Below are 54,993 nucleotides of genomic sequence, written 5' to 3'. Positions count from 1 at the left end.
ACCGGCCGCGCGCAATTCGCGCAGTCCGGTCGACCAGCTCGATTTCGACAGCTTCCGCCCGTCCCCGTCGCGCATCAGGCGGTGGTGGTGGTAGGCGGGTTCCGGCAGGCCGAGTAAGGTCTGGAGCAGGCGGTGGACCGCGGTGGCGTGAAACAGATCCTGTCCCCGCACGATCTCGCCGACGCCCTGGAGCGCGTCGTCGACCACCACGGACAGATGGTAGCTGGTCGGCGTTTCCTTGCGGGCCAGGATGACGTCGCCCCAAGCCTCCGGGAGCGCCGGGACGATGCCGTGCTCGCCATCGGGCCCCTCGCCCAGTTCGTTCCAGGTCAGGCCGGCAGCGCGGCGGCAGGCGGCGGCGATGTCGAGCCGCAGCGCGTAAGGCGCGCCGGATGCGATCAACCGCGACCGCTCATCGGCCGACAGTGACCTGGCGTCGCCGGGATAGAGCGGCGCACCGTCGGGATCGCGCGGCCACGGTCCATCGGCTTCACGCGCGGCCACCAGCTTGGCGATCTCGGCGCGGCTTTCGAAGGCGGGATAGACGAGACCGAGCGCAGAGAGTTTTTCCAGCGCGGCGCGATAGTCGGCCAGATGCTCCGACTGCTGCCGCACCGGCGTCTCCCAGGCGATCCCGAGCCAGGCGAGATCCTCGTAGATCGCCACCTCGTATTCCGGCCGGCAGCGCGTCGCGTCGATGTCCTCTATCCGCAGCAGCAGCCGCCCGCCGCTCTCTCGCGCACGCTCGAAGTTGAGCAGCGCGGAATAGGCGTGGCCGAGATGCAGGAAGCCGTTCGGGCTCGGGGCAAATCGGAAAACGGGTGGCATCATGCGTCATATCTCGTCATGGCCGGGCTTGTCCCGGCCATCCACGTTCTTCGGTATCACAGACCGATCGTGTCAAAGTCACGAACAAACACGACGACCACGGCTCATGCTAAACAGTGCATCGCGGTGAGAAAGACGTGGATGGCCGGGACAAGCCCGGCCCTGACGCCGGAGAGAGCCCGCCAAACACCATGACCATCCACCTCGAAACCCAGTCCGATCTCGAAGAAGCCGTCCACGCGCTGATCAAGCGCGATCCACGCTTGAAACCGGTGTTCGAGATCGCCGGCATGCCCGCCTTGCGGCGGCGCGAGCCGGGCTTTGCCGGGCTGGCGCACATCGTCTGCGGGCAGCAGCTCTCGACGGCAAGCGCGGCGGCCATTTGGGGACGGCTGTCGGCTGCGTTCGATCCGTTCGACCATGACGCCGTGCGCCGCGCGCGCACCGAACGGCTGGGGCGGCTCGGCCTGTCCGCCGCCAAGATCAAGACGCTGAAACATCTGGCGCGCGAGATCACCGCGCAACGGCTGAACCTCGAAGTGCTCGCGGAGGAGGATGCCGACGCGGCGCATCACACCTTGATCTCGCTGCCCGGCATCGGCCCCTGGACCGCCGACGTCTATCTGCTGTTCTGCCTCGGCCATGGCGATGCATGGCCGGCCGGAGATCTCGCCGTGCAGGAAGGCATCCGCATCGGGCTCGGCCTGAAGGCGCGGCCGACGGAGAAGCAGATGGCGCCGCTCGCCGAACCCTGGCGTCCATTGCGCGGCGCGGCAGCACATCTGTGGTGGAGCTATTATCGCGCGGTGAAGAAACGCGAGGGCGTGCTCGCGGCATCGAGCTAACCCCGCAGCCGCTCGCGATCGGCGCGCGCGCATTGCGCCACGAAGTCGATCACGGCCCGCACCGCGGGCAGCTCGACCAGATCAGGATGGGCGAGCAGCCAGAGATCGGCAATGCTGACGAGCTTCTGCGGCGCGACGCGCACGAGATCCGGATAGCTCTCCGCGACGAAGCAGGACAGCGCGGAGATTCCGATCCCGGCGCGCACCGCCGCCAGCATGTCGCCCTGCGAGGAGCAGCGCATCACGACAGTGCCCTGGCGCGTGATCGTATCGCTCCAGCGCGCCAGCTGCGCATTGGAATCCTGATCGGCAAAGCCGATCACGCCGTGCCCCTTCCACTCGCCGCTGCGCTCCGGCAACGACCTGCCCGCGGCATAGTCGCGCGACGCATAGAAACCGGTGCCGAGACGGCCGATCTTGCGGCCTACCAGGTTTTCCTCGCCACTGTCGACCGGGCGCAGCACCACGTCGGCCTCCCGGCGCCGCACGCTGGCCGGAAACGGATGAGTGATGATCTCGAGCCGGATGTGATCATGCGCGCCGAGGAAGGAGCCCAGCCGCGGCATCAGCCAGTGCGACGCCAGCGTCGCTCCGATCGACAGCTTGACCGTGCCGCGCGCCTTGCGCCCGCCGGCGCCGACCGCTGCTTCGGCCCGGAGCGCAGCGGCGGCCATGGCCTCCGCGTGCTCGCGCAGGGCGCGCCCATCGGCCGTGAGCACGAAACCATCGGCCGCGCGCGCCAGCAGCTTGGTGCCGAGTTGCGCCTCCAGCGCCGCGATCTTGCGGCTGACCGTCGGATGACTGGCATGCAGCCGGCGCGCCGCGGCGGTGAAGCTGCCGGTGTCGGCGACCGCGACGAAGGTCCTGCAGAGATCCCAATCCATCGCCGCTCCCGTTCAAATCCGCATATGCATATGTTCAATATTGAACGATCCTGCGCCCGCGGTCCAACCCTATAGTGGGATCAAACCGCCAGGCGCCGCGCGCCGGCGCGACAATCGATATGGAAGCGCTCATCCATCGGCCGAAGAGACCGGCCATGCGCGCTCGGGAGGATCCGATGGCACTGCCTGCTCTGCTCAAGAACAATCTGGAACTGCCCGTCGTTGGCTCGCCGCTGTTCATCGTCTCCGGACCGGAGCTGGTGATCGCCCAGTGCAAGGCGGGCGTCGTCGGCTCGTTTCCTGCACTCAACGCCCGTCCGGTCGAAAAGCTCGACGAATGGCTGAGCCGGATCGAGGACGAGCTCGGCGAGTACAAATCACGCAATCCCGGCAAGAAGATCGCGCCCTACGCGGTCAACCAGATCTGCCATGCCTCCAACGACCGGCTGATGAAGGACATGGAGACCTGCGTGAAACACAAGGCCCCCATCATCATCACCTCGCTGCGGCCGCCGGCCGAGATCGTCGAGGCCGCGCATTCCTATGGCGGGCTGGTGTTCCACGACGTCATCAACGTCAAGCATGCCCGCAAGGCCGCCGAGCAGGGCGTCGATGGCCTCATCCTGGTCTGCGCCGGCGCAGGCGGGCATGCCGGCACGCTGTCGCCCTTCGCGCTGGTGCGCGAGGTCAAGCAATGGTTCGGCGGTGCGATCCTGCTGTCGGGTGCGATCAGCGACGGCTTCGGCATCGCCTCGGCGCTGACGCTCGGCGCCGACCTCGCCTATATGGGCACGCGCTTCATCGCGACGCAGGAAGCCAACGCCGACCAAGCCTACAAGTCCGCGCTGACGCAGCACGCTGCGCACGACATCGTCTACACCAACCTGTTCACCGGCGTGCACGGCAATTATCTCGGCCCCTCCATCGCCGCCGCCGGGCTGGACCCGGACAATCTTCCAATCGCCGACAAATCGAAAATGAACTTCGGCTCCGGCGGCAACATGAAATCGAAAGCGTGGCGCGACATCTGGGGTTCAGGCCAGGGCATCGGCCAGATCGTGGATGCGCCGCCGGTCGCCGAGCTCGTGGACCGGATGAAGGGCGAATTCGACCAGGCCCGGGAGGATTTCCTGATGCGCGCCAGCGCCTGATCTGAACCAAAGAAAATATCAAGGGAGGACATCATGAAGCTCGCAGCCGCACTGATCGGCATGTCCCTGCTGGCGCTCGCCGCCGGCAACGCCTGCGCCGAGGGCAATGGCGATATCCGCATCGGCCAGACTCTGCCCTATAGCGGCCCGGCCTCCGGCTTCGGCGCGATCGGGCGGACGCAGGAAGCCTTCTTCGAGAAGATCAATGCCGAAGGCGGCATCAATGGTCGCAAGGTCAGGTTCATCACGCTGGACGATGCCTATTCGCCGCCGAAGACGGTGGAGCAGACCCGCAAGCTGGTGGAGCAGGACGAGGTGCTGATGATGTTCGGCTCGCTCGGCACCGCCACCAACAGCGCGGTGCAGCGCTATCTCAACGGCAAGAAGGTGCCGCAGCTGTTCGTGCTCTCGGGCGCGACGAAATGGGCCGATCCGCAGAAATATCCGTGGACCATGCCCGGCATGGCTGCCTACGAGTCCGAGGGCGTGGTCTATGCCAAGCACGTGCTGCGCACCAAGCCCGGCGCCAGGATCGCCATCCTGTCGCAGAACGACGATTTCGGCCGGGACTATGTCGCCGGCTTCAAGCGCGCGCTCGGCGACAAGGCCGCCAGCATGATCATCGCGGAGCAGACCTACGAGACCAGCGCACCGACCATCAGTTCGCAGCTCTCGACGCTGAAGGCATCGGGCGCCGACGTGCTGTTCGGCGTCGTGCTCGGCAAATTCACCTCGCAGATGATCAAGGGCGTGGCCGAGATCGGCTGGAAGCCCGAGCTGTTCTTCGTGCCGACCTCGGCCTCCTCCATCTCGTTCCTGGAGCCGGCGGGGCTCGACAACGCGGTCGGCCTGATCTCGTCGAGCAATCAGAAGGACACGATGGACCCGCAATGGGCGGACGATCCCGGCGTGAAGGAGTATTTCGCCTTCATGAAGCAGTACATGCCGAATGCGGACCTCTCCAATTCCAACTACGCGGCCGGCTACCACTATGCGACGCTGCTGATGACGGTGCTGAAGGCGTGCAAGGATGACGTCAGCCGCGACAACATCATGCGTCAGGCCGCTTCGCTGAAAGAGGTGAAGCTGCCGCTCCTGCTGCCGGGCATAAGTGTGAGCACCGGCCCCGACGACTATCTGCCGTTCCAGCAGCTTCAGCTCCGCCGCTTCAACGGCAAGAGTTGGGTCGGCTTCGGCGACGTGCTGGACGACCGCTAAGCTCGCACAGGTTAGGAGCACGCCATGATCATCAGCGGCGAACGCCGGATCGGCTATGACGAGATCCAGGCCCGCATCAGACGGGCGGCGAGCGGGCTGCGCGCCCTGGGGCTGGGAGAGGGCGCTCCGGTCGCCATGATGCTGCGCAACGACTTTGCGCTGTTCGAGGTGGTTGCGGCCTCCGCTGCACTCGGCAGCCCGGTGGTGCCGATCAACTGGCATCTCAAGGCGGAAGAGGTCCGCTACATCCTGATCGACAGCGGCGCGAAGATCCTGGTCTGCCACGCCGACCTGCTGCCGCAGATTCAGGACGGCGTGCCTGAGGATGTCCGTCTCCTCGTCGTCGCGACGCCGCCCGAGCTCGCGGCGACATTCGCCATTCCCCAGGAGCTGACGGCGATACCGGCCGGACATGCCGATTGGGACCGCTGGCGCGACGAGCATCCCGAAACCCAGGAGCCGCCGCGCCGTGCCGCAGCGATGATCTACACGTCGGGGACCACGGGCATGCCGAAGGGCGTGCGGCGCATGCCGATGCAGCCCGAACAGGCCGCGGCTTCCGAACGCGTCGGGGGGATCGCCTATGGCATCAAGCCGGGCGACAACCAGGTCGTGCTGATCAACGGACCGATGTATCACTCGGCTCCGCATTCCTACGGCATGATGGCGTTCCGCCACGGCTGCACCATCGTCCTCCAGGCGCGGTTCGACGCCGAGGAGCTGCTGGCGCTGATCGAGCGCCATCGCGTCACGCACATCCACATGGTGCCGACCATGTTCGTCCGGCTGCTGCGCCTGCCCGAGGCTGCGCGACAGCGTTACGACCTCTCGTCGCTGCGTTTCGTCGTGCACGGGGCCGCGCCCTGCCCGCCCGAGGTCAAGCGGGCGATGATCGATTGGTGGGGACCGGTCATCAATGAATATTTCGGCTCGACCGAGACCGGCATCCCGGTCTGGCATTCGGCCGAGGAGGCGCTGAGGAAGCCGGGCACGGTCGGCCGCGCCATCGAAGGCGGCATCGTCAAGATCTTCCGCGACGATGGCAGCCTCTGCGGCACGAACGAGGTCGGCGAAATCTACATGCGTCAGACGGCGGTGCCCGATTTCGACTATCACGGCAAGGCCCAGGCGCGGGCCGAGGCGGGACGCGACGGCCTCGTCAGCGTCGGCGACGTCGGCTATCTCGACGAGGACGGCTATCTCTTCCTCTGCGACCGCAAGCGCGACATGGTGATCTCGGGCGGCGTCAACATCTATCCGGCCGAGATCGAGAGCGTGCTGATCGGAATGCCCGGCGTGCGCGATTGCGCCGTGTTCGGCATTCCCGACGCGGAATATGGCGAACGGCTGTGCGCCTGCATCGAGCCGGAAAGGGACGCGCAGCTCTCCGCCGCCGCGGTGCAGGCTTTTCTGCGCGAGCGACTGGCCAATTTCAAGGTGCCGAAGGAGGTTCAATTCCTCGACGCGCTGCCCCGCGAGGCGACCGGAAAAATCTTCAAGCGCAAGCTGCGCGACCCCTATTGGGCAGACCGGAGGCCGGGCGGGCCTTAGTCGCCGCCGCCCAGCCTGGGCTGAAGCGTCGCCGGCATATTCCGTCCGAGCAGGGCCATATGCCGGTATTGCTCGGGTCATTGGCTTTTGGCCGCACGCGAAACTGTGTAGCTTCGACCAGAGGAAACGCCGCGAAGACGGCCACGAGGTCGCATGCTGGACAGGACGAAGGATATTTCCGTCGCCGCGCAAGCCTGGCTCGATGCCTTCGAGCGCAGGCTGGACCGGCCCGATCCAGCCGCGCTGGATGACCTCTTCCTCGCCGACGCTTTTTGGCGCGATGTGCTGGCGCTGAGCTGGAACCTGCAAACGATTGCCGGCCGCGATGCGATCACAAGGGCGCTGACCACGCTCACGCCCGAGGCGGCCCCGACCAGTTTCAGGATCGCGCCCAACCGGGCGCCGCCGCGCTGGGTAACGCGCGCCGGCACCAACACCATCGAAGCGATCTTCAATTTCGAGACTGCGATCGGCCGCGGCAGCGGCATTGTCCGGCTCATTCCCGATGGCCCTGACGAGCGCCTGAAAGCGTGGACGCTGCTCACCGCCCTCGACGAGCTCAAGGGGTTTGAAGAACAGCTCGGCACGTCACGACCGCGCGGCCAGGCCTATTCGCGCGATTTCCGCGGGCCGAACTGGCTCGACCTGCGCGATGCTTCGCGCGACTACAGCGATCGCGATCCCGCCGTGCTGGTGGTTGGCGGCGGCCAGGCCGGTCTTGCGATCGCGGCGCGGCTGAAGCAGCTGCAAATCGACACGCTGATCGTCGATCGCGAGGCACGCATCGGCGACAATTGGCGCAAGCGCTACCATGCGCTGACGCTGCACAATCAGGTTCAGGTCAATCACCTGCCCTATATGCCATTCCCGCCGAACTGGCCGACCTATATCCCCAAGGACAAGCTCGCCAATTGGTTCGAAGCCTATGTCGAGGCGATGGAGCTGAACTTCTGGACGGGCACCGAGTTCGAAGGCGGCGCTTATGACGAGGCCGAAGGTCACTGGACTGTCACGCTGCGCCGCGCCGACGGCAGCACGCGTGCCATGCATCCGCGCCATGTGGTGATGGCAACCGGTGTCAGCGGCATCGCGAACATCCCGGACATCCCGACGCTGGGCAATTTCAAGGGCACGCTGGTGCATTCCAGCCGCTACGAGGACGGCGAGCACTGGACCGGCAAGCGCGCCATCGTGATCGGCACCGGCAACAGCGGCCACGACATCGCGCAGGACCTGCATTCCAGCGGTGCCGAGGTGACGCTGGTGCAGCGCTCGCCGACGCTGGTCACCAATATCGAGCCGTCGGCCCAGCTTGCCTATGCGACCTACAATGAGGGCACACTCGAGGACAACGACCTGATCGCGGCCTCGATGCCGACGCCGCTCGCAAAGAAGACTCATGTGATGCTGACCGAGCAATCCAAGGCGCTCGACAAGGAGCTGCTCGATGGTCTCTCCCGCGTCGGCTTCAAGCTCGACTTCGGCGAGGCCGGCACCGGCTGGCAATTCAAATACCTCACCCGCGGCGGCGGCTATTATTTCAACGTCGGCTGCTCGAATCTCATCGTCGAGGGCGCGATCAAGCTGAAGCAATTCTCCGAGATCGAGAGCTTCACCGCGAACGGCGCGCAGATGAGGGACGGCACCACCATTGCCGCCGACCTCATCGTGCTCTCCACCGGCTACAAGCCGCAGGAATATCTGGTGCGAAAACTGTTCGGCGACGCCGTCGCCGACCGCGTCGGTCCGATATGGGGCTTTGGCGACGGCTTCGAGCTGCGCAACATGTATGCGCGCACGCGGCAGCCCGGCCTCTGGTTCATCGCCGGCAGCCTCGCGCAGTGCCGCATCAACTCGAAATATCTCGCGCTGCAGATCAAGGCGATCGAGGAAGGGATTTTGGGGCGAGAGGTAGACACAGCCGTCATTCCGGGGCGCGCGTAGCGCGAGCCAGAATCCATCCACCGCCGGGACATGCGGCCCGATGGATTCCGGGCTCGCGACTTCGTCGCGCCCCGGAATGACAAGGAGAGAACTCGATGTCAGCCATTCTCGGCACCGGCGAGCACCGCTACCGCGTCGTCGAAAACTTCGCCAAGCTGCCGGACGGCTGGCAGCTCACCGACGTCGCCTCGGTTGCGGTCGACAGCAAGGACCAGATCTACGTCTTCAACCGCGGCGCCCATCCGATGGTGGTGCTCGACCGCGCCGGCAATTTCCTGCGCAGCTGGGGCGAAGGCCTGTTCTCGCGCGCGCATGGCCTGCATATCGACGCGGACGACAATCTCTATTGCACCGATGATGGCGACCACACCGTGCGCAAATGCACCACCGACGGCAAGGTGCTGCTGACCATCGGCATCCCCGAGAAGCCGGCGCCGTTCATGAGCGGCGATCCCTTCCACCGCTGCACCCATACCGCGCTGTCGCCGAAGGGCGAGATCTACGTCTCCGACGGCTATGGCAATGCGCGCGTGCACAAGTTCACGCCCGACGGCAAGCTGCTCAAGAGCTGGGGCGAGCCCGGCACCGATCCCGGACAGTTCAACATCGTGCACAATATTGCCACCGACGCCGACGGCTGGGTCTATGTCGCCGATCGCGAGAACCACCGCGTGCAGGTGTTCGACGGCGAGGGCAGATACGAGACGCAGTGGAACAACCTTCACCGTCCCTGCGCGCTGTGCTGCTGCGGTGGGGCCAAGAGCCCGACCTTCGTGATCGGCGAGCTCGGGCCTGGCTTGGCCGTCAACCGCAAGGTGCCCAATCTCGGACCGCGGCTGTCCATCGTGGACGCGCAAGGCAAGCGCATCGCGCGGCTCGGCGGCGAGGACGGGCCCGGCATTGCCAGCGGAAAGTTCCTGGCGCCGCACGGCATTGCCCTGGACTCAAAGGGCGACATCTATGTCGGCGAGGTCGGCGTCACCGACTGGAAGACGAGTTTTCCGGACGAGGAAATGCCGGCAGCGGTGCGCACGACGCGGTGCTTGCAGAAGCTGGAGCGGGTGCGGGAGTAGGCCCGCGACACGTCCTGGCCTTCGCCGGAACGACAGCGGAGGAACCCTGCCGGGATCGCGGCTTTTTGAGCGTTTTGCCACCCCGCCGCCGCATTGCGCGAGCCTGAATAAGTCGCTCAACGGGCTTCACAATCCCGTCACGCTGCATGTAGTATGTCAGTACATGCTGCTTCGCAGCGTATATTGGAGGCCGGGAGCGTTACTTGAACGCACATGTCTCGCAAGGCAGTTGGCCGGTGTTGGTGCTGAATGCGGACTTCCGGCCGCTGAGTTACTACCCACTGTCGTTGTGGTCGTGGCAGGACGCGATCAAGGCGGTGTTCCTCGACCGCGTCAATATCGTCGCGCATTACGACCAGGCGGTTCGAAGTCCCACCTTGGAGATGCAGTTACCGAGCGTCGTCTCGCTCAAATCCTTCGTCAAGCCGACCACCCATCCCGCCTTCACCCGTTTCAACGTCTTCCTGCGCGATCGTTTCGCCTGCCAATATTGCGGCTCGCCCGAAGACCTCACCTTCGATCACATCATCCCGCGCAGCAAAGGCGGCCAGACCACCTGGGAGAACGTGGTCGCGGCGTGCTCGCCCTGTAATTTGCGCAAGGGCAATCTCACGCCGGCGCAAGCGAGAATGTTTCCGCGCCAGAGTGCCTTCGCGCCGACCGTGCATCAGCTCCATCGCAATGGCCGCCTGTTTCCGCCGAATTATCTGCACGACAGCTGGCTGGACTATCTGTACTGGGATACGGAGCTGGATCCGTAGTTTGCATACTGGGGATGTCGTTCGGCTTTGCCCGCGGCGTTCGACTGGTCATCCTTCGCGCCGCGACACATCAGCTGACATCCCTATCTCTGCGCCTGCTCCATGTCGATCTGATAGACGGAAATCCGGTCGATCTCGAACGCCACGCTCGACGGCGTGTCCGCATTGACCTGACTGACGCCGGGAAAGAATTTCGATCCGATCGCGAGATTGACGATCATGTACATGGGATCGTCGAACCCGATCGGCACCTTGATGTCGGAGACTGGCCTGCGGTCGATGAAATAGACCAGGCGATCCTCATCCCACAACACACCGTAATTGTGGAATGCGGTCGAGGCGTCACCGACGGCGAAATCGAAGCCGCAGGAGTGGATCTTCTGGGTCGACGGAATCCGCCAATGCGTCGTCATCGCGATATCGCCGGGCCGCTCGCCGCGGCCTTCCAACACGTCGACTTCCGGCGGCCAGCCCCCGTCATCCGCGAGCATCCAAAATGCCGGCCACACCGCATGGCCGACCGGGACCTTGGCGCGGATCTCGAAATAGCCGTGCTTCTGCGCGAACGTGCCCTGCGTCGTCAGAATTCCGGAGATGTACTCGTTGTTGAACAGCACCGGCATCAATTCCGGCGGCGTGCGGCTGGCGACGATCGAGAGCACGCCATCGCTGATCTTGAACGGATCGAGGCCGAGCGGCGTTGCAGCACGGCCCGCGTAGCGCGGGTCGACATAGATCTGCTGCTCGCCATTGGCGCTGGTCTTGCGCTTGAGGTCGGAGCCGTCGCCGCCCCAGTAGCGCGCCTCCGGCCACGCCGCTCCGCCGGCATAATGCGGCACCCAGCGTCCGGTCGCGAGCGGATGCTCGTCGAAGTCGTCGTTGAAGGTTCGGCGCAACGACCGGAACATGAGCGACCTTGGATTGACCGTGTCCAGCTTGCGGCACGCGATCGGGGACGGGTCGGTCGTCACTTGCAGCGACATCGTGCCGGGCGCAACGTCGAGATCGTCCTGCGCGATAGCCGGCGCTGGCCCGGCCCAGAGACCGATTGCAACCAGAACGCCTCTCGTCCAACGGCCGATCATCACCGCACATCGAAGATTCCAGGAATGTGCCGAGGTTAACGTCCCCGCGCGCAGGCGGGCAAGCCGAGCCGCTTGACGCGGCCGGGCGATTTTGAAAGCGCCTGCGGGGCGCGTGCCGGGACCGTCCAAAGTGCCATGAGCGGGTCATCAAGACCGCCGGCACGGGTTTTGGCCTCCTTCTGCAGCCTTTTGGCTCGAATTCTGCGGCAGTCGTTACCGTCCCTTAAACCTCTGGTGGCAGTTTGGTCGGGATCGGCGGAACCGCGTGCCAGGCCGCGATCTATCAGGGTTCGAGGTCGTCGCCGATGTTTGCCGAGACGCTGGAAGCGGTTCAATTCTCACCGTCGAAGCGGACGATCTATGTCCGCTTCGTGCTCGCGACGCTCGCGATGATGGTGCTGTTCAAGACTTACAGGTTCGGCCGCTGGAGCGCCTGGCAAGTTCGCGAACTCTCGGATTTCGATGCCTTCTACATCGTCGCGCAGCAGATCTGGCGCGGTCAGCTCGATCTCGTCTACCGGTTCGAGACGCTGGTCAAGCTCCAGGAGGCATTCGCCGGTTCGACCAGCTTCATGCCGTGGACCTATCCCCCGCAATTCGACCTGCTGGTGGCCCCCTTCGCGCTGCTGCCGGCCGGCATCGCTTATCTGCTGTTCATCACCGCGACGCTCACTGCCTATCTCCTGGCGCTTCGAGCCATTGCCGGCAACAATTTCGCACTCATCCTGGTCGTGCTGTTTCCTACGCTGGCGATCACGGTCGGCTGTGGGCAGAATGGCTTTCTCACCGGCGTGCTGATCGGCATCATTTGCCTCAACGTAGAGCGGCGCCAGATCGTCGCCGGTCTTGCGCTGGGTGCAATGGTGATCAAGCCGCACCTGGCCATCGCCGCGGGCGTCTACATGCTTGCGACCCGCCGTTGGGCGGCACTTGCGACTGCCGCGGCCATCGTGCTCGCGAGTTCGTTCCTCTGTACGCTGGTGTTCGGATGGCAGATTTGGGCTGGGTGGCTTGGTGCCATCAGGGAATCGGCGATCTTCCTGGAGCGCGGCTTCTATCCGTTGTTCCGCATGATCTCGACCTACGCCGCGCTCGGTCGAGCCGGCGTGCCGCCGAGCATCGCTTTCTGGGCGCAGGCGGCTGCGGCGTGCCTCGCTTTGTCCGCGATCGGGCTTGCCCTTTGGCTTGGAGCGGCGCGCAAGACGTCGCCCGCCTTCGCGCTCGGCGTCGTCGCCATGGTCTCGGTGATGATCAGCCCATACGCTTATGACTACGACCTGCCGATCGTCGGGATCGGCCTTGCGCTCATGCTCCCCGACCTTGCACAAATGGCGAATGCACGCGAGCGCAGCGTCATCTACGGGCTGATCTTGCTTGCCGGCGCCTACGGCATGCTGCAATCGGCGCGGCTCGCGGCGCAGTTCGGCAATGAAGTCGACCTTACAGGAATGGACGACAAGTTCACGCCTTCGATCGGCGGCTTCGCCATGATGGCGCTGCTGGCCTTGCTCCTGAAGCTGCTATGGCGCGCGACCAGGCCTATGCCTGCCCTGGCACAGGCCGCGGAATAACCAGGCTGTATGCTCTAGGCCCGTTGCAATGCCAGCGTGACGCCGCCGAGCGTGAGCGCCATCGCCGCCCATTCGCGATAGCCCAGCGGCTCCCCCAGGATGATCGCGGCGGAAACCACGCCGATCACGGGAACGATCAACATGCCGGTCGAAGCCGAGGTCGGGGGCAGGCGGCGCAGCGTCTCGAACCAGGTGACGTAGCATAGGCCCATCGGCACCAGCGTCATGTAGATGAAGCAGCCGAGCCCCGGCGGCGTGATTGCCGTGTAATGCGGCTGCTCGAACAGCACGCCCAGGATCAGCATCGTGGCGCAGCCGAGCCCGACCTGCCAGGCCACGACGACCAAGGGCGGCATCGGCAGCGGCTTGCGGTTGAGCACATTGCCCAGCGCGAACAGGATCGCGCAAAGCAGCGCCAGCGCAATGCCGAGCAGCTTTTCCGCGCCGAACGCAAGGCCGTTTCCGCTCAACAATAGCGCGACGCCGGCAATGCCGAGAACGAGCCCGAGAACGTCCCGCAGGGTCGGCCGGGTGTGCAGCACCGGCCAGGCAAACAACATGGCCCAGATCGGCATGGTGTAAGCAAGCAGGGCTCCTTCGCTCACGGTCAGGTATTTCATCGCGACAGTGCCGAGGCCCATCCAGGCCAGGACGTTGGTGAGCGTCGCAAACAGCAGCCGCGGGATCGCTTCGCGCGGAACGGCGAACGATTCTCCGCGGCTCAGCACCAGCGTGCCGAGAATGAGCGAGGCGCAGACGCCGGCAAGCCCGCGCGCGAACAGGGGCGGCCATTGCTGCAGCAAGAGCTTCATCAGCGGCCAGTTCAACGCCCAGCCGAACGCCGTCACGCAGAGGCAGAGAGAGCCGATCGTCCTGTCGCGCTGCGCCGAATCCATGGATAGCGCTTAGCAGGCAGGCGATGCGCGCTCCACCTCTCCCGGCGCATGCGCACCCATCGCCCAGAACGGAACCGGAGCGGCCGGCGCTCGTTCAGTTGGGACGCAGCGGCGATGCGCGCCGCAGCGCAACGAGGGAGGCTCCCCATGCCCACAGCCGAACATGATCACGTCTACAAGATCCTGGACCTGGTCGGATCGTCCGAGACGTCGATCGAGGATGCGATCAAGAACGCGGTCAGCCGGGCCGCCAAGACCATACGCGAGATGAAATGGTTCGAGGTGGTGCAGACGCGGGGCCACATCGAGAACGGCGCTGTCCGCCATTATCAGGTGACGCTGCGCGTCGGCTTCACGCTGGAGGAATGAGGCGGCGGCTTCGCCGTGGAACCTTGCTTCGCAAGGGGAACACGACGAGCGTCAGTCGAGATATCCATACTTCGGTCCGGTTGAGTACGGGCTCACGCAATCATCACAAATTTTGCAACAGGCCGTTAAGGTGAAAGTGAGAGGTTTGCACCAATTTGGAGCAAGCCTGATGGTGACGAGCCGCGAACTCGGCAAGACGCGCCTTCCGCTCTGGGCGGCGGGTTTCATCGCGCTCGTTTGCGTGGTGATTCTCGGCTTGAGCGCATGGCGCGAATGGGAAGCGCGCAAAGTCGATCTTGGGAACGCCGAGATTGAGGTCGCCAATCTCGCGCATTCGCTGGTCCAGCACGCGGACGATACGTTCGAACTCGCCGACACGCTCCTGGTCGGGCTGGTGCATCGGCTCGAAATCGACGGGACGGGGCCGGAGACGATCGCGAAGCTCCAGGCCTATCTGCCGACGCGGAAGTCGTCGGACCGCATCCGGGGCATCTTCATCTACGACGCGGCCGGCCGGTGGCTTGCGACGACCGAGCGCATCGACTTCTCCAAGCTCAACAACAGCGACCGCGACTATTTCCGGCGCCACCGCGACTCGGCGGATCCGGGCACGCTGATCGGACCCCCGGTCAAGAGCCGCTCCGGCGGCCAATGGATCATCACCGCATCGCGCCGGATCAACGATATCGACGGCGGCTTCGCCGGCGTCGCCCTGCTCACGATCGACGTCAGCTATTTCGTCAAATTCTACGAGCGGTTCGACATCGGCGCGAACGGCTCGGCATCGCTGCTCAACACTAGCGGCATCATGCTGGCGCGCAGCCGCGACAATGACGGAGCCTTCGTCGGACGCGACCTGTCCAATGCGCCCCTGTTCAAGGGCTGGGATAGCCGCCCCGCCGCGGCGGTCTACTATTTCAAGTCGCCGCTCGATGGCGTGCAGCGGCTGAGCTACTACCAGCGCAGCAGCCGCTATCCCCTGATGGTGCTGGCGAGCAAGTCGCAGGACGACGTGCTGGCCCCCTGGCGGCGCGCGGCGACCACGCGCATGACCTTCGTCGTCGGGCTCGCCCTGCTGATCGCAATGATCGGCTCCTATCTCGTCCGTCAGCTCGTGCAGCGGCAGCGCACGGCGCAGGCTCTCGTCACCACGGAGGCCAATTTCCGCCTGCTCGCCGAGCAATCCAGCGACATGGTGACCCGCATTAGTCTTGATAACCGGCTGCTCTACGTTTCGCCCTCCTGCGCACGCATCACCGGGTGGTCGGCCGAAGAACTGCTGGGCACCTCGGCGCTGGCCGGCATTCATGCCGACGACATGGAACGCGTCGAGCAAGCCATCGCCGCCCTGAAGAACGGCGAGGCCGAGGAGGCGCGGTTCATCTATCGTCAGCGCCATCGCGACAAGGGTGAGATCTGGGCCGAGGCTGCGCTGCACGTGACCCTGGCATCGGACAGCGGCACGATCGACGGCGTGGTCGCGGTCGTGCGCGACATAACCGAGCAGAAAGATCTCCAGGACAGGCTTGCCTCGCTGGCAACGACCGACGGCCTCACGGGTCTTGCCAACCGCCGCGCCTTCGACGAGCGCCTCGCCGACGAATGGGCCCGTGCCCGGCGCGACGGCACGCAGCTCTCACTGCTGCTGATCGACGTCGATCATTTCAAGAAGTTCAACGACCATTACGGACATCTGGCGGGCGATGCCTGCCTGCGCGCGCTCGGCCGGATCCTGTCCGCCCAGGCCAGGCGCCCGGCCGATCTCGCCGCGCGCTATGGCGGCGAGGAATTCGCCGTCTTGCTGCCGAACACCGGTCCGGATGGCTGCGCCGAGGTCGGCGAGGGAATTCGCCAGGCGCTGCAAGACCTTGCCATGCTGCATGCGCAGAATCCGCCCACCCGGCTGGTCACCGCAAGCCTCGGCGGCGCGGCGGCTCTTCCGTCCCAAGCCATGGCGGACTGCAGCACGCTGGTCGCCGCCGCCGACCGCGCCCTCTACGCTGCCAAGGACGCCGGCCGAGACCAGCTGGTGATGTCGGGCCAAGTCATACCGTGGCCCGCAAAGAGCGCGTGACGGAATCGGTCCTGTTGCTCTCGGGAGCAGCTCCAGAGGCCCAACGCGGTTTCGCGTCAGGCGAGGTGGCACGCCACGAAGTGACCGCCCGCCCCTTCCCTCAGCTCCGGCGCGCTCTCCGCGCAGCGCGGCTGGGCAATCGGGCAGCGGGTGTGGAAGTGGCAGCCCGACGGCGGCTTCATCGGGCTTGGCACGTCGCCCTTGAGGCGGATGCGTTCGCGCTTGAGCTTGGGATCGGGCACTGGCACCGCCGAGAGCAGCGCCCTGGTGTAGGGATGCTGCGGGTTGCGGTAGAGATCGCTGGCCTTGGCGAGCTCGACGATGCGGCCGAGATACATCACTGCGACACGGTCGGAGATGTGCTCGACCACCGAGAGATCGTGGGCGACGAACAGATAAGTGAGGTTCAGCTCGGCCTGGAGATCTTCCAGCAGGTTGATCACCTGCGCCTGGATCGACACGTCGAGCGCGGAGACCGGCTCGTCGCAGACGATCAGTTTCGGCTCGACCGCGAGCGCGCGCGCGATCACGATGCGCTGGCGCTGGCCGCCGGAGAATTCGTGCGGATAGCGCCGCATGTGCTCGGCCTTGAGCCCGACTTTGACCAAGAGGCCCGCGACGCGCTCCTCGCGCTCCTTCGGGGAGGAGGCGAGATTGTGGATGGTGAAGGCCTCGCCGAGGATTGCACCGACCGTCATGCGCGGATTGAGCGAGGCGAACGGATCCTGGAACACCAGCTGCATGTTCCGCCGCATCGCCCGCAGATCATTGCCGCCGAGCTTGCGCACGTCCTGGCCGTCGAAGGTGACCTCGCCGTCGGTCGGTTCGATCAGGCGCAGCACGCAGCGCCCCGTCGTCGACTTGCCGCAGCCGGACTCGCCGACGAGTCCCAACGTCTCGCCGCGGTTGACCGAGAACGACACGCCGTCGACCGCGTAGACGGTCCCGACCTGGCGCGACAGCAGGCCGCCGAGCACCGGAAAATGTTTCTTCAGGCCGCTGACGCGCAGCAACGGTTCGCTCATGCCGCGCCTCCGAGGCTCAAATCTCCCAAGTGACAGGCCATGCGGTGGCCGGGTGCGATCTCGCGCAGCAGCGGCTCCTTCTCGGTGCAGACGTTCATGGCGAACTTGCAGCGCGGTGCGAAACGGCAGCCGACCGGCGGGTTGATCAGGATCGGCACCGATCCGCCGATCGCCTCCAGCCGCGTCTTGTGCTCGCTGTCGAGATCGATGCGCGGGATCGAGCGGATCAGGCCTTGCGTATAGGGATGGCGGGGATTACCGAACAGCTCGTCGACGGGCGCCTCCTCCACCACCTTGCCGGCATACATCACAACGACGCGCTGCGCGGTCTCGGCAACGACACCCATGGCATGGGTGATCAGCATCACCGCCATGCCGAAGCGGTCCTTCATGTCCTGCAGGAGGTCGAGGATCTGCGCCTGGATGGTGACGTCGAGCGCGGTGGTCGGCTCGTCGGCGATGATCAGCTTGGGCTTGCAGGCGAGCGCCATCGCGATCATGACCCGCTGGCGCATGCCGCCGGAGAACTGGTGCGGATAATTGTGCACGCGGCCTTCGGCGTTCGGGATCTGTACCAGCTTCAGCATCTCGATGGTGCGCTCGAGCGCCTGCTTCTTGGTCACCGCTTCGTGGCGACGCAGGCTCTCGGCGATCTGCTCGCCGATGGTGAGCACCGGGTTGAGCGAGGTCATCGGCTCCTGGAAGATGAAGCCGATCTCCTTGGCGCGGATCTCGTCGAGCTGATTGCTCGTCAGCGGCACGAGATCGCGTCCCTCGAAGATGATCTGGCCTGCCGCGATCCGGCCCGGCGGCATCGCGATCAGCTTCAGGATCGACATCGCGGTGACGGTCTTGCCGCAGCCGGACTCGCCAACGACGCAGAGCGTCTCGCCCTTGTTGATGGAGATGTCCACGCCGTCGACGGCCTGGAGGATGCCGTCATCGGTGGAGAAGTGGGTTTTCAGGCCCTTGATCTCGAGCAGCGGCGCCATCAGATCACCCGTCGCGCATCAAGCGCGTCGCGCAGGCCGTCGCCGATGAAGTTGATGGCGACTACTGCGATGAAGATCGCGCCGCCCGGAAACAGCGCCCAGTGCGGGCCGATGTCGAGGAAGTCCTTGGCGTCATAGAGCAGCCGGCCCCAGGTCGGGGTATCGGGCGGGAAGCCGAGGCCTAGAAAGGACAGAGTCGATTCCGCGATGATTGCGGCGGCGACATCGATGGTGCCGGCGATGATCACGGGACCGAGCGCATTGGGCAGGATGTGCCGCACCACCTGCCGCACGGGACTGGCGCCGAGCGCGCGTGCGGCTTCGACGAACTCTTTCTCGCGGATCGAGAGGAACTGGGCGCGCACCAGGCGCGCGACCGGCATCCAGCGCAGCCCCCCGATCACCAGCACGATCAGGATGAAGATGCCGCCCTCGGGGCCGAACATCTGCTTCAGCCCGTCGCGGAAGAGATAGATCAGCAGCAGCAGCAGCGGCAACTGCGGCAGCGATAGGAAGAGGTCGGTGAGCCACATCAGGCCGTGTCCAAGCGCCCCGCGCGACATACCGGCGAGCGCGCCGATTAGCACGCCGATAAAGACCGACACCAGCATTGCGGCAAGTCCGACGGCAAGCGAGATCCGCCCGCCGTAGATCATACGAGCGAGGATGTCCTGCCCGAGATCGTCGGTGCCGAAGGGATGGGCCAGCGAGGGACCCTGCATGCCAGCCACGATATCGATCTCGTCGATCTTGACCCGCCAGACGAACGGACCAAACACCACCGCCAGGACAAGAATGAGGAGCAGGAACGCACTGACGACGGCAAGCTTGTGGCGGCTGTAGCGTCGCCACGTCTCGCGCCAAGGCGAGTAGACCCGCCGCTCAGCGGAGGGAGATGCGAGGGTCAAGCCAGCCATAAAGGACGTCCGCGATGAGATTGAACAGCACGACGAGGCACGCGAAGACGAAGGTGACGGCCATCACCACCGGCGTGTCGTTGGAAAGGATGGAGGAGATCAGCAGCGAGCCGATGCCGGGAATGCGGAAGATCTGCTCGGTGACGATGGCGCCGCCGAAAACCGCGGGCATCTGCAGCGCGATGAGCGTGACGACCGGGATCATGGCGTTGCGCATCACGTGCTTGACGATGACCTTGGCTTGGCCGAGGCCCTTGGCCCGCGCCGTGGTGACATAGTCCAGCCGGATGACGTCAAGCATCGCCGAGCGCACGAAGCGCGTCATCGACGCCGCCTGGAACAGGCCGAGCACCGCCACCGGCATGATCGCCTGCCGGATCATCTCAAGGAACCAGCGGATGCCGGTCGCCTTGATGTCGGTGGTGTAGACGAACGGCAGCCAGTCCAGCGTGACCGAGAAGATCAGGATGAACAGGATGCCGGTGAAGAAGGTCGGCAGCGAGAAGCCGACGAAAGCGAGGGTATTGGCGACCTGGTCGAACAGCGAATACGGCTTGGTCGCAGCATAGACGCCGACGGGAATCGCGACCATCAGCGCCAGGATCTGCGCCGACCCGATCACGTAGAGCGTGGTCGGAAGGCGCTGGAGGATGAGCGTATCGACATTCATCCGGCTGACGAACGAAAAACCCCAGTCGCCGTGCAGCATGGCGTTGAGCCAGTGCAGATAGCGCAGGTAGATCGGATCATCCAGGCCGAACTTGGCCCGAAGCGCAGCCTGAACTTCGGGCGGCACGTTCGGGTTGGTCGCCAGTTCGGAGAACGGATCGCCGGGCGCGAGCGCGAGCACGACGAACAGCACGACCGAGATTCCGAGCAGGCTCGGAATCGCGATCATCAGGCGACGCAGGACGTATTGGCTCATGAGGGAAGGGCCCCGTCTAGAGTTGGGGGATCATTCCTCGCGGTACCAGTCGAACAGGTTGTCGGTTTCGTTGGCCCAGCCCGAGATCACCGGGCGCAGCGTATTCGCGGTCGCCTCGACCTTGAGCCGGTGCTGCGCCGGAATGAACACGGTGTCCTGGAACAGCAGGTCGTTGGCCTTGATGTAGAGCGCGGCGCGCTTGACCGGATCCATCTCGCCGTCGGCGGCGTCGATGGTGGCGTCATACTCCTTGTTGACGTAGCGCGGGAAGTTGGTGCCCTGCCACTTGTTCTCCTTGGTCGCCACATTGGCCGAATGATAGCGGCGCATGTGCTGGGCCGGATCCGGCTGGCTCATCGGGATCTGGAACATCTCGATGTCGGCGTAGAACTTCGCGTAGGTGTCGGGATTGGCGACGTCCGACGAGAAGAACACCGAGGCCACGACCGACTTCAGCTCGACGTCGATGCCGGCCTTCTGGCAGGCCTGCTTGACGATCGCCTGCGTCTTCTGACGCGGACCGTTGATCGAGGTCTGATACAAGAGCTTCAGCTTCTTGCCGTCCTTCTCGCGGATACCGTCCGCGCCGGGCTTCCAGCCGGCATCGTCGAGGATCTTCGAGGCCTTCTCGACGCTGAACTCCCAGGAGGTGTTCTTGGAGACGAACTTTTCCGGGCCGTTGAGGAAGTTCGCGGTGGTACGGCCGGCGCGTCCGTAGATCGCCTTCTTGATGGAGTCGCGATCGACCAGCAGCGACAGCGCCTTGCGCACGGCCGGATCTGAGAACAGCGGATGCTTGGTCTTCATCGACGAGCGTTCGCCGTCGACTTCCGTATTCGGGTCGGTGAAGTTCAGCGCGATGAACTCGGTATCGCCGCCCACGGCATAGATGGTCTTGCCTTTGCCGCCCTTCTCCAGGCGCAGCAGAACGTCGTCCTCGACCTGGATGTTCCAGCCGAAATCATATTCACCGGTCTGGATCACCGCGCGTGCAGCCGAGACCGCGTCACCGCCGCCCTTCATCTCGAGCGTGTCGAAATAAGGACGGTTCGGCATGTGATAGTCTTTGTTGATCTCGCCGCGGATCAGATCGCCGGGCTTGAACTCGAGGAATTTGTAAGGACCGGTGCCGACCGGCGCGAGGTTGTTCGGCGCCTCACGGGACTTGGAGCCCTTGTACTCGGCGAACAGGTGCTTGGGCAGGATCTGACCGGTCGCACCGACGAAGGCGTCAGCCCAGAATGGCGTCGGCTTGTTGAAGGTGATGCGGACCGTCAGATCATCGACCTTCTCCACCGTGATGTCACGATAGGTCGCCACGGTGACCGCCGCTGTCGCCGGGTCTTTGATGTACTCCCAGGTGAAGACGACGTCATCGGCCGAGAACGGCTTGCCGTCGTGCCATTTCACGCCGGGCTTCAGCTTCCACGTCACCGACTTGCCGTCGGCGGCCAGCAGGCCGTTCTGGGTCGAGGGAATTTCGGATGCCAGCACCAGCTTCATGTTGCCGTCCGGATCCCAGCAGGCGAGCGGCTCGTAGAACAGGCGCGAGCCGTCCTGGTCCTTGGTACCGGTAGCGAAATGCGGATTGAGCAAGGTCGGCCCCTGCCACCACAACAACTTCAGTGCACCGCCACCGCCGCGCTTGGTCGGCTTATAGGGGGACGTGCCCTGGGCCATGGCAACACCGCCGAGCGCGAGGACCTGATTGGCCAAGGGTGCGGTGAGACCGACGGCCGCCATGCGCTTGATGAAGGCGCGGCGATCCATACGCCCATCCTTCACCTGGCCGATCATCGAACGCAGTTCTTTATCCAGCATGGTTGTCCCCCGTCTGGTTCCCATAGTGATGAAGGCGGCCGTGACGCGGGGCCGCCCATTTCGCTGGCAGTAGATGGCACACTGAATGGGGTGCACGTCAACTGGGACCGTGTGTGTGCAAACGGTCTTGTGGCTGTCTGTTGGGCAAAATCGCGTTCCGGCAGCCCATCCGTTCGGCAATCCAGCATCAAAACATGCTGGATTGCGCGCTGCACTGCGGAAAATTTGTTCGCCGGATCAGACGAAGTATCGAGGCGAATTCTACGCCACGGACATGTCGAGCGGCGGTGCGACGTGGTCCGGCAACGGACAAACGTAAGGCGTCTTGGCCGTCCGCTTTTGAAGGTCCGCCTTCGCGGCCTTGATCAGCTCCGAATCCGTCAGCGCCTTGATGCCGAGACCGGCCATTGCCTTGGCCGCCTGCACCATGGCCTTGTGGGCATGGGCACTCTTGCCCTGAGCCACCACCTGCCAGGTGTGGAAGGGCGTGCCGATTGCAACCGTCGGTGCGTGAACCTGCACGGTCGGCACCACCCAGCTCACGTCGCCGACATCGGTCGAGCCCACCAGCGGGTTGCGCTTGGCATCCAGCGGCACCAGGAAGTCGGCCAGCGGCCGATCGGTCGGCTCCATCCCGATCGCGTAATAGACCGAGGAGATGTCCTTGTCGCTCAGCGTCGCCCGGATCTGGCGGGCAAAGCTCTTGTCCGCTTCGTCGAAATGCGGCGGCCCGAGCTCTTCCATCACCCGGTGCAGCGCTTGTTCCAGCGGCGTGTTCGGCAGGATGTTGGAAACCGCGGAGATGATCTTCATCTCCACCTTGGTCTCGGTCATCAGGGCTGCGCCCTGCGCGATCTTGGACACGCGCTCGACCAGCTCGTTCATGCCGGGAAGATCGCGGGCGCGGATCGAATAGCGCACCCGCGCATGGGCCTGCACCACGTTGGGCGCGATGCCGCCGGTGTCGAGCAACGCATAATGCACGCGCGCGTCGCTCGGCATGTGCTCGCGCATGTAGTTCACGCCGACGTTCATCAGCTCGACCGCATCGAGCGCGGAGCGCCCCAGATGCGGCGAGGCCGCCGCATGCGAGGTGCGGCCGGTGAAGATGAAGTCCGCGCGCGTGTTGGCGAGCGAGGGCGTCACCGCGACTTCCCAGAAGCTGTGCGGATGCCAGGTGATGGCGATGTCGGCATCTTCGAACGCGCCGGAGCGCACCATGAAGGCCTTGGCCGCGCCACCCTCTTCTGCAGGGCAGCCGTAATAGCGCACGCGTCCCGGCACTTTGTTCTCGCCGAGCCAGTCCTTCACCGCGGTCGCGGCGAGCAACGCCGCGGAACCGAGCAGATTATGTCCGCAGCCATGGCCATGGCCACCAGCCTCGATCGGACGATGCTCGGCGACGCCGGCCTCCTGGCTCAATCCCGGCAGCGCGTCATACTCACCCATGAAGGCGATGACCGGACCGCCCTCGCCCCACTCGCCCATCACCGCGGTCGGAATGCCGGCAACCTGCTCGGTGATACGGAAACCCTGATGACGCAGCTCGGCGAGATGCTCGGCGGCGGACCGCGCCTCGGTGTAGCACACTTCGGGCATGCCCCAGACCCTGTCGCTGAGGTCGATGAAACGTGCCTTGATCGTGTCGACGCCACGCCAGATGTCGCTGCGGTTATCCATGCTTCGGTCCGTGATCCCAAGTTCAACGAAGCGGCAATGGTTAGCAGCTTCGTTGCACGGCGCCTAGCACCTCGCCGGACAGCAGCCATGCGGCCGCTGCCGGATCGATGATGTCCCCTTTGCCCGAGGTGTTCTCGTGCCTTTCGAGGATTTCACACGACGTTCTCCCGAATAGTTGCGGGACGAGGCTTTCAAGACGGCCTGCTCCGGCCTAAATTATGCGTGCTTCGCGCTTCGTTCCGCGGACTACGGCGGAGCGATGCTCTCAGCCAGGAGAACTCCATGCCCGCACTGACCGAATGGAGAGTGCCGCCGGCGAACCAGCCGCGCGCGAGCGACTATGGTTTCGATCTCGACCGCGCGCTCGGCTCCGTCGTCGGCCTGCACGCCATCATCCCGCCGGACGCCTTCAGCGCCGAGACGCTGGGCACCGAACGCGCCGGCAACGGCGTCGTGATCGACGACGGGCTGGTGCTCACCATCGGCTACCTCATCACCGAGGCGGAATCCGTCTGGCTGCACCTCGGCGACGGGCGCGTGGTCGAAGGGCATGCGCTCGGCTTCGATTCCGTCACCGGCTTCGGCCTCGTGCAGGCGCTCGGCCGTCTCGACGTCGAGCCCTTGCCGCTCGGCAGCTCGGCGGAAACCCGGATCGGCGACCGCGTCGTGGTCGGCGGCGCCGGCGGGCGGACGCGGTCGGTCGCAAGCCAGATCGTGGCCAAGCAGGAATTCGCCGGCTACTGGGAATATCTGTTGGATGAGGCCGTCTTCACCTATCCCGCGCACCCGAACTGGGGCGGCACGGCGCTCCTCAACGAACGCGGCGAATTGATCGGGATCGGTTCGCTCCAGCTCGAACGCGAACGCGACGGCAAGGCCGAGCACGTCAACATGATCGTGCCGATCGACCTCCTGAAGCCGATCCTCGATGACCTGCGCAAATTCGGTCGCGTCAACAAGCCGGCACGGCCCTGGCTTGGACTCTACTCGACCGAGATCGACAACCGCGTGGTGGTGATCGGGATCTCCGCCAATGGTCCGGCCGCCCGTGCCGAGCTCAAGACCGGCGACGTCATCCTCGCCGTGAACGGCGACAAGATCACGAGCCAGACCGCGTTCTACAAGAAGATGTGGGCGCTCGGCGCCGCCGGTGTCGACGTGCCGCTCACCGTGCATCACGAAGGCGTCACCTTCGATGTCACGGTCACCTCGACCGATCGCTTCAAGCTGTTGAAGGCGCCGAAGCTGCATTGATCCCAACTGAGGAAGCCGCGATGACAGAGGCCGTGGTGGACGACATCGTGGCCGTGCTGCCGCCGCTGCTCAATGCTCTGGAAGCGCTCGGCTTCTTCCAGCGGCATTTGCATCCGCCGGCCTTTGCTTCCGTGATGAACGCGATCGGTGCGCCGGACGAGACGCTGCAAACGGCGCGCGCGGCGAGCGGCGACTGGCCGGAGCAGTTCGCCGGACTGCGCGGCCAGCTCGATAGGGCCTGCGACGAGACGCTCGCCGCCTTTGCCGGCATTCGCGAGGTCGAGCGCGGCAATGGCGATCTCGTCGCGGTGTTCCGCGCGCTACGCCACGTGCCGCGCGCACAGGAGGCGCTTTATCCGCTGGCGGCGCAGTTTCCTCCAGTGAGCAGCTTCTTCCTCAACGCCGCCAATCGCGAGAACGGTGATTTGCTTTCACGACTGGAAGCTGGCGCGAGCGAGCACACCGGCATCTTCCACGACCACAACGAGCCCGGCCGCCGCGGCGGCTTCTCTGCTTACGTGCCCGAATATTACACGCCCGAGCGTGCCATGCCGCTGGTGATGGTGCTGCACGGCGGCAGCGGCAACGGTCGCGGCTTCCTGTGGAGCTGGCTGCGCGACGCCCGTAGTCTCGGCGCAATATTGGTGGCCCCGACCGCGACCGGCCCGACCTGGGCGCTGATGGGCGATGACGCCGACACCCCCAACCTCATGCGCATCCTCGAGAGCGTGCGCAGCCGCTGGAGCGTCGATGCCTCGCGCATGCTGCTGACCGGCATGAGTGACGGCGGCACCTTCTGCTACGTCACTGGTCTCGACGGCGCCTCGCCCTTCACCCATCTTGCGCCGGTGTCGGCGACCTTCCATCCGCTGATGGCGGAGATGGCGGACGCCGCGCGCCTGCAGGGCCTGCCCGTCTTCATCACGCACGGCAAGCTCGACTGGATGTTTCCGGTGCAGACCGCGCGGCAGACGCAGGCGGCGCTCTCGGCCGCCGGCGCCGATGTCATCTACCGCGAGATCGACGACCTCAGCCACACCTATCCGCGCGAGATCAACGCGGAGCTGCTGGAATGGCTGAATGGGACTCAGCGGTCCTCATAAGAGGCTCTGCTTGAGAGACACATTGGGCAATACGTCCACGCGATCCCGGGCCTCCCGCAGGGTTTGGCGATCAGTCCCGCTCAGACTGCGAAGGTCCATCTTCGAAGAATCCTATTGCGCGCAGCACCTGCGCGGGCTCGCCACCGAACATCTCCCGGAATGCCGAGATCCCTCGCGGCAATGATACCCCCGCAGAGATCATCTCGGCGATGTCCCGGTAGTCCTTGGCCTCGGCTCGATCGAGCGTCGCCTTAAGTTTGGTGGCCAGCAAATCCTCGAGCGAGGCTACGAACATCGTGCCATCTGCGGTTGGCATGGGGTCGTTGACACGACCGAAGCCAATGCGTCCGAAAAAGGAAACCTTCACCGGGCCTGAGGGCATGTTGGCCGAGACCACCAATGTGTTGGGAGCATCCTGAAGGACGGCGGCGCCGTCGACGAAGCGGAACTGCGCATGGACTTGCTCCTTGTTCAGCGCCGCGGAGCAAAAGAAATCGAAATCGAGCGACTCGCGATGTCCCAGTTGAAGGGCAATGGCCGTGCCGCCGTAGAGGACGAGCTGTAGATTCCGCGAAGGAGCAAGCAGAGGCCAGATTTCGCATTGAGCAGCGGGCAGGATCGACAGTCTCGGCTCAAAGCGTCGCGGCATGGAAGTCTCTTCGTAGCGCCTTGTCCGGCAGTTCGGCACCCATCGCAAATGACAGGCGCCCGCGCCAAAACTCCCAGGAGCGATCGCTGAACCAGCCCGGCTCAGCGCGAAGCATGATGTCTGCGAGATGGGCGTGTCCCAGCGCTGCCTCCAACTGGAGAACATCGTCATACGTCCCGAGATTCATGATTTGCGCGACGATGCGATCTTCGGAGAAAGGCAATCCGTCGACCGGCCGCCACCAGAGATATTTGCGGCCGAGCTTGTCGATCAGGCTTGCGGAGGTGTCGTTCGTCATCAGTTTCGAGTATAGCCAACCCACGCCCGTTAATCCACGACCCATAGGACCGATCCGGGCCGAACTCCCCTTCTGCGATGACCCGAGCGCGGGAACTGTCCGTCGCAGCCGACGTTATCGCCGGTCACCGGAGGTTCGCAAATGCAGACTTTTTTTGGAATGATCCTGGGCGCGCTGCTGCTTGCAGGCGGCGTTTACGTCTATGATTCCATGCAGACGTCGTCGGTCGCCAGGGGCGAGGTCGCGGCCACCAATCGCACCATCGTGAACTGGGATGTCGCCAAGGCCGACTTTGACGCGCTGCGAGACCGCGCGCACAAAGACTGGGTCCGGATCTCGTCGAAGTAACGACACCGGGTCCTGAACGAGGCGCCGTCATGAACGAGGCGCCGTCGCGAACGCCGCGGCGGCGCCTTTGTGTTGCGCGATGAAGACCGCCGGCTCAGTTCATCTTGGCCTTGCGCGCGTCGGCAATGACCTGCTCGAACTCATTCATGCTGAGCACGCCCGGGACGCGGTACTTGCCGACGATGAAGGACGGCGTGCCGCGGAAGCCGAAGGCTTCGGCTTGATCGTTGTTGCGCTTGAGCAGCGCGTCGATGTCGCTGCCCCGGTCGGTGAGATCGCGTTTCAGGCGGTCCATGTCGACGCCGGCGCCGGCAAGGAGCTCGTTGATGCGCGGCTCGGTCAGGCGCGAGCTGACGCCGATCAGGGCGTCGTGGGCCGGATGATATTTGTTCTGGAATTTGGCAGCGAGCGCACTCCGCGCTGCCGTGACCGAGACCGGCCCGAGGATCGGCCAGTCCTTCATCACCAGCCTCACCTTGCCGTCGTCCTGGACGACCTGGCGCAGCTCGGGCTCGAGCTTGCGGCAATAGGGACAATTGTAATCGGACCATTCGACGATGGTGATATTGCCGTCGGGATTGCCGGCAACCGGCGTGTCGGGATCGCGCAGCACCTTGGCTTCGGTCAGCACCTCGTCGTCATCGACAGCGGCCCAAGCCGAGGTGATGCCGCCCGCCGCCAAAGCACCCGCGCCGATCAGCGTCAATGCCGCGCGCCGCGTGGTCAGACGGCCCTTGTTCCCAAATCCAGCCATATGTCGTCCCGTTTCGGTCCCATCGCTGCAAATACGGTTCGCGACCGGGAATTGTTACGGCTGATATAGAGCCTTGCGGGCGCAATGTCATCGCCGGGCTATGTGCGGTTGGCCGGTGCTTGCGACGCCTCAGGCGCGCGGCAGCATCGCCATCAACGTCCCCGTCATGGTCGCGATCAGCGACGTCTTGCCCTCGTGCTCGGCAAAGGCTCTGGCTTCGCAGAAGGTCAGCGTGCGGCCGGGCTTGACGACCTCGGCCTTGAAGACGAAGCGCATGCCGCGCGCAGGCGCGAGCAGCGTGGTCTTGAACTCGACGGTGAGGATGCCCGCTTCGCGCGGCATCAGGGTGAAGGCGGCGACGCCGCAGGCGTTGTCGAGGCCTGCGGTGATGATGCCGGCATGGACAAAACCATTCTGCTGCGTGAAGGCGGCCGAATACGGCATCGCCAGCTCCACTTCGCCCGGCGCAAGGCGGACGATCACGATGCCGAGCGTCTGCATCGCAGGCTGGCCATTGAACATGGCGATGGCCGCCGCCCGATAGCCCGGGTCCTTCGGTTCGAACACGGACATGGCCTACACGTCGACCTGCTCGGCAAGATGCCGAGACGCCGTTTCGCGGATGACATCGGCGAACGGCGTGGACTTGCGCTGGCTGCGATCCAGGTGCACGCCCGTGATCTCGCATGTCGCGGCGATCTCGCCGGTCTCGGCATTCCTCATCTCGTGCCGGAAGCGGATCGACTTGTCCTTGAGTTCGAGCAGGTGGCTGCGGATCTCGACGATGTCGCCGGCGAGCAGCTCGCGCCTGTAGGCGATGTTCTGCTGCACCGCGGCCATGCCGCGGCCAGAGCTGCGCAAGTAACTCGGCGTCAGCCCGAGGCGTGCGAACAGATTCCAATTGGCCTCGTCGAATTTGCCGACATACCACATGATGTTCATGTGGCCGACGTGATCGCATTGCCACGGATAGACCGTGCCGCGATAGGTCGCCTCCTGCTCCATCGCCATTGCTCCCTTTTTCGCCCGTTATCGTTGATACGGTAGCGTATCAGAGCTCTCTCGCGCTAGCAATACGGTACCGTATCAAGAATCGGCGAGGCTTCCTTCATGAGCGACGGCAAGGGCGATGTCTGGGTCGAGGCAGGGTTTGCCGAGCTCGCCCGCTCCGGGGTCGAGGGCGTGCGGGTCGAGGTGCTCGCCAAAAATCTCGGCGTCACCAAGGGCGGCTTCTATCGTCGTTTTGCCGACCGGGCCGCGCTGCTCGAAGCTATGCTCGAGCGCTGGCGCGAGGGGCGCACGGCGGCGATCGCGCAGCAGACGAGCCTCGACGGACAAGAGCCACGCGAGCGGTTGAAGGCGGTGATCCAGCTCTATTCCGAGCGGATGAACCCGGCAGCCATGGCGATCGAGCTCGCGATCAGGCAGTGGGCGCGCTCGGACGAGGGCGCGGCCGCGGCGGTGGCGAGCGTGGACGCGGCGCGGCTCAAGCATGTCACCGAGCTCTATCGTGCAACCGGGCTCGATGCCGAAGAGGCCGAGGCGCAGGCCTTCCTGTTCTACTGCTTCATCTTCGGCCAGAGTCTCTTGTTCGTCGAGCGCGGCCCGCGCAAGCGGTCGCAGCTGGTGGCGAAAGCGGCCGAGAAGCTGTTGGATTAAAGAGAGATGGCCGGAGCTCGGCTCCGGCCATCGCATTGTCGCGTAGTCTCCAAGCTCAGGCGGCGCCCTTCAGCTTCTTGGTGCATTCGCTGTAATAGCCGCCGCCCTTCTGGATCCACTTCAAGCCGCCATTGCCGTTGGTCGTCTTGTTGGCATTGTACTGGTCGACGCAGGTGTGCAGGCGGGCCTTGCCGGGAGTCTCCTTGGCATATTTCGGATCGACCGCGTTCGGATAGATCGCAGGTCCTGCCGGCAGCGCCGGTGCGGCGGCGGGGGCGGCCTCCTTCTTCGCCTGCTTCGGCTCGGCGGGAGCTGCGGGGGCGGCCGGCGCCGCCGCGGTCGGCGCAGCGACAGGCGTTGCGTCAGCACCGCACTGGGCCTTGCGGAAGTCATTCCACTTCATGGTGCCGAGCGAGCCGTCCTTCTTGGCCGCCTGATATTTCGCGCTGCATTCCTGCGAGGTCAGCGCCTGCGCCGGCGCGCTCGCCACCAATGCCGCGACACCCGACGCTGCAATCACGCACAACAATTTCGTTTGAATGGTCATCCCTTGGGTCTCCTCCTTGGTCTTCCTCGACGGAAGTGAAACGAACATTGCTATCCTAGCGTGCCGGCCGCTTGCGACAAGGATGCGATGAGTTGCGCCGGCAAAATATAGTGATGCCGTCGGCGCTCATCATTCATGTCGCGTTCAGCAACGCAGGCCGACGGTCCCAGCCCTTCGCAATTCTCGCAAGAAGAGTGCACCACATGACCGTCACGTCCCGCCTCGCCGCCATCGCTCTCGCCTCCCTGCTCGTCACCGGCACCGCCTTCGCGCAAACCGCCGCGCCGGCGGCCAAGACCGACGCTGCCGCCGTCGCCGCCGACAAGAAGGCGACGAAGGAGCGGTCGGCGGAATCGCTGGAATGCTCCAGGCAGGCGGACGCGAAGGGATTGAAGGGCAAGGAGCGCAAGAAATTCCGCCGCGAGTGCAAGAAGGAAGCGAAGGCCGGCGCCACAGCCCCCGCAGCGCCCGCCGCCCCCGCGGCCGACAAGAAGTAAGTCCCACGCGGGCATCAGCGAGAGACGTGCGCATTGCGGCATGACGAGCCTGCAATTGTGCGCCTCTCGCCGATTTGCGATAAGGCGGCGTGAAGCAAATCGTCGCCTCCCTGCCGTTCGAATGGCCGAGCCGTGCCAGTGTGTTGAGCACGCTGGAGACGCTCGTCATCGGCACCGCCGGCGGCCTCGTATTCCTGTTCGCCGGCCTTCCCGGCGGGCTGATCTCGGGCGCGATGATCGCGGTCGCGGTCGCCGCCATCGCCGGCCGTCAGTTGACCCTGCCGCCGATCCTGACCCAGACCGTGCTGGTGCTGCTCGGCATCTCGCTGGGCTCGGTCGTCTCGCGCCATCTGCTCCAGCAGGTCAGCGCCTATCCCGTCACCATCGGCCTGCTCGCGCTCGCGACCTTCTGCTCGACTTTCGGCTCGAGCTACTACCTCCAGCGCATCCATGGCTGGGACCGTACCTCCGCCTTCCTCGCCGGCAGCCCCGGCGCACTGTCGCAGATCACGATCCTGGCGGTCGAGCGCGGCGCCGATTTGCCGGGCATCGCGGTGGTGCAGACCATGCGCGTCATCATCCTCACCGCGGCGCTGCCGATGGTGCTGGCGATTGCCGGCGTCGCCCCCTCTGCCGCACCGTCGCTGACGACGGCGATCGCCTCGCCGCTCGACCTCGTGGAGCTGGCCGCGGCCTCGCTGGCCGTGGCGCTGGTCCTGCGGCTGATCAGATTTCCGGCGAGCTGGATGTTCGGCGCGATGATCGCCTCCAGCGTGCTGCATGGCGCAGGCTGGGTCGAGGGCGGCCTGCCGGACTGGATGCGGGGCGGGGCGCTGGTCGGCATCGGCGCCCTGATCGGCAGCCGTTTTGCGCGGATGCGGATCAAGACGCTCGCGGGTCATATCCACGCGGCGCTGGGCTCCTTTACCGTAGCCATCGCGGTCTCCGCCGTCTTCGTCGGCATCGTCGCGCTCACCACGCAGGTAAAATTCTCCGACGTCGTCGTCGCCTTCGCGCCGGGCGCGATGGACGCCATGCTGGCGCTGGCCCTGACGCTGCACATCGACCCGATCTTCGTCGGCGCCCACCATTTGTCGCGCTTCGTCTTCGTGACGATCGCAACGCCGGGCATCGTACACCTGTTCGGGCGCACGCAGGACGACGTGGATGATTGACCGTTAGCGCTGCGCCGTCCGCACGAACCCCCACCCGGCGATCGCGGCCATCAGCATCGAGATCAGCACGTTGTAGCCGGCGAGCGAAAGGCCGAGGAAACGCCACTGCACCTCGTCGCAGCGGACCACCTTCACGGTGTCGAGTCGCGAGAACAGATCGCCGGCATTGCCGAGATTGACGACGGGACCGGAGCAATCGGTCGGCCCCTTCCAAAATCCCCATTCGACGCCGGAGTGATAGGCACCGAGACCGGCATTGGCGAGCGTCGCCAGCGCGAGGATCGCAAGTCCGGCCAGCAGCAACGGCCGCGGCGCGCCGGCTCTTGCCGCGAGGCCGGTCAGCAGGCCGAGCGGGATCGCGAGGTAATAGGCGTAACGCTGCTCCAGGCAGAGCGGGCAGGGCAGGATTTCCAGCACGAGTTGGAAGAACCAGGCGCCCGCGATCGTGGCCGCGGCAATCATGGTGACGAGCAGCGCGGCGGTCAGCGCCGGACCGGCGCCGGCCGGCTTGAATGCTGGTATTACGGCACTCTGGGTCGTCACGGCAGCCTCTCTCCGATCGGTCGCACGTCTTAGCTAACTCCGCCCCATGCGGCTGTCGAGAACGGCCGGCATCACTTTGGCGCGGGTTGACCCCGTCCTGTCCATGGCTATAGTCCGCCGGCTTCGCGACGCCCTCCTCCGAGCGGCCGACCGAGGGCCCCTGTGGCGGAACTGGTAGACGCGCTCGACTCAAAATCGAGTTCCGCAAGGAGTGCTGGTTCGATTCCGGCCAGGGGCACCACGCTTCGCCCTTCGGGCTTCGCGTGGCGCGGCCATGCGAAGCCCGAAGGGGTGAAGCGTGTCCGGCGAAGCCTCTTGGCGAAGGCGGACTGGTTCAACGCAGTTCGCTCCCCTAGCCATCGCCGCATCCCCACTGTCTAAACCGGTAGCTTCTTCCATCATCCGAAGGAGCTCACATGAACGACCTGCACCATTGGCTTTCGCAACAGCATCACGGCCTGCGGACCTTCCGGACATTCCAGCAAAAGCTCGAGACGCTCGGCCGGGACGATCCCGCACAGCGCGGTCTGTGCCGCCTGCTCAGCGGTCTCGTCGACGATTATGTCGAGGCGTTCGACGAGGCGCCGCTGCCGGTCGAGATCGCCGACGGCGCCCATCGGCGCCTGCTGACGCTGGTCGGCAGCCTCGATCTCCATGGCGACGCCGCAAGTCGGCTCGCCGACATCAATCGCGTCGCGACCTGCGAATTGTGGCGCTGATCGACGGGAGGCGCACGCTGAAAGCAGACGCTGTCCGCTGTGTTCAAGCTGCCGCAGATCCGAGCGCTGCCGCGAGCACATCGGCCAGGCCGCGGCCGGCGCTGCCGTCTTTGTCCAGGTGCGGATTGTAGATGGTGATCTCGAGGCCGACCGCCTTGCCACTCGCCAGCGCAATCCGCAACGCGGTCGTCAACTCGTCCCACGACAACCCGCCCGGCACGCGAAAGTCGACGGCCGGCATGATGGCGTCGTCGAGACAGTCGGCATCGACATGGATGAAGAAGCCGTCCAGTTCGGCTCGCGTGAGGTGATCGACCGCTTCGCGTGCAGCGGCCTCGACGCCCCTCGCGCGCACAGCGGGGAGGTCAAGCGCCTTGAGCTCGTCGGGAAGCGGCTGGCTTCCGTACTCCTCCTGATCCCGGTGATCGCGATAGGCGAACGCGACAACGTCTTCAGGGCGTACCAGGGGGCCGCGGCCTTCGATGTCGGTCAGAAGCGGCGGACCGTGGCCGGTCGCGAAGGCGAGGTCCATCGAAGCACCCTCACCATTGGGCTCCGCCTCGGGCTGGAAGAAATCGGCATTGCCGTCGATGAAGAACAGGCCGTAGCGGCCACGCCGCCGAAACGCGAGCATCGCGCCCAGCAGGATCGTGCAATCGCCACCCAGTACCACCGGAAACTCGCCCGCGCCAAGCACCGCTTCCAACGCGTCGGCGAGCTTGGGCGACCACGCCGCAATCGCCCTCGCGTTCAATGTGCCGGTCTCGGGATCGGGCACAGGGTCCTTCGGAGGCACCAGCAGCCGCCCGGCACGGCGCGCACCGATCCGCTCCGCAAGACCAAGGTTCAGGAGTTGCTCGGGCAGGCGCTCCACGCCGTCGGTCGCCAGGCCCAACGTGGAAGGCGCTTCGATGATTGCATGGGGAATGGTCGGCATGGGCGCCTTCCGCTCGCGGCTATTTAGCCGAGTAGGTCACCGCCTCGATCTTGTGACCGTCGGGATCGCGGACAAACGCCCCATAGTAATTGGGGTCGTAATTCGACCGCAGCCCCGGCGCCCCATCATCGCTGCCACCATGCTTCAATGCTGACGCGTGAAAACGATCGACCATCGCGCGGTTCTCGACGGCAAAGGCGATATGACTGCCGTTGCCCACGGTCGCGGGTTGTCCATCAATCGGAACCTGAACGCTGAAGTGAAACGTGCCGCTTCCGTAGCCCAGTCCGCCCTCGTCCTCGGCCATCGGCACAATGCCGACGATGGGCAAGACGGCATCGTAGAAGCGCTTCGCGCGTTGAACATCATTCGTCCCGACCGAGACATGATGGATCACGACGACCTCCCCTTCCGGTGCTGTAGCGTAACGGCCCCTTCCGATCGTTGTTCCGTCAGAGCAGCCGTCGGTGCGTCACCGCGAACGATGCAGATGCCGGGAACGCCGCGCCAAAGTGGCGCTTATGTACAAAGGAAGCGAAGCATGGACACACGCGTCAGACATCGCAGGGTTCAGGTCGGACCGGTGGACACGTTCTACCGGGAAGCAGGACCAGAAGGCGCGCCCGTCATTCTCCTGCCGCACGGCTATCCCTGTTCATCCTACGAATTCCGCAATTTGATGCCGAGGCTGGCCGACAAATGGCGGCTGATTGCGCCTGACTATCCCGCCTTCGGCTATAGCGGGACGCCTGATGACTTCGACTATAGCTTCGACGGCTATGCCACCTGGCTCGACCAGTTCGTGACGCGGCTGAAGGTCGAGCGCTTCGTGATCTACCTTCATGATTTCGGCTCACCGATCGGCGCTAGACTCGCGATCATGCGGCCCGAGCGTGTGGTGGCCCAGATCATTCAGAACGGCGACATACCTTACGAAGATGCGCTCGGCCCGAAATACGCCGACATCGAGAAGACCTGGTCGCTGCCCGATCAACAGATGCGTGCTGCGATGAGGGAGGCCGTCACCGAAGACAATTTCCGCGACGAATTCCTCAACGACGTGCGTGCGGATTTGGTTCGTCTCATCGCGCCGGACCTTTGGCAATTGCACTGGTCGCTGATGACCGAGCGAAGGAAGGATGCCATCGCCGACGTTCTGTTCGACCTCAAGGCGAACCGCCAATGGTTTCCCGAACACCGCCGCTATCTCCGGCAGCACAAGCCGCCGACATTGATCGTGTGGGGTCCGCAGGATCACTACATGCCCGAAGCGTCGGCGAAGGCCTATCTGCGCGACCTGCCGGATGCCGAACTGAATCTCCTGGATGGCGGCCATTGGCTGCTTGAGACCAACCTCGATGAGGTCGTTTCGCTGATGCGATCATTCCTCGAACGGATCGGATCCTGACGGCAACGGCAGCCACGCCACTCGGCGCCGGCAATCGCGGCCAGCTTGCCTGATCCCACGGGCCGTTCGACTTCCTCCCGATAGTCCCTATATCGTGCGGCAACGAATGTTGATGCAGCGGGACAGCTTCGATGGCCAGGAGACGCACGACGGATACGGACGCCGACGACCTGCCCCGCTATTTCGTCTGGGTCCGCGGCCTCGAAGGGCCCGAGCCGCAGAAGTGGTTGACGATGGATTTCGGCGTCGGGGACTGGAAGCGGCCGCTGGTGCTGGCCTATCTGGAGCTGCCGGCGGACGAGCGGCAGCTGCCCCTATCGGCGCTGGCACGGCGCTATCCACCGCCGCGTGTGGATTTGTCGTAGACCAGTGGGCGCAGTGCGTTCCGAGCACCGCTGCCATTATCCCAGCGACGGTCGCCACGTTGAAGTGGCCTAATCACGCATTTTGCCTCAATGGGATTATGCGCAAAATGCACCCGTTTTTTAGCGCTCCCGCTCTTGTCGACATCTTGCTCTCCTGCTTCCCGTTCGGCGTCCCGGTGCAATTTCCGGATCTCGCAGCCGATGTGCAGCCTGAATGGCAAAAGACGGTGCGCAGATACATGCCATGAAGATGGGGGTGCCGCGGCCGGGAGGACACACCCGGTGCCATGAACATGGCATGGACCTGCGCGCCACCTTCGCGAGATCGTCCGGCCGCTTGATCCCAGGCGGGACCAACGACAATTCCAAAGAGGTGTTTTATGAAGATTTCAGTTCTTGCCGCGCTGCTGCTCGCTGCCACCGCATTGTCCGCCGCTGCGCAATCCGTCCCGACGCTGCAGGAGCAGATGGCCTGCCGCGGCGATGCCAGCAAATTCTGCGCCGAGCATGTCGGCAAGCCGCCGCAGATGGATGCCTGCCTGCGCGAGAACAAGTCGAAGCTCTCGGACGGCTGCTGCAAGGTCGTGGAGTCTCGCGAGGGATGAACCAGCCTTGCTCTGCTTCCAGCGGAGCGAACCCCGCTTCCGCTTCACCGGGTGTCAGTCGTCGTCCCCGAACAGCCTGATCTGCGGGAAGCCGCTTCGCGAACGGCCTGCATAGTCGCGCGCATCGGAATCCTCGCGGATGTTGCGCGCGACGTCGTCCCAATCGGTGCGGTCGCGCATGCCGCGCGGCTCGCGAGCGTCGTAGTAATGACGGCGCTCGGCCCAGCGCTCGCGTCGCTCGATCCGGCGTCGCTCGGACGCAGCGCGCTTCACGTCGGCATCTCTGGCTTTGGCATAGGCGTTGTCAGCCGACGCGGCCGGGTCGGCCGATGCCTGCTGCTCGGCCGGATTTGCTGCCTTCGGTATTGATGCGATGGCCGGCTTCGGCTGTTGCTTGAGCTGCTCTTTGACCTGTTCCTTGGGCGGCTCGACGGCAGCGGCCTGCGAAGGTGGCGGTGCCGGCGGCGCAGCATTCGCCTGAGCGGGTTGAGGGTCAGGCTTTGCGGCTTCGGGCTTTACAGTTTCAGACTTTACAATTTCAGGCTTGGCTTCGGCCTGCGCCGGCGTGGCGATCATTGCGCCGAAGGCTTGCGATCCGGTGAGATAATTCACGCGTTCCGATGGCGCGTTCGTCGCAGCCGGCGCGCCCGCGGATTCGGCGCGTTGCGCCATCTTGCTGGTGTCCGGGCCCTGTTTGGACGAAACCGGATTCATGATGTTGCCGGCAACGATGCCGCCGCCGAGACCAATGGCGATGGCCGCGATGATGGTTCCGGCACCGACGAAATAGGCTGTCGAGGCGCGCATTGATCCACTCCCTCTTTGGAGCGAGCAACGCACGTTGATTGCCAGATGTTCCTGATACGGAAGCAGTTCCGAAAGGAACTTGCGCGTCAGATCTGCTGCGCCACCTTCTCCAGCCCGATGATGCGGGCGAGCTTGCGCACTTCTTCCTTCTGGTCGTCACGCAGCTGGAACAGCAGCGGCATCGCGGCCGACTTCAGCTGCTGGACCTCGTCGCAATTCGGATCGATTGGCACGCCCGGCGCATTCGGGTTGGAGAGCTTGTTGGCCGAGATTTTGCGGACGACGTTGCGGAGCGCGGTCTCGACCGACGGCCAATAATATTCCTGCGACGACGACAGCTTCAGGCGATCCCTGATGCCCGCGATCTGCGCGTCGGACAGTAGCGTGTAGTTCTTCTGCGGCTGCGGCTTGGCCACGACCTTCGGCTTGGCGGCGGGGACTTCGACGGCGGGAACCTCCGTCGCGGCGGGCGCCTCGTGCACGCTCGGTTTCGGCATCGGGAAGTCGGAGGGCGTGGCGGCCGCAAAAGCCTGGCGCAGCGGCTCGGTCAGCGCCGGGGCCTGGGCCAGCTTGTCGGCAGCGACCTGAACCGGCTCGAAGGCGGCCGAGGCCAACGCCAGGGTGGGAACCAGACGGTCGGCCTTGGCGGCGCGGTTGGCGGCGAGCGGCTTGGCCGGAGGCGTCTGCGAGATCATTTCCGCACTGACACTAGGCACGCTGTCACGGCCGAGAATGGCGGTCGTGGCGGCGCCGAGGACGAGAAAACAGGTCAGCACGGTGATGGTGATGGCTTTGGACAAACGTCCCTCCGGGCGCGGGCGCTTCACGAGTTTGTTAACGTTGCCGAGGAAAAAGGCACGAAATAAGGCTTGAGTGTGCCTTCGTTGCGACAATCGCTATGCCGGCCGCGACACACTGCGAAAAAATCCAACGAAATCAGCTCGCTGCCGAGAGTTCGTAGGCATCCTGGATGTCGGCGACGATCTCGGACGCCTCCCAGACCGCGCGCGGCTCGACCGATTGCAGCGTTACCGTCCAATTGCCGCCTCGGCGGGTGCGGGGGACGCTGACGATGTCGAAGCGGACGTTGCGGCACAGCGGGTGACGCGCCAGCGCGTGGGCCACGCGGACGCGGATTTCATCCAGCGTCGCGGCTGTCTTGCTGTTGAGATAGTCGAAATCCATCGCCTGTCCCTCTCGTCCTGATTGGCGGCCATGAGGGATTCTTGGCGGGCGATGGTTAATCTGCCGTTAAATGGACGGGGCGGAACAGCGCGGGATTAACCGTGGTCGGGTCGCGCCTCGTCTCCCGCACGGCCTACTGCCCGGCGGCCTCGCGATATTCGGCAACTATCCGGGCGACGAGATCGCTGGCGGCGAGCACCTCAGTGACACCGGAGGTCGAGTGCCCGCCGCTCCAGATGTCCCGCCAGCGCTTCGGCCGGCTTTCGCGCGCGGCAACGTCGATATCCTCAGCGATGTCGATCGCTCCATGCGCCGGCAGGTCCTCGGGATCAAGGCCTGCGGCCAGGATCGACGGCCTCAGCATGCTGGTCTGAAGTCCGGTGAACGCGGTGGTGAGCAGGATGTCGTCGGCGCTGCTCTCGACCAGCATCCGCTTGTAGCGGTCGTCCGCCATGCTCTCGCGGGTCGCGATGAACTTGGTGCCCATATAAGCGAGATCACAGCCGAGCACTTCGGCAGCACGCAGCGCGCGGCCGTCGCTGATGCCGCCGGCGAGCACGATGATGCCGTCATAGAATGCGCGGACTGCGCGGACGAAGGCGAATGGATTGAGCCAGCCGGTCTGGCCGCCGGCGCCGGCGGTCAGCAGTACCAACCCGTCGGCACCTGCTTCGGCCGCGCGTTCGGCGTGGCGGATCGAAGCGACATCGGCCAGCACCAATGCGCCGGCATCGTGCAGCGGCTTCAGCACCGGCGCGGGCGAGCCGACCGAGGTGATGACGATCTCCGGCTTGTGCCGCAGCAGCACGGCGAGATCCTGCGCGAGCCGCGCGTTGGAGCGATGCACGATCAGGTTGGGGCAGAGCGGCGCGGCCTCGCGTCCGGTTTGCTCCTCATGCTGCCGCAACCTCGTCTCGATTTCGGTGAGCCAGTCTTCGAGTTGTTCCGTGCCACGGCAATTCGCTGTGGGAAAGCTGCCGATCACGCCGCTCCGGCAGGCCGCGACCATCAGCTCGACGCCCGAGACCAGGAACATCGGCGCCGCGATCAGCGGCAGAGCGAGACGATCGCCGAAACGTTGCAGTCGATCCGATGGCAAGCTCGCCTCCCTGCGCAGGCTTTCATCCCGCAGTCGCTGTGCTAGCGTCATCGGCAACATTGGCACGTCACAAGCCGGCGACAAAGCAACGAGGAAACATATGCCCGATCCGCTCCACGCATCGTCCCCGGCTTGTGCGCAGACGCTACGGGCGCTGTCGCGCCATCCCGATCGCACCGCTTTTGCCTGGCCCGGGGGATCGCTGAGCTATCAGGGCACGATCGACCTGATCGGACGTATCCAGAGCGTGTTCATGCGGCTCGGCCTGCAGCCCGGCGCGCGCGTCGCCTTCCTCACCGCGAACCGCGCCGACACCTGGTGCGCCGGTGTCGCGGCGCAACTGGCCCGGCTCTGCATCACCTGGCTGCATCCGCTGGGGTCGCTCGAGGACCAGCTGTTTCAGCTCGAGGATTCCGAAGCCGAGATGCTGGTGGTCGATGCCGCCGCCTTCCGCGACCGCGGCGGCGAGCTCGCCGCGAGAGCCGGCCGGCTCAAGGCGATCTTCACCATGGGGCCGGCCGGCTACGGCGTCGACCTGTTGGCGGCGATCGAGAATGGGGGACATGCCAGCGCGCAGTGCCTCGCCGGCCCCGACGATCTCGCGACGCTGAACTACACCGGCGGCACCACCGGCAAATCCAAGGGCGCGCTGCGCTATCATCGCGAAAATGCCGGCGCCGCCGGCGCGATCCTCGCCGATTTCGAGATTCCCGAGGCCGCGCGCTATCTCACGGTCGCGCCGATCAGTCACGTCGCAGGCACGAAGGTGCTGCCGACATTGATGCGCGGCGGCACCGTGCACATGCTGAAAGGTTTCGATCCCGAAGCCGTGCTGGCCACGATCGCGCGCGAGCGCATTAACTTCACGCTGTTCGTGCCGACCATGATCTACGTGCTGCTCGATCAGCCCGCGCTGAACAAGACGGATCTCTCCTCGCTCGAGCTGGTGCTCTATGGCGCCTCCGCGATGTCGCCGAGCCGGCTGGTCGAAGGAATCGAACGCATCGGGCCGGTGTTCTCGCAGCTTTACGGCCAGACCGAATGTTATCCCGTCTCGGTGCTGCGCAAGGCGGACCACGATCCCAGGAGGCCCGAGCTGTTCCTGTCCTGCGGCTTTCCGATCGCGGCCTGCGAGGTCAGGATCCTCGACGACGACGACCAGGAGGTGAAGACGGGCGAGGCCGGCGAGATCTGCGTGCGCGCCCCGCACGTGATGGCGGAGTACTGGAAGCGGCCCGACATCACCGCCGAGACGCTTAGGAACGGTTGGGTCCACACCGGCGACATCGCGCGCCAGGACGAGCGCGGCTACATGTTCATCCTCGACCGCAAGAAGGACATGATCGTCTCCGGCGGCTTCAACATCTTCCCGCGCGAGGTCGAGGACGTGCTGTCGCAACATGCCGACGTCGCGATGGTCGCCGTCGTCGGCATTCCCGACGAGAAATGGGGCGAGGCCGTCACAGCCGTCGTCGTGCCGCGCGAGGGCGCCAGGCCCGATCCGGACGAACTGATCAACCTCGTGAAGGCACGGAAAGGCTCGGCGCATGCACCAAAGCAGATTCAGTTCGTCAAACAGCTGCCGATGACCGGCGTCGGCAAGGTCGACAAGAAGGTACTGCGTGCGGGCTTCTGGAGCGGACGGGACCGGATGGTGGGGTAAATACCCCGGAATTCTACGGTGTTGTTGTGGCCGGGACACCACAATGTGCAACGGAGTACGCGCCGGCGACACCCGCACGATTGCTCGCGAATCCGGGAATCAACTAGACCGCTGACGGGGCTGGGAAGCGGAGTAGGACATGAGAGTCGCTTCCCTGGAAAGTGCAGTCGCCGCGATTACGTTGATCACGGCTATCATCGTGATGCTGTGGGGGATCAAGATCTTCTACGGCATGTGAACTGGCAGGATGCCGGTGTCGAACACGACCAAGCATCCCTTCCGCGGCGGCGGAAGCCTGCCGTTCAATCGGCTCAGGGCGCGGTCACGTTGCGGGCCGTTACGCTCACCGCTTCTCGATCACGAGACTCTGCACCGCACGGCCGAAATAGCCTTGCCTGTCGGCAAGACGTGACATCGCAAGGCCGGCGCCGTCGGGGCCAATCCAGGATTCACCGTCGAGCAATATCCACTCGCCGACCGGCTGGCGCGAAAAGCTCACGGTGAGATCGGCGTTGATGTAGGTCCAGGCGCGGAAGTCGAGCGTTGAGGCCGTGCCGTTGGAGAAGTCGGCGGCGACCACGGCGCGCATCGCCTGCGAGATGGCCTCGCCTTCGATGAGCGGATGGTCGACGCGAAACCAGATCGCGCCCGCGCCGGCCTGGCCGAAGCGGCCGCGCGCGGCGCGCATCGAGACGGATCGCACGAACGGGCTGGTGGCGGCGTGACCGTCCTCGACCAGCGAGTCCTCGGGTGACGGCAACGTCACCGGCAGCTCTTTGACGTCAGCGGGCAGCGTCTGCGCCTGCGCCTTGATCTTGAGCACGGTGGCACCGACCACCTGCACGCCATCCGCCAGCAGCTTGATCTCGCAGAGCTGGATCTTGCGGCCCTCACGCAGGATTTCGGTCGCAATCGTGAGCGGCGCGACCGGCACCGGACGCATCAGGTCGATGGTCACGCGCGCGATGTTCATCAGCACCGGTGTCGGGATGCGTTCGGCCGCCCACGTCACCAGCGACGCCGGCGCCGAACCATGCTGCATGCGCCGGTCCCAGGGACCGGCTGCATCCGGGCTGGTGACGACGTTGTTGCCGTCGACGCGATAGATGGCGGACATCGGTTCAATCAGTCTCGGTTGACGTTCCCCGGACGCTGCCCAGCGCCTGGCGGTGCGCTGCTGATCCGGGGTCCATAATTTAGCACGATGGGTCCCGGCTCTGCGGGGTAGCGTTGCACGCTGCAGCGTGTCCGGGACACGAGAGGGTCACAACGGCGGATCGATCGCTTCCTCGTATTCCTTTTTGAAGCGCGCGATCAGGTCGGCGGCGGGTACGATGCCGTCGACGCTGCCGATGCCCTGGCCGCTTCCCCAGATCTCCTTCCAGGCCTTCGGCTTGGCGCGCTCACCGGAGGCGTCGGTGCCGAAGTTCATCTTGGAGGGATCGGAAGTCGGCAGGTCTTCCGGATCCATGCCGGCGGCGAGGATCGAGGGCTTCAGATAATTGCCGTGCACGCCGGTGAAGAGATTGGAATAGACGATGTCGTCGGCGCTCGAGCCCGCGATCATCTCCTTGTACCTGTCGACCGCGTTGGCTTCCTTGGTCGCGATGAAGGCGGAGCCGATATAGGCGAAATCTGCGCCGAGAATGCGCGCCGCACGGATCGCCTTGCCGTTGCCGATCGCCCCCGACAGCGCGATCGGACCGTCGAACCACTTCCGCGTCTCGGCGACGAAAGCGAGCGGCGAGATGGTGCCGGCATGGCCGCCGGCGCCGGCCGCGACCAGGATCAGGCCGTCGGCGCCCTTCTCGATGGCCTTGTGCGCGAATTTCTGGTTGATCACGTCGTGGAAGACGATGCCGCCCCAGCCGTGCACAGCCTGGTTCAGTTCCTCGCGCGCCCCGAGCGAGGAGATGATCATCGGCACCTTGTACTTGGCGCAGAGCTGCATGTCGTGGTCGAGACGATTGTTCGACTTGTGCACGATCTGGTTGACCGCAAACGGCGCCGACGGCCGCTCGGGATGCGCGCGGTCATAGGCCGCGAGCTCTTCGGTGATCCGCGCCAGCCACTCGTCGAGCAGCTCCGGCGGCCGCGCGTTCAGTGCCGGAAACGAGCCGACCACGCCCGCCTTGCACTGCGCGATCACGAGGTCGGGCACCGAGATGATGAAGAGCGGCGAACCGATCACGGGGATCGACAGGCGTCCCTTGAACAAGGCAGGCATGGACATTGCGGAACGATCCTCTCTTGGCGCTCAAAAATTGAAGATTGGAATGATACCAACAAGGCAATCTTTCCACTGTCAAGTATTGCGTTTTGACGCCGTGGCCGATGGGGTCGGCGCAATTCCAAATGGCGGAATTCCTAGCCGTCCGCTTCTCCGTCATTGCAAGCGAAGCGAAGCAATCCAGACTGTTTCCGCGGAGGTAGTCTGGATTGCTTCGTCGCAAGAACTCCTCGTAATGACGCCGCGAGAGCTGCTTACAATCAACCGCTACGCGATCAAATCCGGATTGATCAGCCGCTCGAACGAGAACATCTCGTCCCATCTCTCCTGCGTCAGCAGCTTGCGTTCGATCACGACGATCTGGTGCAGCGACTTGCCGCTCTTGTAGCCCTCGCGCGCGATCTCGGCGCATTGCTTGTAGCCGAGCAGCGGCTTCAGCACGGTGACGATGCCGAGCGAGTTCAGCACCATGTTGCGGGTATGCTCCTCGTTGGCGGTGATGCCCACGACGCAATTCTCGCGCAGGCTGTTGACGGCACGCTCCATGGTTCGGATCGAGAAGAACAGCGCGAACGAGATCACCGGCTCCATCACGTTGAGCTGGAGCTGGCCGGCGGAAGCCGCCAGCGTCACCGTGGTGTCGAGGCCGATGACCAGGAAGCTGGTCTGGTTGACCACCTCGGGGATCACCGGATTGACCTTGCCGGGCATGATCGAGGAGCCCGGCTGAAGCTGCGGCAGGTTGATCTCGTTGAAGCCGGCGCGCGGGCCCGAGGCGAGCAGGCGGATGTCGTTGCAGATCTTGGTCAGCTTGCTGGCGGTGCGCTTGAGGACGCCAGAGAGCTGCACATAGGCGCCGGTGTCGGAGGTCGCCTCGACGAGATCACCGGCGAGGATGAAGTCGACACCGGTCAGCGCACTCAGATGCCGGACCGCGAGTTTTGGATAGCCGACGGCGGCCGTGACCGACGTGCCGATCGCGGTCGCGCCGAGATTGATCTCGCGCAGCAGGGCGCGCGCCTCGGAGATGCGGTCGACCTCCTCGCCGATCGTGGTGCCCCATCCCCGGAATTCCGCACCGAGCGACATCGGCACCGCGTCCTGGAGATGCGTGCGTCCCATCTTCAGCACGCGGTCGAACTCGCGGCCCTTGGCGAAGAACGCCTCCTGGAGCTGGCGCAGCGCCGTCATGTAGCTCTCGAGCCGCAGGATCAGCGCCAGCCGAAAGGCGGTCGGATAGGTGTCATTGGTGGACTGGCCGTAATTGACGTGATCGTTGGGGCTGACATGCTGATAGTCGCCCTTGCCGAAGCCGAGCGATTCCAGCGCGAGGTTGGCGATCACCTCGTTGGCATTCATGTTGGTCGACGTGCCGGCGCCGCCCTGGATGAAGTCGGTGACGAACTGGTCCATCATGTCGCCGGCGATGACGCGATCGCAGCCCAGGATGATCGCGTCCGCGACTTTGGCGTCGATCGCGCCGAGATCGCGATTGGCCATGGCGGCGGCCTTCTTGACGTAACCAAGTGCCTTCACGAAGTAAGGCTCCTGGTTCATCGGAATGCCGGTGATGTGGAAGTTCTCCTTACCCCGGATGGTCTGAACGCCGTAATAGATATCGTCGGCGATCTCGCGCTGTCCGAGGAAATCCTGCTCCGTACGGCTCATGAGCGCTCCTTGTTGCATGCGCGCGAGGCCATGATCGTCAGTTCTGGCACAGCGCGCTGGTCACGAATGTGTCGGTGCGGCAATCGTCCGGCTTGCGCTGCCGGCCCGGAATCAGAACCTTGGCCGAGCATTTCTCGGCGGAATCGGCGTTCAAGCTCTTACCTTCCTTATAGCCCTTGCTCTGGCAGAGCTGGTCAGCGGCCTGCTTGCAGTCGGGCGCGCCGTTCGACGAGGCCGGACAGGCCACGCGCCCCGACACCATGGTGGACGGCTTCGCCAGCCGCGACAGATCGTTCATGGTCTCGCTCGGGCTTTTGATCGGCGGCAGGATCGAGGGCAGCTTGTCGAACAGCTTCCCCATCTCGTTGATCAGCCCGGGATTTTCCTCCCGCGGCGGAGCCAATGGCGCGGGCGTCGACGGCGGCGGCGCGGCCTGCGCCCCCGGCGCCTGGAGGCCGAGCGTCGGCGGTGCAGATTGCGTCCATCCGTTCCCGCCATTGAGCAGGAGCAGCAGCGCCGCTGAAATCAGCGTTTCGAACCGCACCGCCGGATTGCCGGATCGACCCATCATGGTGGCAACGTAGCCGATGCCGGCGCCGCGGCAAAGCGCCACGGTGCTCTCGCATGAGCATGATCTTCGCGAAGGCGACCCGCGCTCGACGCGAGAGGGCTGCTTCACGCTTCGCGCTGACGCAGCCCTCCGGGGGCTCGGATGACGCTAGATCAACTTGATCGCAATCACGAAGCCGAGCACCAGCACGATGGCGCCGAGCGCGACCCACAATCCGAGATGCCGTTCGATCCTGACCCTGATCCAGTCGCCATAGCGATTGAGCAGGATCGCGACGACGAAGAAGCGTCCGCCGCGCGCGACGATCGAGCACAGGATGAACAGGAGGATGTTGTAGCCGGCAAAGCCCGAGGTGATGGTGACGAGCTTATAGGGGATCGGCGTCAATCCCTTGAGCAGGATGATGACCGCGCCCCACTCCGCATAGGAGGCGCGGAAGGCATCGACCTTGTCGGCGAGGCCGTAGACCTGGATCAGCCATTGGCCGACCGAGTCGAACAGCAGCGCGCCGATGGCGTAGCCGACCACGCCGCCGAGCACCGAGGTGACGGTGCAGACCGCGGCATAGAACCAGGCGCGTTCCGGTCGCGCCAGTGACATCGGAATCAGCATCACGTCCGGCGGGACCGGAAAGAAGGAGCTTTCGGCAAAAGACACAATGCCCATGATCCAGAGCGCATAGGGCTTGTGGGCGGCGTCGATGCACCAGTCGTAGATACGTTTCAGCATGGCGCCGCGATGAAGCACCATGGGACGGATTTGTCCATGCCGAGATTGAGGCGAATTATGACGTTTCTAGAGCATGATCGGGAAACGTGCGCGGCGCCTTTCCGAAAAGAGCATGCTCAAACAAAAGGCTAGGCGCGATGGCCCATTCATCCTGATCTGACCGCGCCTCAATGGCGCTTGCGCGCCCCGCGTCCTTCGAGCGCGACAATTGGCCGCCTGGCGGAAACGCGCGGTGACGCGACTTTGGGCAGCTTCATCGGTGATTTCGGCAACTTCTCGGCAATGCCGAGCATGTCCTCACGCCGGGTCATCTCCTGCCAGACGTCCTCGGGGCGTACCCCGGCCGAGGCCCACAGCACCGTGAGATTGTAGAGCAGATCGGCGCTTTCCCGGATCACGGCCTCGCTGTCGCGATTGACCGCATCGATCACGACTTCGATGGCCTCTTCGGCCAGCTTCTTCGCCATTTTGGAAGGACCGCGCTGAAACAGCCGGGCCGTGCGCGATGTTGCCGGATCAAGGTCTCTGGCCGCGAGCACAGCCAGATATAGCCGCTCAAGCGAATCACTCATGTACTCAAAACTACTCTAAACCAATGGCGAGCGCGTTAACGCGCGACAATAAAAGCAGAAAACGGGCCGCCGCCAAGCGCGACGGCCCGTCATGGTCAACCCTTCGCTGCGGGCTAGTAGCAATTCTGGTAGTAGCCCTGGCCGCAATACTCGGACGGAGCGGTGCCGCCATAGCGCTGATACTGGAAGTTCGGGCCCGGACCATAATAGGGGCCGTAGGCAGGCGCGCTGTAATAGGCGGGGCCGCCGTAATAGCCGTAGCCCGGACCGTAATCATAGGCGTAGGCATCGCGGCTGGCGGCGATGGCGAGACCCGTGCCGATGGCAGCGAAAGCCGCAGCTGCGGCCACGCCGCCTCCACCACGATGCCAGTGGCGGCCGCCCGCATATGATGCGGTCGGGGCAATCGTGGTCAGCGCCAGCACCGCGGCGGTAGCAAGAACGGCCTTTCGGCCCGCAAACTTGGAGAATCGCTCGAACATGTCTTGGGCCCTCCTTTGGGACCTGGAACGGACGCCTGCGGACAGGCTCATGGCCTACAAACCCGCATGACCTAAGTTGGGTTCCCCAACCCCAACGCAAGCTGAACAGGGTTGCGTAACGATGCCGCAACACCGCTCATCCTCCGTTCATGTTGACGCGGAGAGACTGACTGCCGGCCGGCGCTGCAGGCGTCACGAAACCATCACAATGCGGGACCGGCACCACCGATGTCGGAATTCAAGACGATCACGCTTCGTTGCCTGCTGGCCTTCTCGATCTCGCTTGCGGCGCTGATTGCACGCGATGTCGGCGCGGCCGAGACCGCCGCGCCCTCCGTCGCGATTCACTTCACCTTCGACCGTCCGCTGGACGCGAGCATGGCGCCGTTCTTCCTGGCCGCGAAGGATGGCAGCTTCGGCGCCGAGCATCTCAGCGTGACCTTCAACACCGTCGCCGGATCGCCGGAAGCGCTCGCGCGCGTCGCCAAGGGCGACAGCGAGCTCGCGCTCGTCGACATCAACGAGTTGATCCGCTTTCGCGACAAGGACCATGCGCCGCCGGTCAAGGCCGTGTTCGTGCTGTTCAACCGCGCACCCTACGCGATCGTCGCGCGCAAGAGTCGCGGCATCCAGCTGCTGCCCGACCTCGACGGCAAGACCGTCGGCGTTGCCGACGGCGATCTGTCGATGCGGCTATGGCCGGCGCTGGCGCAGCAGAACGGAATCAATGCATCGCGCATCAAATTCCACAAGATCAGCGCGGCGGTGCGCGAGCCGATCCTTTCCGCGGGCCAGGTCGATGCAGTCGCGGGCTTCAGCTACCTCTCGGCGGTGAACCTGCGCGACCGCGGCGTGCCTGGAGCCGATCTCGTCGTGCTCCGCTATGCGGACTATGGCTGCGAAGCCTATGGCTTTGCCGTGGTGGTCAATCCCGCCTTCGCCGCAGCAAAGCCGGATGCCGTGAAGGGCTTCGTCCGCGCCTTGATCGCTGGCATCAACGCCACCGTCAGGGAGCCCGCCCGCGCGGCGGAGGAGGCCGCGAGCCGCATCGATGACGGCGACCGCAACCTGGAGCTGGAACGCCTGCGCACCGTCCTCGCCGACAACATCGTGACCGACGAGGTCAGGCACAGCGGTCTCGGCAGCGTCGACCGGGCGCGATTCGAGCGGTCGATCGGGCAGATCGCGCAGGAGTTCAAATTCCGGAAACGTCCGGCAGCGGGCGAGATCTTCGACGACCAATTCCTGCCGCCGGTGGCGGGGCGGCTGATCAACTGAGCAAAACCGAAAGCTTCCGCTGTATCTCGCGGGCGATTGCTGCTTAGAATATAGGCTCCATCTTCGCCGAGTCCTTCGCCCGCATGTCCATCTTCCGTCTCTACACCCGCGTTCTCGAGCTGCTCGGCAAGGAGGCGCGGCTGGGCTGGCTGCTCGCGGTCGCCAATCTCCTGCTGGCAGCTTCGCAATTCGCCGAGCCCGTGCTGTTCGGCCGGATCGTCGACGTGCTCTCGGGCAAGACCGTCGCCGGCTCCAACTCGGCCTGGCCGTTCCTGGCCGCCTGGGTCGCGTTCGGGCTGTTCACCATCGCCTGCAGCGCGCTCGTGGCCCTGCAGGCCGACCGGCTCTCGCACCGCCAGCGCCAGGCGGTGCTGACCGATTATTTCGAGCACATCCTGCAACTGCCGCTGACCTTCCACTCCGGCACCCATTCGGGCCGGCTGATGAAGGTCATGCTCAACGGCACGGATGCTTTGTGGCGGCTCTGGCTCGGCTTCTTCCGCGAGCATTTCGCCGCGATCCTCTCGGTCGTGGTGCTGCTGCCGCTGTCGCTGTACCTGAACTGGCGGCTGGCGATCCTGCTGTTCGTGCTCTGCATCGTCTTCACCGCGCTGACGACCTTCGTGGTGCGCAAGACCTTCGGCATGCAGATGGAGGTCGAGGAGCATTACAGCGAACTGTCCGCGCGCGCCTCCGATGCGCTCGGCAACGTCGCGCTGGTGCAGAGCTTTGTCCGCATCGAGTCCGAGGTGAAGGGCCTGCGCTCCGTCGCCGACGAGCTGCTGGCCGCACAGATGCCGGTGCTGTCCTGGTGGGCGCTCGTCACCGTCATCACGCGCGCCTCCACCACGATCACGGTGCTCGCCATCTTCACGCTCGGCATCGCGCTGCACGACCAGGGGCTGACATCCGTCGGCGAGATCGTGATGTTCGTGAGCTTCGCGACGATGCTGATCCAGAAGCTCGAGCAGGTCGTCAGCTTCGTCAACAACGTGTTCATGGAAGCTCCGCGCCTGCGCGAGTTCTTCAATGTGCTCGACGCCGTACCCGCGGTGCACGACCGGCTAGATGCGATCGATGCCGGCAGACTGTCGGGCCTCGTCGAGTTCAACGACGTCACGTTCTCCTATGACGGCAAACGCCCGGCGATCGAGGACCTCACCTTCACGGCGCTGCCCGGGCAGACCATCGCGCTCGTCGGTCCCACCGGCGCCGGCAAGTCGACGGCGATAGCGCTGCTGCACCGCGCCTTCGATCCGCAGTCCGGCTTCATTAAGATCGACGGCATGGACGTGCGCGGCGTGACGCTGACCTCGCTGCGGCGGAACATCGGCGTCGTGTTCCAGGAGGCGCTGCTGTTCAACCGCTCGATCGCGGAGAATTTGCGCGTCGGTAAGCCGGATGCGACCGAGGCCGAGATGCGCAAGGCCGCCGAGCGGGCGCAGGCGCTCGACTTCATCGAGCGCAGCGGCGGCTTCGAGACCAATGCCGGCGAGCGCGGCCGCATGCTGTCTGGCGGCGAGCGGCAGCGACTGTCGATCGCCCGCGCGCTGCTGAAGGATCCCCCGATCCTGATCCTGGACGAGGCGACCAGCGCGCTCGACGCCATCACCGAGGCCAAAGTGAATGCTGCTCTCGACGAAGTGATGAGGGGCCGCACCACTTTCGTGATCGCCCACCGCCTCTCCACCATCCGCAACGCGACGCGGATCCTGGTGTTCGAGAACGGCCGGGTGATCGAAAGCGGAACTTTCGATGAACTCGTGGCTAAAGGCGACCATTTCGCCGAGCTCGCCAGGGCCCAGTTCATGGTTCAGGAACACGCACGGGCCAGCGTGACGGCGGCCGAGACTGCGGCGACGGCAGCCAAGTCCCCGTAACAAGTCCCGATAGCATCGTCGAAATTCGGCCTATTTCATTGCGGAATACCCCATCGGTCCCCCTATTCTCGACGCATCAGCCGGTATAGGTTTGCGACGCCGCAAGCGGCGGCGCTGGATTTCAAAACCGAACATCAGATCACGAGAACCGACCGTATCAGGCGGATCTCCAAGGACCGGAATCGGATAGTGCACGCCCTTCGCCCGCTGCTTCGCAAATCGCTGTTCAACCTGTTCGCCGCTGGCCTCGCATGCGCCGCATTGCTCGCGCCACGCGCGGCGAGCGCCGAAGCGCTGCTGCTGATCGAGGCCGACAGCGGCAAGGTGTTGCAGGCGGAGAACGCGACCATTCCCTGGTACCCCGCTTCCGTCACCAAGATCATGACGACCTATGTGACGCTGCGGGCGGTCAAGGAGGGCAGGCTCACGCTGGACACGCTGCTCACGGTGTCGCCGACCGCAGCCTCGCAATCGCCGTCCAAGATGGGTTTCCCGCCGGGAACGCAAGTCACCGTCGACAACGCGCTGAAGATGATGATGGTCAAGTCGGCGAACGACATGGCCGTGGTGCTCGCCGAAGGCGTCGGCGGCTCGGTCGACGGCTTCTCCGCGATCATGAACGACACCGCGAGGAAGCTCGGCATGACGCAGACGAGCTACGTCAATCCGAACGGCCTGCCCGCCGACGGCCAGGTCACCTCCGCGCGCGATCTGGGAATCCTGGCGCGCGCCTTTCTGCGCGACCTGCCGGAATACGAGTATTTCGTGCACATCCCGGCGATCCGCTTCGGCAAGCGCGTCACCGGCAATTTCAACAAGCTGATCGGCCGCTATCCCGGCGCCGACGGTTTCAAGACCGGCTTCATCTGCGCCTCCGGCTACAACCTCGTGGCCTCGGCGACGCGCAACGGCCGCCGGCTGATCGCGGTGGTGCTGGGCGCCAATTCCGGCACCGCGCGCGCGGTGAAGGCGGCGCAGCTGCTCGAGCGCGGTTTTGCTCAAGACAATCTCACCTGGCTGCGTCCTTCGCTCGGCGCCGTCGACAATCTCGTGCCGGTCGACGCCTCGCCGCCGAACCTGCGCGACGAGATGTGCGGGCCTCACCGCAAGCGCCCCGCCAGCGACGACGACGGTGCACTGATTGCGGTCAATGGCGGCGCCACCTCCGGATCGGCCTCGGCCACCGGCGGCGAAGCCCAGATCTCGTTCTTCACCGCCGGACTCCAGCCGCCGATGATGAAGGCCTCCGAGCTGTTGGCCTCGGCGCCGGCTGCGACCGAGCCCGTGCTGGTCTATACCGGCCCGACCCGCACCGGCACGGCCTTGATCGCCGCGGTCGCGGCCGACGCCGACCAGCAGACCGCGTCCAAGCCGCGTGGCAAGAAGTCGCGCGTTGCCAAGAAGCCGGACGCTGCCGACAAGCCGGCAGAGAAGCCAAAGGACACCAAGACGGCAGCGGCGAAGCCCGACGCCTCTAAGCCGGCCACCGCCAAGCCAGTTGCCTCCAAGCCCGATGCCAAGAGCGACACAAAGACCGCTGCCAAGCCGACCGGGGCCAAGCATGCCGCGGCCAAGCACGAGGCAGCGGCAAAACCGGCCGAAAAGCCGGCGGCAGCCGGCGACCAGGCTCCCAAGCCCGCCAAGCCCAAGGCAGCGACCAACCCCGCCGCGACCAAGCCCGCGGCCAAGCCGGCCAACAACAGTTAACGCCTCCTCGAAGCCGGAGCTCGCCCGCACTTCGCACTTGCGGCAGCGCGGTTTGCGATGATTCCAGTGGCTACTCTCCGACCTTTGCCCTAAGCCTCAACCGCTTGCCACCCGTTCCGGCAAGCTCGATACTGGCGACAATGAGGCAAGCCCGAGACACAACGGGCTCAGCGAGATGAGGGGAGAGTTTCCATGGAGCGCATCTGGCTCAAGCAATATCCGCCCGGCGTACCTGCCGATATCGAGCCGACGCAATACGCATCGCTGGTCGACCTGCTGGAGGAGAGCTTCACCAAGTTCGCCGACCGCAAGGCGTTCATTTGCATGGACAAGTCGATCAGCTATCGCGACCTTGACCAGATGTCGGTCGCGCTCGCCGCCTATTTGCAGGGCCGCGGGCTGCAGCGCGGCGCGCGCGTCGCGCTCATGATGCCGAACGTGCTGCAATATCCGGTCGCAACCGCGGCCGTGCTGCGCGCCGGCTACGCGGTGGTCAACGTCAATCCGCTCTACACCCCGCGCGAGCTCGAGCACCAGCTCAAGGATTCCGGCGCCGAAGCCATCATCGTGCTGGAGAACTTCGCACACACCGTCGAGCAGGTGATCGCCAAGACGGGCGTGAAGCATGTCATCGTCGCCAGCATGGGCGATTTGCTCGGCTTCAAGGGCGTGATCGTCAATCTCGTCGTCCGCCGCGTCAAGAAGATGGTACCGGCCTGGTCGCTGCCGGGCGCGGTGTCCTTCAACGACGCGCTCTCGGCCGGCCGCGGCATGAGCTTCAACAAGCCGAAGCTGTCGCCCGGTGACGTCGCCTTCCTGCAATATACCGGCGGCACCACCGGCCTTTCCAAGGGCGCGACCCTGCTTCACCGCAACATCGTCGCCAACGTGCTGCAGAACGACGCCTGGCTCCAGCCGGCGCTCGCCGCGCCGCCGCATGTCGATCAGCTCATGATCGTCTGCGCGCTGCCGCTCTATCACATCTTCGCACTGACGGCCTGCTACCTGCTCGCGGTGCGCGCCGGCGGCTGCAATCTGTTGATTCCCAATCCGCGCGACATCGCGGGCTTCGTCAAGGAGCTGGCGAAATATCAGGTCAACAGCTTCCCGGCCGTGAACACGCTCTACAACGGGTTGATGCATCATCCCGACTTCAAGAAGCTCGACTTCTCCAAGCTGAAGATCTCCAACGGTGGCGGCATGGCCGTGCAGCGCCCCGTGGCCGACCAATGGAAGGCGATCACCGGCTGCTTCATCGCCGAGGGGTACGGCCTGTCGGAGACCTCGCCGACGCTGACCTGCAATCCGGCAACGGCAACCGAGTTCACGGGTACGATCGGCATCCCCGTGCCGTCGACTTACATCTCGATCCGCGACGATGACGGCAACGAGGTGCCGCTTGGCCAGGCCGGCGAAATCTGCGCCCAGGGCCCGCAGGTGATGTCGGGCTACTGGAATAGGCCGGAAGAGACCGCAAAGGTGATGACTGCGGACGGTTTTTTCCGCACCGGCGACATCGGCATCATGGACGAGAAGGGCTACACCAAGATCGTCGACCGCAAGAAGGACATGATCCTGGTCTCCGGCTTCAACGTCTACCCCAACGAGATCGAGGAAGTGATCGCGAGCCATCCGGGCGTGCTCGAATGCGCCGTGATCGGCATCCCCGATTCCAAATCGGGCGAGGCAGTGAAGGCCTTCATCGTGAAGAAGGACCCGAATCTCACCGCGGAAGCCGTCATCAAGTTCTGCCAGGAGCAGCTCACCGGCTACAAGGTGCCCAAGCACATCGAATTCCGCAACGACCTGCCGAAGACCAATGTCGGCAAGATCCTGCGCCGGCAGCTGCGCGACGAGAAGAAGGCGGAGGCGGCGTAAGGCCGCTTTCCATCCATGCTGGAATCTGGCGACATCACGCCTTCAGGCATTCTCGCCTTCTGGCGCGAGGCCGGCCGGGAGCGCTGGTACAAGCGCGATGACGCGTTCGACGCGGAGATTAGGCGCCGCTTTCTGGCTTTGTGGCAGAAGGCGGCCGCCGGCGAGCTTGCGTCATGGGAGACGAGCGACGAGGGCGCGCTCGCGCTCGTCATCGTGCTCGACCAATTTCCCCGCAACATGTTTCGCGGCACGCCGCAGGCTTTTGCCAGCGATGTGCAGGCGCGTGACGTCGCCCGCCGCGCCATTGCGCGCGGCGTCGATCGCAGGGTCGATCCCATCCTGTTCGAATTCCTCTATCTGCCCTTCATGCATTCCGAGCACCTGGCCGACCAGCTGCACTGCGTCGCGTTGTTTGAGAACACCGACAATGTCGAGAACCTAAAATACGCGCGCGAGCACGCCGACATCATCGAGCGGTTCGGCCGTTTCCCCCACCGCAACAATGTCCTCGGCCGCGACAGCACGGAGGCGGAGCAGGCCTTCCTCGATGGCGGCGGGTTTGCCGGCTGATGACATCGGGGTGAACGGGCCGCCACCCTCGCCGCTTCCGCCGCCGGCAATATTGTGCAGGCCCGCGCCACGGTCTAAAAAGCGGGACCGAAATTCAGGGAGACTGACGATGGCGATCCAGACTGGCGACAAGCTGCCCGAGGCGAAATTCCGCGTGATGACGGCGGAAGGCCCGCAGGTGAAGACCACCGACGATATCTTCA

At 64.8% G+C, this 54,993-nt stretch carries 57 protein-coding genes and 1 tRNA gene (2 of these 58 cut by a window edge); 28 read left to right on the top strand and 30 right to left on the bottom strand.

Going from position 1 to position 54,993, the window contains the following annotated elements; genetic code table 11:
• Positions 1-828, bottom strand: the 5' portion of a protein-coding gene (gene gluQRS / locus LPJ38_RS09115) for a tRNA glutamyl-Q(34) synthetase GluQRS (RefSeq protein WP_167520755.1). 42 nt of this gene lie to the left of the window's left edge; only the first 828 of its 870 coding nucleotides appear in the window; the start codon lies at positions 826-828; its stop codon lies off the left edge, out of view.
• Positions 829-1,019: 191 nt separating this feature from the next.
• Between gluQRS and LPJ38_RS09110 the strand changes: the two genes are divergently transcribed.
• On the top strand, positions 1,020-1,673 hold the full coding sequence (locus tag LPJ38_RS09110; RefSeq protein WP_145641855.1) for a DNA-3-methyladenine glycosylase family protein: 654 nt from the start codon (positions 1,020-1,022) through the stop codon (positions 1,671-1,673).
• On the opposite strand, the gene LPJ38_RS09105 is transcribed toward LPJ38_RS09110, so the two are convergent.
• Entirely contained in the window at positions 1,670-2,557 is an 888-nt protein-coding gene (locus LPJ38_RS09105) for a LysR family transcriptional regulator (RefSeq protein WP_145641735.1), read from the bottom strand. The two genes, LPJ38_RS09110 and LPJ38_RS09105, sit on opposite strands and share 4 nt — an antisense overlap.
• Positions 2,558-2,733: 176 nt before the next feature.
• On the opposite strand from LPJ38_RS09105, the gene LPJ38_RS09100 reads away from it, so the two are divergent.
• From LPJ38_RS09100 to LPJ38_RS09075, 6 genes are all read left to right on the top strand, one after another.
• On the top strand, positions 2,734-3,708 hold the full coding sequence (locus LPJ38_RS09100) for an NAD(P)H-dependent flavin oxidoreductase (protein WP_145641738.1): 975 nt from the start codon (positions 2,734-2,736) through the stop codon (positions 3,706-3,708).
• A gap of 33 nt (positions 3,709-3,741) precedes the next feature.
• Positions 3,742-4,926 (top strand): ABC transporter substrate-binding protein, encoded by a 1,185-nt coding sequence (locus LPJ38_RS09095; RefSeq protein WP_145641740.1) that lies wholly within the window; start codon positions 3,742-3,744, stop codon positions 4,924-4,926.
• A gap of 24 nt (positions 4,927-4,950) precedes the next feature.
• A complete protein-coding gene (locus tag LPJ38_RS09090; protein WP_145641742.1) occupies positions 4,951-6,477 on the top strand; it encodes an acyl-CoA synthetase in 1,527 nt (508 codons plus the stop codon).
• Positions 6,478-6,630: 153 nt separating this feature from the next.
• Positions 6,631-8,421 (top strand): flavin-containing monooxygenase, encoded by a 1,791-nt coding sequence (locus LPJ38_RS09085; RefSeq protein ID WP_145641744.1) that lies wholly within the window; start codon positions 6,631-6,633, stop codon positions 8,419-8,421.
• A gap of 95 nt (positions 8,422-8,516) precedes the next feature.
• The gene (locus tag LPJ38_RS09080; RefSeq protein ID WP_158644803.1) at positions 8,517-9,494 is read left to right on the top strand and encodes a peptidyl-alpha-hydroxyglycine alpha-amidating lyase family protein; all 978 of its coding nucleotides are present in this window, start codon (positions 8,517-8,519) and stop codon (positions 9,492-9,494) included.
• 203 nt (positions 9,495-9,697) lie between these two features.
• Positions 9,698-10,255 carry an HNH endonuclease gene (locus tag LPJ38_RS09075; RefSeq protein WP_145641746.1) on the top strand — a complete coding sequence of 186 codons (558 nt, stop codon included), beginning with the start codon at positions 9,698-9,700 and terminating at the stop codon, positions 10,253-10,255.
• Positions 10,256-10,338: 83 nt separating this feature from the next.
• Here the strand turns inward: LPJ38_RS09075 and LPJ38_RS09070 are convergent, their stop codons facing one another.
• On the bottom strand, positions 10,339-11,340 hold the full coding sequence (locus LPJ38_RS09070) for a glycoside hydrolase family 16 protein (RefSeq protein ID WP_145641748.1): 1,002 nt from the start codon (positions 11,338-11,340) through the stop codon (positions 10,339-10,341).
• A gap of 305 nt (positions 11,341-11,645) precedes the next feature.
• Here LPJ38_RS09070 and LPJ38_RS09065 point away from each other — a divergent pair, with 305 nt between their 5' ends.
• Positions 11,646-12,911 carry a glycosyltransferase family 87 protein gene (locus LPJ38_RS09065; RefSeq protein WP_145641749.1) on the top strand — a complete coding sequence of 422 codons (1,266 nt, stop codon included), beginning with the start codon at positions 11,646-11,648 and terminating at the stop codon, positions 12,909-12,911.
• A gap of 14 nt (positions 12,912-12,925) precedes the next feature.
• Here LPJ38_RS09065 and LPJ38_RS09060 read toward each other — a convergent pair whose 3' ends face one another.
• Positions 12,926-13,807: a DMT family transporter gene (locus tag LPJ38_RS09060; protein WP_145641751.1), complete on the bottom strand. Its 882-nt coding sequence runs from the start codon at positions 13,805-13,807 to the stop codon at positions 12,926-12,928.
• Between the two features lie 147 nt (positions 13,808-13,954).
• Between LPJ38_RS09060 and LPJ38_RS09055 the strand changes: the two genes are divergently transcribed.
• Positions 13,955-14,176 carry a dodecin gene (locus LPJ38_RS09055; protein ID WP_145641753.1) on the top strand — a complete coding sequence of 74 codons (222 nt, stop codon included), beginning with the start codon at positions 13,955-13,957 and terminating at the stop codon, positions 14,174-14,176.
• Between the two features lie 169 nt (positions 14,177-14,345).
• Entirely contained in the window at positions 14,346-16,250 is a 1,905-nt protein-coding gene (locus tag LPJ38_RS09050; RefSeq protein WP_167520753.1) for a sensor domain-containing diguanylate cyclase, read from the top strand.
• Between the two features lie 56 nt (positions 16,251-16,306).
• On the opposite strand, the gene LPJ38_RS09045 is transcribed toward LPJ38_RS09050, so the two are convergent.
• The 6 genes from LPJ38_RS09045 to LPJ38_RS09020 all read right to left on the bottom strand — a co-directional run bounded on the left by LPJ38_RS09045 (position 16,307) and on the right by LPJ38_RS09020 (position 23,610).
• Positions 16,307-17,275 (bottom strand): ABC transporter ATP-binding protein, encoded by a 969-nt coding sequence (locus tag LPJ38_RS09045; protein WP_145641758.1) that lies wholly within the window; start codon positions 17,273-17,275, stop codon positions 16,307-16,309.
• Positions 17,272-18,267 (bottom strand): ABC transporter ATP-binding protein, encoded by a 996-nt coding sequence (locus LPJ38_RS09040; RefSeq protein WP_145641760.1) that lies wholly within the window; start codon positions 18,265-18,267, stop codon positions 17,272-17,274. Before LPJ38_RS09040 ends, LPJ38_RS09045 begins: the two co-directional genes overlap by 4 nt.
• Positions 18,267-19,184, bottom strand: a complete 918-nt coding sequence (locus tag LPJ38_RS09035) for an ABC transporter permease (RefSeq protein ID WP_145641762.1) — start codon at positions 19,182-19,184, stop codon at positions 18,267-18,269. The genes LPJ38_RS09040 and LPJ38_RS09035 overlap by 1 nt, the downstream gene beginning before the upstream one ends.
• On the bottom strand, positions 19,150-20,109 hold the full coding sequence (locus tag LPJ38_RS09030) for an ABC transporter permease (RefSeq protein ID WP_145641764.1): 960 nt from the start codon (positions 20,107-20,109) through the stop codon (positions 19,150-19,152). The genes LPJ38_RS09035 and LPJ38_RS09030 overlap by 35 nt, the downstream gene beginning before the upstream one ends.
• A 30-nt stretch (positions 20,110-20,139) precedes the next feature.
• Entirely contained in the window at positions 20,140-21,930 is a 1,791-nt protein-coding gene (locus LPJ38_RS09025; RefSeq protein WP_145641766.1) for a peptide ABC transporter substrate-binding protein, read from the bottom strand.
• A gap of 261 nt (positions 21,931-22,191) precedes the next feature.
• Positions 22,192-23,610 carry a M20 family metallopeptidase gene (locus tag LPJ38_RS09020; RefSeq protein WP_145641768.1) on the bottom strand — a complete coding sequence of 473 codons (1,419 nt, stop codon included), beginning with the start codon at positions 23,608-23,610 and terminating at the stop codon, positions 22,192-22,194.
• Between the two features lie 282 nt (positions 23,611-23,892).
• On the opposite strand from LPJ38_RS09020, the gene LPJ38_RS09015 reads away from it, so the two are divergent.
• On the top strand, positions 23,893-24,864 hold the full coding sequence (locus LPJ38_RS09015) for a S1C family serine protease (protein ID WP_145641770.1): 972 nt from the start codon (positions 23,893-23,895) through the stop codon (positions 24,862-24,864).
• 20 nt (positions 24,865-24,884) lie between these two features.
• Complete coding sequence (locus LPJ38_RS09010) at positions 24,885-25,967, top strand: carboxylesterase family protein (protein ID WP_145641772.1); 1,083 nt, start codon at positions 24,885-24,887, stop codon at positions 25,965-25,967.
• A gap of 70 nt (positions 25,968-26,037) precedes the next feature.
• On the opposite strand, the gene LPJ38_RS09005 is transcribed toward LPJ38_RS09010, so the two are convergent.
• Positions 26,038-26,616, bottom strand: a complete 579-nt coding sequence (locus tag LPJ38_RS09005) for a nucleotidyl transferase AbiEii/AbiGii toxin family protein (RefSeq protein WP_158644804.1) — start codon at positions 26,614-26,616, stop codon at positions 26,038-26,040.
• Positions 26,600-26,914, bottom strand: a complete 315-nt coding sequence (locus LPJ38_RS09000; RefSeq protein ID WP_158644805.1) for a hypothetical protein — start codon at positions 26,912-26,914, stop codon at positions 26,600-26,602. Before LPJ38_RS09000 ends, LPJ38_RS09005 begins: the two co-directional genes overlap by 17 nt.
• A gap of 141 nt (positions 26,915-27,055) precedes the next feature.
• Between LPJ38_RS09000 and LPJ38_RS08995 the strand changes: the two genes are divergently transcribed.
• Positions 27,056-27,262 (top strand): hypothetical protein, encoded by a 207-nt coding sequence (locus tag LPJ38_RS08995; protein WP_145641777.1) that lies wholly within the window; start codon positions 27,056-27,058, stop codon positions 27,260-27,262.
• A gap of 94 nt (positions 27,263-27,356) precedes the next feature.
• Here LPJ38_RS08995 and LPJ38_RS08990 read toward each other — a convergent pair whose 3' ends face one another.
• The 3 genes from LPJ38_RS08990 to LPJ38_RS08980 form a co-directional block, all read right to left on the bottom strand.
• Positions 27,357-28,016 (bottom strand): DsbA family protein, encoded by a 660-nt coding sequence (locus tag LPJ38_RS08990; RefSeq protein WP_145641779.1) that lies wholly within the window; start codon positions 28,014-28,016, stop codon positions 27,357-27,359.
• Positions 28,017-28,145: 129 nt separating this feature from the next.
• Positions 28,146-28,589 (bottom strand): PaaI family thioesterase, encoded by a 444-nt coding sequence (locus LPJ38_RS08985; protein WP_145641781.1) that lies wholly within the window; start codon positions 28,587-28,589, stop codon positions 28,146-28,148.
• Between the two features lie 3 nt (positions 28,590-28,592).
• Positions 28,593-29,021, bottom strand: coding sequence for an acyl-CoA thioesterase (locus tag LPJ38_RS08980; protein WP_145641859.1), 429 nt, complete (start codon positions 29,019-29,021; stop codon positions 28,593-28,595).
• Positions 29,022-29,126: 105 nt separating this feature from the next.
• Between LPJ38_RS08980 and LPJ38_RS08975 the strand changes: the two genes are divergently transcribed.
• Positions 29,127-29,675, top strand: coding sequence for a TetR/AcrR family transcriptional regulator (locus tag LPJ38_RS08975; protein ID WP_145641783.1), 549 nt, complete (start codon positions 29,127-29,129; stop codon positions 29,673-29,675).
• 55 nt (positions 29,676-29,730) lie between these two features.
• Here LPJ38_RS08975 and LPJ38_RS08970 read toward each other — a convergent pair whose 3' ends face one another.
• Positions 29,731-30,222 (bottom strand): hypothetical protein, encoded by a 492-nt coding sequence (locus LPJ38_RS08970; RefSeq protein WP_145641784.1) that lies wholly within the window; start codon positions 30,220-30,222, stop codon positions 29,731-29,733.
• 203 nt (positions 30,223-30,425) lie between these two features.
• On the opposite strand from LPJ38_RS08970, the gene LPJ38_RS08965 reads away from it, so the two are divergent.
• A complete protein-coding gene (locus LPJ38_RS08965) occupies positions 30,426-30,719 on the top strand; it encodes a PsiF family protein (RefSeq protein WP_145641786.1) in 294 nt (97 codons plus the stop codon).
• 89 nt (positions 30,720-30,808) lie between these two features.
• A complete protein-coding gene (locus LPJ38_RS08960; RefSeq protein WP_145641788.1) occupies positions 30,809-31,894 on the top strand; it encodes an AbrB family transcriptional regulator in 1,086 nt (361 codons plus the stop codon).
• Positions 31,895-31,897: 3 nt separating this feature from the next.
• Here LPJ38_RS08960 and LPJ38_RS08955 read toward each other — a convergent pair whose 3' ends face one another.
• Positions 31,898-32,437: a disulfide bond formation protein B gene (locus LPJ38_RS08955; protein WP_145641790.1), complete on the bottom strand. Its 540-nt coding sequence runs from the start codon at positions 32,435-32,437 to the stop codon at positions 31,898-31,900.
• Positions 32,438-32,593: 156 nt separating this feature from the next.
• On the opposite strand from LPJ38_RS08955, the gene LPJ38_RS08950 reads away from it, so the two are divergent.
• Together LPJ38_RS08950 and LPJ38_RS08945 are read left to right on the top strand one after the other, a co-directional pair.
• Positions 32,594-32,678: transfer RNA gene (locus LPJ38_RS08950), tRNA-Leu, on the top strand.
• A 175-nt stretch (positions 32,679-32,853) separates the two neighbouring features.
• Positions 32,854-33,156 carry a hypothetical protein gene (locus LPJ38_RS08945; protein WP_145641792.1) on the top strand — a complete coding sequence of 101 codons (303 nt, stop codon included), beginning with the start codon at positions 32,854-32,856 and terminating at the stop codon, positions 33,154-33,156.
• Positions 33,157-33,199: 43 nt separating this feature from the next.
• Here the strand turns inward: LPJ38_RS08945 and LPJ38_RS08940 are convergent, their stop codons facing one another.
• Both LPJ38_RS08940 and LPJ38_RS08935 read right to left on the bottom strand, forming a co-directional pair.
• A complete protein-coding gene (locus tag LPJ38_RS08940) occupies positions 33,200-34,093 on the bottom strand; it encodes an arginase family protein (protein WP_145641794.1) in 894 nt (297 codons plus the stop codon).
• Positions 34,094-34,112: 19 nt separating this feature from the next.
• Positions 34,113-34,490 (bottom strand): VOC family protein, encoded by a 378-nt coding sequence (locus LPJ38_RS08935; protein ID WP_145641796.1) that lies wholly within the window; start codon positions 34,488-34,490, stop codon positions 34,113-34,115.
• Positions 34,491-34,634: 144 nt separating this feature from the next.
• Here LPJ38_RS08935 and LPJ38_RS08930 point away from each other — a divergent pair, with 144 nt between their 5' ends.
• The 3 genes from LPJ38_RS08930 to LPJ38_RS08920 all read left to right on the top strand — a co-directional run bounded on the left by LPJ38_RS08930 (position 34,635) and on the right by LPJ38_RS08920 (position 36,471).
• On the top strand, positions 34,635-35,501 hold the full coding sequence (locus LPJ38_RS08930; protein WP_145641798.1) for an alpha/beta fold hydrolase: 867 nt from the start codon (positions 34,635-34,637) through the stop codon (positions 35,499-35,501).
• 131 nt (positions 35,502-35,632) lie between these two features.
• The gene (locus tag LPJ38_RS08925) at positions 35,633-35,866 is read left to right on the top strand and encodes a hypothetical protein (protein WP_145641801.1); all 234 of its coding nucleotides are present in this window, start codon (positions 35,633-35,635) and stop codon (positions 35,864-35,866) included.
• Between the two features lie 380 nt (positions 35,867-36,246).
• Positions 36,247-36,471 (top strand): hypothetical protein, encoded by a 225-nt coding sequence (locus LPJ38_RS08920; RefSeq protein WP_145641805.1) that lies wholly within the window; start codon positions 36,247-36,249, stop codon positions 36,469-36,471.
• 54 nt (positions 36,472-36,525) lie between these two features.
• On the opposite strand, the gene LPJ38_RS08915 is transcribed toward LPJ38_RS08920, so the two are convergent.
• The 4 genes from LPJ38_RS08915 to LPJ38_RS08900 form a co-directional block, all read right to left on the bottom strand.
• Positions 36,526-37,278, bottom strand: a complete 753-nt coding sequence (locus tag LPJ38_RS08915) for a hypothetical protein (protein WP_145641807.1) — start codon at positions 37,276-37,278, stop codon at positions 36,526-36,528.
• Positions 37,279-37,364: 86 nt separating this feature from the next.
• Positions 37,365-38,078, bottom strand: a complete 714-nt coding sequence (locus LPJ38_RS08910) for a hypothetical protein (protein ID WP_167520754.1) — start codon at positions 38,076-38,078, stop codon at positions 37,365-37,367.
• Positions 38,079-38,214: 136 nt separating this feature from the next.
• On the bottom strand, positions 38,215-38,463 hold the full coding sequence (locus LPJ38_RS08905) for a hypothetical protein (RefSeq protein ID WP_145641809.1): 249 nt from the start codon (positions 38,461-38,463) through the stop codon (positions 38,215-38,217).
• 133 nt (positions 38,464-38,596) lie between these two features.
• Positions 38,597-39,562, bottom strand: a complete 966-nt coding sequence (locus LPJ38_RS08900) for an NAD(P)H-dependent flavin oxidoreductase (RefSeq protein ID WP_145641811.1) — start codon at positions 39,560-39,562, stop codon at positions 38,597-38,599.
• 100 nt (positions 39,563-39,662) lie between these two features.
• Here LPJ38_RS08900 and LPJ38_RS08895 point away from each other — a divergent pair, with 100 nt between their 5' ends.
• Entirely contained in the window at positions 39,663-41,225 is a 1,563-nt protein-coding gene (locus LPJ38_RS08895) for an AMP-binding protein (RefSeq protein WP_145641813.1), read from the top strand.
• A 343-nt stretch (positions 41,226-41,568) separates the two neighbouring features.
• On the opposite strand, the gene LPJ38_RS08890 is transcribed toward LPJ38_RS08895, so the two are convergent.
• From LPJ38_RS08890 to LPJ38_RS08860, 7 genes are all read right to left on the bottom strand, one after another.
• Positions 41,569-42,342 (bottom strand): thioesterase family protein, encoded by a 774-nt coding sequence (locus LPJ38_RS08890; RefSeq protein ID WP_145641815.1) that lies wholly within the window; start codon positions 42,340-42,342, stop codon positions 41,569-41,571.
• Between the two features lie 147 nt (positions 42,343-42,489).
• Positions 42,490-43,458 carry an NAD(P)H-dependent flavin oxidoreductase gene (locus LPJ38_RS08885; protein ID WP_145641817.1) on the bottom strand — a complete coding sequence of 323 codons (969 nt, stop codon included), beginning with the start codon at positions 43,456-43,458 and terminating at the stop codon, positions 42,490-42,492.
• Between the two features lie 264 nt (positions 43,459-43,722).
• Positions 43,723-45,123, bottom strand: a complete 1,401-nt coding sequence (locus LPJ38_RS08880) for an aspartate ammonia-lyase (RefSeq protein WP_145641819.1) — start codon at positions 45,121-45,123, stop codon at positions 43,723-43,725.
• A 37-nt stretch (positions 45,124-45,160) separates the two neighbouring features.
• A complete protein-coding gene (locus LPJ38_RS08875) occupies positions 45,161-45,694 on the bottom strand; it encodes a hypothetical protein (RefSeq protein ID WP_145641863.1) in 534 nt (177 codons plus the stop codon).
• Between the two features lie 147 nt (positions 45,695-45,841).
• Positions 45,842-46,423 (bottom strand): YqaA family protein, encoded by a 582-nt coding sequence (locus tag LPJ38_RS08870; RefSeq protein ID WP_008543164.1) that lies wholly within the window; start codon positions 46,421-46,423, stop codon positions 45,842-45,844.
• A 167-nt stretch (positions 46,424-46,590) separates the two neighbouring features.
• A complete protein-coding gene (gene hisE / locus LPJ38_RS08865) occupies positions 46,591-46,995 on the bottom strand; it encodes a phosphoribosyl-ATP diphosphatase (RefSeq protein WP_145641821.1) in 405 nt (134 codons plus the stop codon).
• Between the two features lie 113 nt (positions 46,996-47,108).
• Positions 47,109-47,477, bottom strand: a complete 369-nt coding sequence (locus LPJ38_RS08860; RefSeq protein WP_145641839.1) for a hypothetical protein — start codon at positions 47,475-47,477, stop codon at positions 47,109-47,111.
• Between the two features lie 228 nt (positions 47,478-47,705).
• On the opposite strand from LPJ38_RS08860, the gene LPJ38_RS08855 reads away from it, so the two are divergent.
• From LPJ38_RS08855 to LPJ38_RS08830, 6 genes are all read left to right on the top strand, one after another.
• Positions 47,706-48,755, top strand: coding sequence for an ABC transporter substrate-binding protein (locus LPJ38_RS08855; protein ID WP_145641841.1), 1,050 nt, complete (start codon positions 47,706-47,708; stop codon positions 48,753-48,755).
• Between the two features lie 83 nt (positions 48,756-48,838).
• Positions 48,839-50,635, top strand: a complete 1,797-nt coding sequence (locus LPJ38_RS08850) for a glucan ABC transporter ATP-binding protein/ permease (protein WP_145641843.1) — start codon at positions 48,839-48,841, stop codon at positions 50,633-50,635.
• Positions 50,636-50,824: 189 nt separating this feature from the next.
• Complete coding sequence (locus tag LPJ38_RS08845; protein WP_145641845.1) at positions 50,825-52,342, top strand: D-alanyl-D-alanine carboxypeptidase family protein; 1,518 nt, start codon at positions 50,825-50,827, stop codon at positions 52,340-52,342.
• A gap of 192 nt (positions 52,343-52,534) precedes the next feature.
• A complete protein-coding gene (locus LPJ38_RS08840; protein WP_145641847.1) occupies positions 52,535-54,220 on the top strand; it encodes a long-chain fatty acid--CoA ligase in 1,686 nt (561 codons plus the stop codon).
• A gap of 15 nt (positions 54,221-54,235) precedes the next feature.
• A complete protein-coding gene (locus LPJ38_RS08835) occupies positions 54,236-54,790 on the top strand; it encodes a DUF924 family protein (protein ID WP_145641849.1) in 555 nt (184 codons plus the stop codon).
• A 109-nt stretch (positions 54,791-54,899) separates the two neighbouring features.
• Positions 54,900-54,993, top strand: the 5' end (the start) of a protein-coding gene (locus LPJ38_RS08830) for a peroxiredoxin (RefSeq protein WP_008543132.1). 392 nt of this gene lie beyond the right edge of the window; only the first 94 of its 486 coding nucleotides appear in the window; it begins with the start codon at positions 54,900-54,902; its stop codon lies off the right edge, out of view.

This window comes from Bradyrhizobium daqingense, from assembly GCF_021044685.1.
Taxonomy (GTDB): Bacteria; Pseudomonadota; Alphaproteobacteria; order Rhizobiales; family Xanthobacteraceae; genus Bradyrhizobium; species Bradyrhizobium daqingense.
This window is presented reverse-complemented; position numbering and strand designations above follow the sequence as displayed.

Excerpts from the sequence above, each read along its gene's own strand:
- LPJ38_RS09110 (WP_145641855.1), top strand. The coding sequence starts at position 1,020 with ATGACCATCCACCTCGAAACCCAGTCCGATCTCGAAGAAGCCGTCCAC.
- LPJ38_RS09105 (WP_145641735.1), bottom strand. The coding sequence starts at position 2,557 with ATGGATTGGGATCTCTGCAGGACCTTCGTCGCGGTCGCCGACACCGGC.
- LPJ38_RS09100 (WP_145641738.1), top strand. The coding sequence starts at position 2,734 with ATGGCACTGCCTGCTCTGCTCAAGAACAATCTGGAACTGCCCGTCGTT.
- LPJ38_RS09095 (WP_145641740.1), top strand. The coding sequence starts at position 3,742 with ATGAAGCTCGCAGCCGCACTGATCGGCATGTCCCTGCTGGCGCTCGCC.
- LPJ38_RS09090 (WP_145641742.1), top strand. The coding sequence starts at position 4,951 with ATGATCATCAGCGGCGAACGCCGGATCGGCTATGACGAGATCCAGGCC.
- LPJ38_RS09085 (WP_145641744.1), top strand. The coding sequence starts at position 6,631 with ATGCTGGACAGGACGAAGGATATTTCCGTCGCCGCGCAAGCCTGGCTC.
- LPJ38_RS09080 (WP_158644803.1), top strand. The coding sequence starts at position 8,517 with ATGTCAGCCATTCTCGGCACCGGCGAGCACCGCTACCGCGTCGTCGAA.
- LPJ38_RS09070 (WP_145641748.1), bottom strand. The coding sequence starts at position 11,340 with ATGATCGGCCGTTGGACGAGAGGCGTTCTGGTTGCAATCGGTCTCTGG.
- LPJ38_RS09065 (WP_145641749.1), top strand. The coding sequence starts at position 11,646 with ATGTTTGCCGAGACGCTGGAAGCGGTTCAATTCTCACCGTCGAAGCGG.
- LPJ38_RS09060 (WP_145641751.1), bottom strand. The coding sequence starts at position 13,807 with ATGGATTCGGCGCAGCGCGACAGGACGATCGGCTCTCTCTGCCTCTGC.
- LPJ38_RS09055 (WP_145641753.1), top strand. The coding sequence starts at position 13,955 with ATGCCCACAGCCGAACATGATCACGTCTACAAGATCCTGGACCTGGTC.
- LPJ38_RS09050 (WP_167520753.1), top strand. The coding sequence starts at position 14,346 with ATGGTGACGAGCCGCGAACTCGGCAAGACGCGCCTTCCGCTCTGGGCG.
- LPJ38_RS09045 (WP_145641758.1), bottom strand. The coding sequence starts at position 17,275 with ATGAGCGAACCGTTGCTGCGCGTCAGCGGCCTGAAGAAACATTTTCCG.
- LPJ38_RS09040 (WP_145641760.1), bottom strand. The coding sequence starts at position 18,267 with ATGGCGCCGCTGCTCGAGATCAAGGGCCTGAAAACCCACTTCTCCACC.
- LPJ38_RS09035 (WP_145641762.1), bottom strand. The coding sequence starts at position 19,184 with ATGGCTGGCTTGACCCTCGCATCTCCCTCCGCTGAGCGGCGGGTCTAC.
- LPJ38_RS09030 (WP_145641764.1), bottom strand. The coding sequence starts at position 20,109 with ATGAGCCAATACGTCCTGCGTCGCCTGATGATCGCGATTCCGAGCCTG.
- LPJ38_RS09025 (WP_145641766.1), bottom strand. The coding sequence starts at position 21,930 with ATGCTGGATAAAGAACTGCGTTCGATGATCGGCCAGGTGAAGGATGGG.
- LPJ38_RS09020 (WP_145641768.1), bottom strand. The coding sequence starts at position 23,610 with ATGGATAACCGCAGCGACATCTGGCGTGGCGTCGACACGATCAAGGCA.
- LPJ38_RS09015 (WP_145641770.1), top strand. The coding sequence starts at position 23,893 with ATGCCCGCACTGACCGAATGGAGAGTGCCGCCGGCGAACCAGCCGCGC.
- LPJ38_RS09010 (WP_145641772.1), top strand. The coding sequence starts at position 24,885 with ATGACAGAGGCCGTGGTGGACGACATCGTGGCCGTGCTGCCGCCGCTG.
- LPJ38_RS09005 (WP_158644804.1), bottom strand. The coding sequence starts at position 26,616 with ATGCCGCGACGCTTTGAGCCGAGACTGTCGATCCTGCCCGCTGCTCAA.
- LPJ38_RS09000 (WP_158644805.1), bottom strand. The coding sequence starts at position 26,914 with ATGACGAACGACACCTCCGCAAGCCTGATCGACAAGCTCGGCCGCAAA.
- LPJ38_RS08995 (WP_145641777.1), top strand. The coding sequence starts at position 27,056 with ATGCAGACTTTTTTTGGAATGATCCTGGGCGCGCTGCTGCTTGCAGGC.
- LPJ38_RS08990 (WP_145641779.1), bottom strand. The coding sequence starts at position 28,016 with ATGGCTGGATTTGGGAACAAGGGCCGTCTGACCACGCGGCGCGCGGCA.
- LPJ38_RS08985 (WP_145641781.1), bottom strand. The coding sequence starts at position 28,589 with ATGTCCGTGTTCGAACCGAAGGACCCGGGCTATCGGGCGGCGGCCATC.
- LPJ38_RS08980 (WP_145641859.1), bottom strand. The coding sequence starts at position 29,021 with ATGGAGCAGGAGGCGACCTATCGCGGCACGGTCTATCCGTGGCAATGC.
- LPJ38_RS08975 (WP_145641783.1), top strand. The coding sequence starts at position 29,127 with ATGAGCGACGGCAAGGGCGATGTCTGGGTCGAGGCAGGGTTTGCCGAG.
- LPJ38_RS08970 (WP_145641784.1), bottom strand. The coding sequence starts at position 30,222 with ATGACCATTCAAACGAAATTGTTGTGCGTGATTGCAGCGTCGGGTGTC.
- LPJ38_RS08965 (WP_145641786.1), top strand. The coding sequence starts at position 30,426 with ATGACCGTCACGTCCCGCCTCGCCGCCATCGCTCTCGCCTCCCTGCTC.
- LPJ38_RS08945 (WP_145641792.1), top strand. The coding sequence starts at position 32,854 with ATGAACGACCTGCACCATTGGCTTTCGCAACAGCATCACGGCCTGCGG.
- LPJ38_RS08940 (WP_145641794.1), bottom strand. The coding sequence starts at position 34,093 with ATGCCGACCATTCCCCATGCAATCATCGAAGCGCCTTCCACGTTGGGC.
- LPJ38_RS08930 (WP_145641798.1), top strand. The coding sequence starts at position 34,635 with ATGGACACACGCGTCAGACATCGCAGGGTTCAGGTCGGACCGGTGGAC.
- LPJ38_RS08925 (WP_145641801.1), top strand. The coding sequence starts at position 35,633 with ATGGCCAGGAGACGCACGACGGATACGGACGCCGACGACCTGCCCCGC.
- LPJ38_RS08920 (WP_145641805.1), top strand. The coding sequence starts at position 36,247 with ATGAAGATTTCAGTTCTTGCCGCGCTGCTGCTCGCTGCCACCGCATTG.
- LPJ38_RS08915 (WP_145641807.1), bottom strand. The coding sequence starts at position 37,278 with ATGCGCGCCTCGACAGCCTATTTCGTCGGTGCCGGAACCATCATCGCG.
- LPJ38_RS08905 (WP_145641809.1), bottom strand. The coding sequence starts at position 38,463 with ATGGATTTCGACTATCTCAACAGCAAGACAGCCGCGACGCTGGATGAA.
- LPJ38_RS08895 (WP_145641813.1), top strand. The coding sequence starts at position 39,663 with ATGCCCGATCCGCTCCACGCATCGTCCCCGGCTTGTGCGCAGACGCTA.
- LPJ38_RS08890 (WP_145641815.1), bottom strand. The coding sequence starts at position 42,342 with ATGTCCGCCATCTATCGCGTCGACGGCAACAACGTCGTCACCAGCCCG.
- LPJ38_RS08885 (WP_145641817.1), bottom strand. The coding sequence starts at position 43,458 with ATGTCCATGCCTGCCTTGTTCAAGGGACGCCTGTCGATCCCCGTGATC.
- LPJ38_RS08880 (WP_145641819.1), bottom strand. The coding sequence starts at position 45,123 with ATGAGCCGTACGGAGCAGGATTTCCTCGGACAGCGCGAGATCGCCGAC.
- LPJ38_RS08875 (WP_145641863.1), bottom strand. The coding sequence starts at position 45,694 with ATGATGGGTCGATCCGGCAATCCGGCGGTGCGGTTCGAAACGCTGATT.
- LPJ38_RS08870 (WP_008543164.1), bottom strand. The coding sequence starts at position 46,423 with ATGCTGAAACGTATCTACGACTGGTGCATCGACGCCGCCCACAAGCCC.
- hisE (WP_145641821.1), bottom strand. The coding sequence starts at position 46,995 with ATGAGTGATTCGCTTGAGCGGCTATATCTGGCTGTGCTCGCGGCCAGA.
- LPJ38_RS08860 (WP_145641839.1), bottom strand. The coding sequence starts at position 47,477 with ATGTTCGAGCGATTCTCCAAGTTTGCGGGCCGAAAGGCCGTTCTTGCT.
- LPJ38_RS08855 (WP_145641841.1), top strand. The coding sequence starts at position 47,706 with ATGTCGGAATTCAAGACGATCACGCTTCGTTGCCTGCTGGCCTTCTCG.
- LPJ38_RS08850 (WP_145641843.1), top strand. The coding sequence starts at position 48,839 with ATGTCCATCTTCCGTCTCTACACCCGCGTTCTCGAGCTGCTCGGCAAG.
- LPJ38_RS08840 (WP_145641847.1), top strand. The coding sequence starts at position 52,535 with ATGGAGCGCATCTGGCTCAAGCAATATCCGCCCGGCGTACCTGCCGAT.
- LPJ38_RS08835 (WP_145641849.1), top strand. The coding sequence starts at position 54,236 with ATGCTGGAATCTGGCGACATCACGCCTTCAGGCATTCTCGCCTTCTGG.